Consider the following 56,643-nt stretch of genomic DNA (forward strand, 5'->3'; position numbering starts at 1 on the left):
GCGACCGCAACCATCCTATCAGCGGTATTCGGATATCGGCGTCCCGGGTGAGCGGAGCAATTTTGGCAGACCTGTCCATGATTGATGAGAATCTTACCAACTGGTAAAAAAACCGTCAACTGCAGGACAGGGCGGCACATCTCCTGTTTCCATTCAAGCATCGGCCGGCGCCTATGCTTTGATCAATCTTTGCGATCACCTCACCTCGAAGTATGATTGATGCGTGAGATCTCACATGCGCACCAGCTCAGACACCACCGCCGCGCGCGGCCGCGCGATCGGCGGCATCTTCGGCCTTGCCAGTACTTTCGTCGCCAGCGCCCCGCTGCGCCAATCCCTGTGGGCGATCGACGGCGTGGCGCTCGTGGTGGCGACGGCCTTGCTCACCATCAAATACCAGCGTCTCGGCAATGATTGCGTCGTGGCAGGGTTCCTGACCTTCCTCGCCGGCGAAAGCCTGCTTCTGTTCGGCAATGCGGCGGGACTACAGGCCAGCGTGCCCTGCCGGCGGCAGGCTATCCGTTCCTGGTGGCGACCTTCGCCGGCTGGATCTGGACTTTGCTAAGGGGTTCTCGGCACGCCTAGCGGCTCGGTTCCAGGCGCCGGCGCCGCCCCTCACCTGCCTGCCGGCATCCTCTCCCCGTGTAGGGACGGGGAGAGGGGCGCTGTCATTGACACTTTCGCCAATCGCCATCGTTGCAAAAAAGCGCCGGCGTTGCGGCCAGCTACTCTCGCCCGTTTACGGGAGTTGAGAAGTGGTCCGCGCAGCGGCCAGAAAAGCCAATTGCTTGGCTTTTCGAACGACGAACGTCCGGCAGGACAGTGAGGGGCGACGCCGACCTCGGCAATAGTAACGGTCCCCCCGAACCACGGCCGCCGTATTGACATCAGCTCCACACATGCGTCATTGGAGGCGGGCAATTGGGGGACTATCCGTGAAAAAGATCTATGCGAAGCCGACGCTGAGCAAGCGCGAGAGGCTTTCGGCCGTGACGGCTGTCGCGTGTCCAGTGTCGGTCTGCCCGCGCTAGGACGTTCCCGGGAAAGGGCAGGCCTGCTGCCGCCCATCGCTCTCCGCGACAAATCCCACGGCAGGGTTGGTACGAATTCATACCAAGCATCCACCTCGGTTGATCGCGCGGCGCGGGGCCGGTACACAAATCAAGCGGCGGACCTTCATCAGGTCGCTAGTGGCCGGCGCGGGGCTCAGGCAATTGTCTCACCGGCATCGCGCCGGCCATCTTCCCTAAATGATTGAGTGTGGGCCAAAGGCGCTCCGCACCGCCCGGTGCTGACCTTCGCAGGTTGGTACCTCCCTCCGCCCGCGACAGGAAGGTCAGCGTCGGCGCTGCCCCTCACCTGCCTGCCGGCAGGACAGTGGGGGCGGTGCTGACCTGCGATAGGCGCACGCTGGACTAGCCGCTATCCCCAACCCCGACCCGATTTTGACTTTGCGGACGCCGTCCCCCACTCCGTCGCTGCTTCGCAGCGCCACCTCTCCCCCCTCCGGAGGGAGAGGAACCAAGACCGGCCAAACCTCAACTTTCGATCCAGACCTTCTCAAAGTGCTGCTCCAGCGCCTGGTGCTGTTCGCAGCCTTCGATGCCCTTGCGGTAGGTCCGGTAGACCGAACGCCAGTAGGGCTGGATGATGATGCCTGAATCGCGCAAATTCTGCTCGATGTTGGCCATGATCTCCTTGCGGGCCTTGGGGTCGGGCATGGCGAGCGCCTTGTCGAGCAGCGCGTCGAACTCCTTCGAGGCATAGGCGCTCTCGTTCCAGGCGGCGCCCGATTTATACGCCAGCGCCAGCACCTGGACGCCGAGCGGGCGGCCGAGCCATTCGGTGCAGGAATAGGGGAACTTGCTCCAGTCGTTCCAGAAGGTGGCGGCCGGCAGCACGGTGCGCTTGATCTTGAGGCCGGCCTCGCGCATCTGCGCGGCGATGGCGTCGCCGGTGCTCTTCTGCCATTCGATGTCGACCGAGATCAGGTCGTATTCGTGGTCTGATTTGCCGGACTCGGCGAGCAGCTTCTTCGCCGCCTCGACATCGCGCTTGGCCGGACCGATATCGGCATATTCGGGGTGCATCGGGCCGACATGGTGGTTGTCGGCGGGTTTGCCGCGGCCATCGAGGCCGAGCTTCAGCACGGCGGAATTGTCCACCGCGAGCTGGGCGGCGCGTCGTACCTTGACGTCGTCATAGGGCGCGTTGGCGACGTTGAAGCGGGCGACGATGGTCGAGCCGGTGGCGATCTCGGAGTTCTTCAGCCCCATCTTGTCGGTCTGCGAGACGGCATCGGAAGCGGTTTCGTGATCGGTGTCGATCTCGCCGGATTCGAACGCCGACAGCATGGCGTTGGGGTCGGAGCCGTAGTCGATCCACTGGATGCCATCGAGGTAGAACTCGCCCTTCCACCAGGGCTTGTCCCGGCGCTTGACCTCCGCGGCCGTCTCGGCGTCCCATTTCACCAGCTCGCACGGCCCGGTGGTGATGGCGAGCGCCTTCATCGGGTCGCCGTCGCCCTCATAGGAGCGGTGCATGATCAACGCGGGATAATCGGCCATGCCGGCGATCAGCGAAATGTCCGGCTTCGGCAGGTTGAGCTTGATGGTGTAGTCGTCGACCTTCTCGATGCCGCCATCGACCACCTTCTTGGTGTCGGCATTGACCAGCGCGCCCATGCGCGCGGCGACCGAATTGCCGGCAACGCCGGCCTCGCACCAGCGGGTGAGGTTGTGGACGACGTCGTCGGCGTTGAAGGCGTCGCCGTTCGACCAGGTGATGCCCTTGCGCACATGCAGCGTCAGCGTCTTGGCGTCGTCGCTCATCTCCCATTTTTCGAGCAGCCAAGGCTCGAAGGTGAAGTCGGTGTTCCAGCGCACCAGATATTCGTTGCAGTGACGCGCGACATTGGACATTTCGACACCGTCGAAGGTGCGGGGATCCTTGAAGCCCTTGACGTTCATGGCGACACGCAGCACGCCGCCCTTCTTCGGCTCGGCGGCGCGGGCGGGCGTCGGAGCGATGCCGCCCAGCGCAAAAGCGCCGGCGGCGCTGACGCCGAGCCCGGCCATCAGCGCCAGATATTCGCGACGGCTGATGCCGCCGGTCCTGAAATCGTCGGCGACAGGTTTGGCGCGCGGGTGAAGTTTGCGGTCGGTCAGCATGAATTTCATCGTCGTTCCCTCTTTTGTTGGTGCATGCCCAAAGTGCCCAGCGGTTTTGGGACGACGGCATGCACGGAAACAGGCTCGCCCCGGCGGACAAGCCGACGCGGCGCGGCTGCGACCGCCGGGGCGCCATTGCCTGAGAGGGAATGATAGGGCTGGGTGACGTGGCGGAATGTTCTGGAATCCGCAGGACTTGTGCGATGCTCCGCAGGGGTGGACGGACCTGGGCGCACCACCTCTTGTCTGCTAGCCATCTCCCCCGCAGGGGATCGGTCGGATTGCGAGCAAGAGCGATGCGTTTGCCTGCGGCTTCGCGTTTCACCAGCGGCTTCCCCCACTCCGTCTCGGCTTCGCCGAGCCACCTCTCCCCCCTCCGGAGGGAGAGGAAGGAACGCGCTCGGCGAGGTCGCGCCTTTCCTCTACCCCGTCGATCGGGGGAGAGGTGTCGAGCGAAGCTCGACGGAGTGGGGGTCGACCCATGGCGCGATTGGTCAATCCACCAGAACAAAAAACCCGGCGCGAGGCCGGGTTTTTCAAGCGATGCCTGTCAGCCGAGGATCAGCTCACCTGGGTCTTGGAGGACGCGGCCTGGTCTTCGGCGAGCTTCTGCTGGAACATCTGCGCGAAGTCGATCGGGTCCAGCATCAGCGGCGGGAAGCCGCCATTGCGCGTCGCCTCGGCGATGATCTGGCGGGCGAAGGGGAACAGGAGGCGCGGGCATTCGATGAACAGGATCGGCAGCATGTGCTCTTGCGGGAAGCCCGAAATGGCGAAGACACCGCCATAGACCAGCTCGACGTTGAACAGCACTTCCTGGTCGAAGGAGGCCTTGGCGTTCAGCGTCAGATTGACGTCGAACTGCTTGTCGGAGAGCGGGTTGGCGTTGACGTTGACGTTGATGGCAATGCCGGGCGCCTTATCGCGGCCGCGCAGCGAGTTCGGCGCGCCGGGGCTTTCGAAGGACAGGTCCTTCACATACTGGGCCAGCACGTTGAGCGACGGCTGTGCCGCGTTGCCGTTGCCGTTGGCGCCGACCGGCGCGTCATCATTGCTGGCCATGAGCCAATATCCTTTTCCCCTGGGCAGTCTCGCTCACCGAATTGAATCGGGGCTGACCGAATTGAAATCGGGCGTTCGCTACCATGGCCGGCATGACAAGACAAGGTTTGCCGCCGTGTGACCGGAGCGGACCCAGACTGCATCGAGATTCAGGTCAGGCCGAGGCGAAAAGGGTGGTTTCCGAGAACCGGAGCGGAGCGTACTTGAAGTACGTGAGCACCGGAAGCGCAGGAAGCCGCCCTTTGCAGACCGGCATCACCTGAATATCGATGCAGCCTCAATCGTCCTTCAGCCGCCGCCACGGCGAATTGTGGTCCGGGCCGCGCTTGAGGTCGTCCTCGCGCGAATAGTCGCCGTCGTCGAGGTCGATGACCTTGTCGCGCTGCCGGCGGAAGCCGCCGGTGGAGAAATTGCTGGCCACCACGATGCGGCCCTTCAGCCTGCTCCAGGCAAGGTCGCGCACCGGCGGCAGGAACAGGAGCAGGCCGACAATGTCCGTGATGAAACCGGGAATGATCAGCAGCACCGCCGCGACCACGATCATGGCGCCATGGGCGAGCTGGCCGCTGGGGTCGCGGCCGGCGGCCATCTCGGTGCGGATGCGGGTCATGACGCCGAAACCCTGGTGGCGCAGCAAAAGCACGCCGGCGAAGCTCGAGGCCAGCACCAGGCCGACCGTCGCCAGCGCGCCGACCTCACGGCCGACGACGACGAAACCGGCGATTTCCAGCAGCGGAAGCGCGAGGAGGAAGAGGGGAAGCAGCGAAATGCGCAAGTCTTTACCGATCATTCGATTGTTTTGTCCCGCTGGCGGCCAATCGCCGCTGGCACGGAGGCTGTTAGATAGGTATGCCTGCCTTTGATTTGAATGATTGCGCCTTGCGTTCTATATGCTTTGAATGGTGAACGCTATGCGACCGCGGCCTGCTGGGCTGGACGGTCCGGCCTAGAGGCAGGGATTGATTGGCGGAAAATATGGGCTTCTTCGACTTCGGCACGATTTTCTTCCTGATCGCGGCGGTGGTGATCTTCTTCCAGCTGCGCAACGTGCTGGGCCGCCGGACCGGTAGCGAGCGGCCGCCCTTTGACCCCTACACGGCGGCGCGCACCGACAAGGACGCCACGCAGAAGCCCGAGAATGTCGTTTCGCTGCCGCGCAAGCGGGCGCCCGGCGAGCCGGCGCCGGCCGACGCCTACACGGCCATCGACGCCTTCGCCAAGCCCGACACCGATCTCAACAAGGGCCTGCGCGCGATCAAGGACAACGACCCCTCCTTCGATCCCAAGGGGTTCGTCGACGGCGCCAAGATGGCTTACGAAATGATCGTCATGGCCTATGCCGACGGCGACCGCAAAACGCTGAAGAACCTTCTGTCGCGCGAGGTCTATGACGGCTTCGTCGCCGCGATCGGCGAGCGCGAGGCCAAGTCGGAAAAGATCCAGTCCTCCTTCGTCGGCATCGACAAGGCCGACATCGTCTCGGCCGAGATGAAGGGCGGCGAGGCGCATGTGACGCTGCGCATCATCAGCGAGCTGATCTCGGCGACGCGCGACCAGGCCGGTACGGTGATCGACGGCGATCCCGAGACGGTGGCCGAGGTCAAGGATGTCTGGACCTTCGCCCGCGACACACGCTCGCGCGATCCGAACTGGAAGCTCGTCGCCACCGAAGAAGAAGACTGAGTCCGGCAAAGGCAGGCTCCGGTGTCGCTGTCGCCTCTCCTTGTTGAAAGGTCTTTCGGCGACCTGCCCGGCTGGGGCGACGACGACCATCTGCCGGCCTTCGCCGCCTTTGCCCGGTCCGCCTTCCATGTGCCGGTAAAACCCTATCGCAGCGGCGCGCTGGGCGTCGACTTCGGCGCCTTCGCCGAGGCTTATGCGCAAGCGCGTGAAGCCCCCGCCGCCAGTTCGTCCGAAGCGCGCGCCTTCTTCGAGCGCCATTTTGTCCCCATGCTGGTGCGGCCCGAAACTGGCGCCGGCCTCGTCACCGGTTTCTACGAACCGCAAGTCGAGGCCTCGCCGGTGCGGACGGAGCATTTTGCCGTGCCGCTGCTGTCGCGTCCGGCCGATCTCGTCGATGTCGACGACACCAACCGGCCCGCCGGGATGGATCCTTACCTCGCCTTCGCGCGCCGGACCGTCGATGGGCTGGCCGAATATCCCGACCGTGGCGCGATCGAGCGCGGCGCGCTCGCGGGCCAGGGGCTGGAGATCGCCTGGCTGGCAGACAAGGTCGATGCCTTCTTCATCCATGTCCAAGGCGCGGCCCGGCTTGTCATGACCGACGGGCGGCTTTGCCGCGTCACCTACGCCGCCAAGTCAGGCCAGCGCTTTACGGGTCCCGGCAAAATCCTGAGCGGGCTCGGCGAAATCCCGCTGGCCGACGTGACCATGCAGTCGATCCGCGCCTGGTTCAAGGCGCATCCTGGGCGGGTCGACGAAATCCTGTGGCAAAACCGCTCCTACATCTTCTTCCGCGAGGCTGCAGTGGATGATGCCGCGCTCGGTCCGATCGCGGCCGCCAAGGTGCCGCTGACGCCGGGCCGCTCGATGGCCGTCGACCGGCTGCTGCACACATTCGGCACGCCTTTTTACATCGACGCGCCGACGCTCACCGCCTTCGACAAAAACCCGTTTCGGCGGCTGATGATCGCGCAGGACACCGGCTCGGCCATAACAGGGCCGGCGCGTGGCGACCTGTTCGCCGGCTCGGGCGATGCCGCCGGCGAGATCGCCGGCGTGGTGCGCAACGCCGCCGATTTTTATGCGCTGGTGCCGCGCGCGCTGGCCGGGGGCGCGAGATGAGCAAGCGAGGCGATAAACTCAGCGATGACGACCGGGTGCTGTGGAACCTGGTGGCGCGCACCGCCAAGCCGCTCAAGGGCCGCGCTGCGGTCGACATTCCGGACATGGCCGTCGATGCCAGGCCGGCGCCGGCGCAGCCGGTCCAGCCCGCCGCCAACGCGACGGCTGTTGCAAAACCGAAAATCCAGCATGTCACGCACCGGCTCGACGAGCCGACGCTGGATAAGCTGCAGAAAGGCCGGCTGCCGATCGAGGGCCGCGTCGACCTGCACGGCATGACGCAGGACGAGGCCTATTCGCTGCTGTTCTCGTTCCTGCACCGGGCGCATGCCGGCGGCGTCCGCTATGTGCTGGTCATCACCGGCAAGGGGTCTTCCTCGGGCGGCGATGGCATCTTGCGGCGCGCCGTCCCGGCCTGGCTGTCGACACCCGCGTTCCGGCCGCTGGTCTCCAGCCACGACCATGCCGCCCGGAACCATGGCGGCTCGGGCGCGCTTTATATCAGGCTGCGGCGGGCGCGCTCGTGACGCCGTTCGGCGAGCGGCTGCGGGCGCTGCGGGCCGAGCGCGGCGTCAGCCAGAAGGACATGGCGGCGGCGATCGGCGTCAGCGCCGCCTATCTCTCGGCGCTCGAGCATGGCCGGCGCGGCGCGCCGACCTGGACGCTGATCCAGAAGATCATCGGTTATTTCAACATCATCTGGGACGATGCCGAGGAGCTGGCGCGGCTGGCCGAAACCTCGCATCCGCGGGTGAAACTCGATACGTCGGGCCTGTCCCCCGCCGCCACCGAACTTGCCAATCTTCTGGCCGAGACCATCGAGAAACTCGATGAAGCCGAGCTTCTGCGCATCACCGCGTCGATCCGCGCGGCGCTGGGCCGGCGATCGTAGAAGACAGCGCCCGCCGGCGAGCAGCCGGCGGGCAGCCGTGGTGCGATCAATTCTTGCCGGCCGTGCTGCCGCCATTGCCGCCACGACCATGGTCGCCATGGCCCTGGCCGCCATTTCCACCGCCCAGGCAGTCCGACGCGCCGGCCTCGCCGCAACAGCGGCCGGCCCACAAATCGTTGAGGTTGGTGTTGGCGCAGCTTGGAATGGTCTGCCCGGCCAGAGCTGATCCGGTGAGCGCCGAAACGGCGGCGGCGGCGAGAAGCGTGTTGCGCAGAAAAGCAGTCATTTGAAGTCTCCATGATTTGGGTTGGTTCGGTTCACGGCTGTGTGTCGCCGGGCGAACGGAAATGGTTCACGGAGGGATGCGGAAATTTTCTGGAGGGTCCCCAAAGGGAGCCGTGGGTCAAGGCAGTGCGGCAACGGCAGAGGCCCCAGGGATTGCGGAACCTCCACGGTTCATCATCCACGGGCGGAGCGGGAGCGAAGCGGACGCGCAGCCCCGAGGATCCATGCCGCGATCTGCGAGCTTCGCAACGTGCAGAATGTAACGGTATGGCAGCGCCGGGGTGGCGCCGCCTCAGGCAGGTGCCCCGCTATGGCCCTACTGCACCGAGCCGACCAGAACCTGCTGGCCGCCGCGGATCGAGACCCAGCGGCCGGTGTTGTCGATCGCCTGGCGCTTGAGGAAGCGGTAGCCGGTCTGGTCCCAGGATTTGACCTTGTCGGTCAAATTGTCGAGCACATAGTCGCCGCCGTCGGTGCGCACCGTCAGCACGGCGTGGCCTTCACCATCGGGCTTGCGGACCACGGTTATCAGGAGATCGGCGAGCGACATGCCCATGCGGGACAGCTGGCGCCGCTTCTCCAGCACATAGTCCTCGCAGTCGCCGACGCCCTTGTCCGGATAGGCCCAGACCTCGTCCTCGCCGTAGATGTCCATGTCGCTCATCGGCTTGACAGAGGCGTTGACCCTGGCGGTGACGTTGACCAGCTTGCGCATCAACCCGTCGGTCAGCACCGCCGGCGCGAGATTGGCCGGGCGGATCGAACATTCGCCCGGACGCTGCTTGCAGAAATCGTAGTGGCCGATCGGCTGCGAGGTGAGGCCCCCGGTGGCCATGGCGCCCGAAGCCCAGGCCGGTGCCATCCAGCCCCCCGTTAACGCCAGCCCTGCTGCCGCGCATACGCGCAGCCTTCGCATGGTTGAGGAATTCATTGTCCCCGCTCGCCCTGTTGTTAACGAAACGTTAAGGGCGATTTACACTCCGTGTCAATTACGACATCGGCCTGATTTGCAGCATGGTTACCCGCGGGGAGGCAGAGCGGCACTTGTGCAACGGATCGGACCCGGGGCTGGTTCCGTTTTCAAACCGTCTACCGCTTGGCGGTGCGGACCAGCTTCGGCTTCACCGCGACGCGGTTCTGGCGGCCATAGCTGGTGATGAAGTCGACGATGCGCGGCACGATCTCGGAGCGGAAGCGCGAGCCGTTGAAGACGCCGTAATGGCCGACTGCCGGCTGCATGTAGTGCGCCTTCTTGTCGGCGGGAATGTTGACGCACAAATCCTGCGCCGCCCTGGTCTGGCCAAGACCCGAAATGTCGTCGTTCTCGCCCTCGACCGTGAACAGGGCAACGTTGCGTATGACGGACGGATCGATCCTTGTGCCGCGATGTGTCATCTCGCCCTTGGGCAGCGCATGGCGCACGAAGACCGTGTCGACCGTCTGCAGATAGAACTCCGCCGTTAGATCCATCACCGCCAGATATTCGTCATAGAAGTCGCGGTGTTTTTCGGCATTGTCGCCATCGTGCTTCACAAGGTTCATGAAGAATTCCTTGTGGGCGATGATGTGGCGGTCGAGGTTCATGCTCATGAAGCCCGAAAGCTGCAGGAAACCGGGATAGACCTCGCGGCCGAAGCCCGGCACTGGCCAGGGCGCGCGCATGACGACGTTGTCGCGGAACCAGTCGATGCCCTTTTCCTCGGCCAGCAGATTGACGGCGGTCGGGTTGCGGCGGGTGTCGATCGGCCCGCCCATCAGGGTCATCGTCGAAGGCACGAAGGGATCGCCCTTCGCCTCCATCAGCACCACCGCCGCAAGCACCGGCACGGAAGGCTGGCACACGGCCATCACATGCGTGTCCGGACCCAGCGTGTGCAGCATGTCGATGACGTAGTCGATATAGTCGTCGAGATCGAAGCTGCCATCGGCCAGCGGCACCATGCGGGCGTCGACCCAGTCGGTGATATGGACATCGGCATAGGGCAGCATCGCCTCGACCGTGCCGCGCAGCAGCGTGGCATAATGGCCCGACATCGGCGCCACGATCAAAAGCTTCGGGTCGGCCTTGCGCCCGGGGGGAACGGCGCGCTCGAACCGGACGAGATTGCAGAACGGCTTCGACCAGACGGTCTTCTCGGTGACCGCGACGCTCTTCCAGTCGACCACCGTCTTCGCCAGGCCGAATCGCGGCTTGCCGTAGCGGCGCGTGGTGCGCTCGAACAGTTCGGCGCCGGCGGCGATCGAACGGCCCCAGGGCGTATGCGAAACGGGGTTGAGCGGGTTGGAGTAGAACAACCGGACCGCGTCGGCATAGACCCGCGCCGGCTGCAGGGCCGCGTGGTTCATTTCGTAGAGCTGGTAGAACATACGTTACCCCGCGACCGAAGGGACGACGATCAGCGCCGAGCCCTAGATGTCTCGCGGGGAAGTTAACAACTAATTGCTGCGATGCAATACGTCACGTGGCGTGACCAAATGCTTCTTTCGCCGAAAGCCTTGAAAACCCGGCACGGCCGGCCCAGCCGGCTCAATGTGCAGTGCCGAAATGTGTAGGATATGTGTCAGGCTTTCGCGGCGACCTGACCATGATGGTCCTGCGGTCGGAAGGGATCATGGTCAGGAGACGATCAGATCAGACGCGCGCCATGCAGACGGAGGTCTGCCCGGAGCCGATGAAGCCGAGCTGGCCGGCGGCGCCTTTCGACAGGTCGAGCACCCGGCCCTTGATGAAGGGACCGCGATCGTTGATGCGCACGACGACGCTGCGGCCGTTGTTCTTGTTGGTGACCCGCAATTTGGTGCCGAAAGGCAGCGTGCGGTGGGCGGCGGTCATCGCCGAGGGGTTCATGCGCTCGCCCGATGCGGTCCTCGAGTGCAGCGCGTACCAGGAAGCGCGGCCACACTGGCCGGCGGCGGCGGTTGCCGAAGTGGCGGAGGCGCCGACCATCAGGCCAGCAGCGATCGTTACCGCGACAAGCGCGGTCTGTTTCGTGGTCTTCATATTTGGGGGATGGCTCCGTTTTTGACAGACCCAAGCCGTTAGGTGGGAAATAAGGCAGGAAATGCGGCAGTGATCTGGCGGTTCCATGGCAAGATCACACGTTTGGAGTCAGGGGGTAACAGTTTGTCAGGGATTTTCGGACCAGATTTCATCAGTTATCGATGATGTTCGTGCCGATATCCGAGATCCGTTTGACAAGATCCGGGATTAATCTCCAAGTAGAAACCGCTGGGATCGAGCCACTTCCTTTGGCTCTTTCATCGCGGCTGTGGCGCCGCTCTCGATCGACTGGGAAAGCGAGATCCGACAATGAGACTGACCAAAAATCTGCTGGCGTTGATTGTGCTGGTGATCGGTGCGTTGTGGTCGCTGCAAGGGATCGGCGTGGTCGGCGGCAGCTTCATGACCGGCCAATCGCAATGGCTCTATATCGGACTCGCCGCCATGCTGGTCGGCCTGGCCGGCCTGGTATGGGCGAACCGTGGGCATGGTTGATTTTCGAGCAAGCGCGCCCGCTGCTGAGCGCGCCGCCCGTGGCGACTGCGTTCACTGCGACCAGTACTGCCAGGCCCAGTAAAAACTCTCGTCGCGAGGTGGCAGGCGATCGCGCCTGGCGCGGAGATGGACCGGCGCCGGCGAGCGCGGGCTGTCGTCACTTGCCGCTTTCTCGTCGGAAGCAAGGCCGAGCAGCCAGGCGCTGACATGGGCAAACAACACAGCGGTGGAATGGGTCATCGTCATTCTCCTTTTCCGATCATTCCCGCCCCGCCCATGGGACCAGCACGCGCTCGATGCGGCGGATGGTGAATTCGAGCACGAAGGCGATGGCGGCGATCACCAATATGCCCATGATCACCACGTCGGTGACGAGGAACTGGGCCGCCGACTGGATCATGAAGCCAAGCCCGCGCGTCGCCGCCACCAGCTCGGCCGCGACCAGTGTCGACCAGCCGGCGCCAAGCGCGATGCGCAGGCCGGTCAGGATCGAGGGCAGGGCGCTGGGCAGGATCACGTGGCGGACCACTTGGCGCCGAGTCGCACCAAGCGAACGCGCGGCGTTGACGCGCTCCCGCGAGACGCCGCGGACGCCCGAGGCGATCGACAGCGCGACCGGCGCCAGCATGGCGATGGCGATCACCAGGATCTTCGACGGCTCGCCGATGCCGAACCAGATGATGACCAGCGGCAGGTAGGCCAGCGGCGGGATCGGCCGCAGGAATTCGAGCAGCGGATCGAAGATGCCGCGCCCCACCGTGCTGATACCTATGGCGAGCCCCACCGGTACGCCGACCAGGATGGCGGCGACCAGCGCGGCAAAGACCCGGCCCAGACTGGCGACGACATGCTGCGGCAGCGTCGCGTCGACGAAGCCGTCGCTGATAACCACGATGAACTTGTTCCACACGGCAAGCGGCGAGGGCAGGAACACCGGCGACACCAGTTGCAGGCGGGCCGACAGTGTCCAGAGCGCCAGCACCGCCAGGATGGTGGCGGCGCTGACCATGCGCGCCGAAACGCCCGTCCGTTTCGCCCGTGGCCTCGACCGGGGCACCGACAGGCCGTCGGTTTCGTCTGTCCTTGAACCGGGCCGTTCGGTGTAGGAGGAAATCGTCATGCCGCCTCTCCCTCGAAGATCGCGTCGGTCAGTTCGCCGCGCGCCGCCGCGAAGGCCGGATCGGCCTTGATGGCGCGAATGGGCTCGCCCGCCGCGTAACGCCTGGAGAAGCCCGGCTCGAAGGTTCGCACCACGCGGCCCGGGCCGGGCGCCAGCACGACGATGCGGGTGGCGAGCACCAGCGCCTCCTCGATGCCGTGCGTCACCATCAGCACGCCGGCATGGCTTGCCGTCCAAAGGTCGAGCAGCGTCGTCTGCATGCGCTCGCGCGTCAGCGCGTCGAGCGCGCCGAGCGGCTCGTCGAGCAGCAGGAATTCGGGTTCGGCGGCGAGCGCCCGGGCAAGTCCGACACGCTGACGCATGCCGCCGGACAGCTCCCAGATGCGTTTGTCGCCGGCTTCAGCGAGCTTGACCAGCGCCAGCAGTTCATCGGCGCGGCGCGCCCGTTCGGCTGGCCTTACACCGCGCAGCCTGAGCGCGAAGGCGACGTTCTCGCGCGCCGTGAGCCACGGAAACAGCGCATCGTTCTGGAACACCACGGCCCGGTCCGAACCGGGCCCGGTGATCGGCTTGCCATTGACCGTGGCACTGCCGCGCGCCGGTATGACCAGGCCGGCGGCGACGTTGAGCAGCGAGGTCTTGCCGCAGCCGGAGCGGCCGACAAGGACGACGAAATCATTCTTGGCAACGCCGATCGACACGTGCTCGACGGCGGGTGCCGGCTGGCCGTCATAGTGGATGGAGATCTTGTCGAGCACGAGATGCGGCATGGGCCCTCGCCGATTGGAAGAATATCCGCCGGCCCCGAAACCGCGCCTCGTCTGCGGCTTCGGGACAGGCTACACGCGGCGTCAGGGAAGGAGAGCCGCGTGTGCGAGGCGTCAGTTCGAGGCCAGCGCCTCGGTGACGTATTTCGAAGTGACGTATTTCGAATAGTCCGGCAGCACCGCGTCGACCTTGCCTTGCTCCTTGAGGAAGGCGGATGCCGCCGCGATCGCACTGACCGTACCGCCGCCGAGGAACTTCCCGGATGCCTGCTGTTCCAGGGTGGGGAAGACATACCCCTTGAGCAGCTCCGGCACCTCTTCCAGCTTGGCGCCGGTGAGCTTGGCGATCGCGGCGGCCTGCGGCGACGACACCGACCAGGCGTCGGGCTTGGCGAGATAGTCCGCATAGGCGGTGCCCGTCACCTTGACGAAGTCGCGCACGGCTTCCGGGTTCTTCTCGGCGAAGTCGGTGCGCACGATCCAGGCGTCGAAGGTTGGCGCGCCCCAGGCGGCGACCTGCGAGGAATCCAGCACCACCTTGCCGGATGTCTTGATCTGGCCCAGCGCTGGGTCCCAGACATAGGCGGCGTCGATATCGCCGCGCGCGAAGGCGGCGGCGATTTCCGGCGGCCGCAGGTTGAGGACCGATTTCGGATCGACATTCTCGTGCTTGAGCGCGGCAAGCAGGCTGTAATGCGTCGTCGACACGAACGGCACGGCGACCTTCTTGCCGGCGAGGTCTGCGACTTTCTCGATGCCGGCGCCGTTGCGGGCGACCAGCGCCTCGGATTGCCCGATCAGGCCGACGACGAAAATGGTCTGGATCGGCAGTTCGCGGCTGGCGGCGGCCGCCAGCGGGCTCGAGCCGACATAGCCGATATCGACCGAGCCGGAGGCGACCGCGGCGATGACATCGGCGCCGGAATCGAATTTGCGCCAGTCGATGCTGGCCTTGGTCGCCTTTTCATAGGCGCCATCGGCCTGCGGCACTTTCGAGGGTTCGACCACCGTCTGGTAGCCGATGGTGATCTTCAGGTCTTCGGCGAGCGCCGGGCTGAGGAAGGCGGCGCCGGCGAGGGCGGCCGACGACAGAAGGAGAATGCGTCGCGAAATGGTGGGCATCAAAGGGCTCCATGAAAAGGGAAAACCGGATTGCATGTCCATAGTTCGCTAATTCCATGGTTCTTGTAGAGTTAAATCCTTCCAAGGAAGGAGAGCTTGTTGAAAAAAAGCCACTGGCGGCGGGCCGCCACGGCGGAAGTGACGGTTGCCGTCGTCCAAGAGCGGCGAGCCCATCAACTTTGCCCGAGGGCTCGACCTCGACCGTTGCAGATACAGACAGGTTCAAACGAGAATTCCGGGTTTTCCCTACCTCCAGCAAACTGATGCTTCGAATGGCACGGAATTTAGAATGAGGTTCCACGTGTCGGAACCTAAGTATAGTAATCTTATGGACATAGGTGCGGGGTGCCGATGACAGGGCATCCCAAGCGTATCGTGGAGATCGCTGGCGTCGTCGGTTCCCAGCCGCGGGCCGTCATGCGAGCAAGCCTGGCGTCTGTGTCCTCGAAATCACAAGGCGGGCCTAAAATCGCCGCAACGAGTTGAAAATCAAGCAAGATTAACCGCAATTGGCTTGTATATCATGTCACTGGAATTTATGTGTCATGGAGGCTTCGGCGCGGCGGGGAGGCACGCGAGGCGTTTCGCAACGGATGGCCTAAGGCCATCGCACGACAGAGAAACGTTCGGTTCATGCTCACCAAAAAAGGCAAGTACGGCCTTAAGGCGCTCGTCCATCTCGCGCACATGCCGGCCGGACGGCTCGCCTTCGTCGGCGATATCGCGACCGGCAACAACATTCCGAAGAAATTCCTCGACGCTATACTGGGCGAGCTGCGCAATGCCGGCTTCGTCCAGAGCCGGAAGGGCAAGGAGGGCGGCTATCGCCTGGCCCGGCCCGCCGACGAGATCAAGGTCGGCCACGTCGTGCGCGTCCTCGACGGTCCGCTGGCTCCGATCCCCTGCGCCAGCCGCACACAGTATCAGCGCTGTGAAGACTGCAACGAGGCGACATGCCAAGTCCGACATCTGATGCTGGAAGTCCGGCAGGCGATCGCCGAGGTGCTCGACCAGCGCAGCCTCGCCGAGATGCGCGACATTGCCGACGACCTCCCGGTCGCGAGGGACGACCTGCCGGTAGTGCGGAACGACCTGTCGGTCGCGGTGAAGGTCCAGGCCTGAAGCCGGCACTTCGCATGGGGCTCGCTTGCGCATGACCGGGCGAACGAACCCGACCCGTTCCATCATCATCGTCGGCGGCGGCGCCAGCGGCGTCGTGCTGGCCGCGCATCTGCTCAAATCGCCCAATCCGGACCTGCGCGTCACGTTGATCGAAAAACGCCCGCATTTTGGCCAGGGCATTGCCTATTCGACGCTGCTGTCGGCGCATGTGCTGAATGTCAGCGCCGCAGGCATGAGCGCCTATGCCGACGATCCCGGCAATTTCTGGCGCTGGCTGCTGGAGCGGGGGCTTGCGACACCGGAACAGGCTCCGGTCTATGCGCCGCGCAGCCTCTATGCGCGTTATCTCAAGGAATTGCTCGACGACCTGGAAACGCGCGAGCGCGAGACCGGCCGGCTGCGCCTGATCCGCGAGGAGAGCCTGTCGATCACGCCGACGGCGTCCGGGGTCGAGGTGGCGCTCGCCAACGGCACCAGCGTGGTCGCCCATCTTGCCGTGCTCGCTACCGGCCATGACGAACAGCCCGCGCAGGGCCACGCGATCCGGATGGGCTCGGAAGCCGACACCGCGCTCGATCCAGATAGCCGCATCCTGGTGCTGGGCACGGGCTTGAGCATGGTCGATGCATTCCTTTCCCTGGAGCAGCGCGGCCATCGCGGCGACATCATCGCGGTGTCGCGGCGCGGCCTGCTGCCCTCGCCGCACCGCAAGGGCAATCCGATCAAGCTCGACGTTGCCGACATCCCGCTCGGCACCCAGCTCTCCTATTTCGTCGGCTGGTTCCGCGACCTCATCCGTCAGAACCAGAAGGCCGGCGTCGACTGGCGCGACGTGGTGGACGGCCTGCGCCCCTTCAACCAGAAGATCTGGCAGAACTGGCCGGCCTCGGCCAAGCGCCGCTTCGTCGAGCACACCAAGGCCTGGTGGGACATCCATCGTCACCGCATGGCACCGGAGGTCTACGCCAGGGTGACGGAGGCCGTGCAATCGGGCCGCATCCGGCCGCTCGCCGGGCGCGTCGTCGCCGTCACGCCGGGCGACGGTTTCGCGGTGGAGGTCCAGTCGCGCCACACCCAGCGCCTCGAAACATTCGGCGTCGCCCGCATCTATGATTGCTCCGGTATCGTGCGCGACATCTCGACCTCGTCGAACAGCGTGGTGCGCTCGCTGGTCGACCGCGGCCTGGCGCGACCGGACCCGCTGCGCATCGGCCTCGACGTCTCGGCCAATTGCGAGATCATCGCCGCCGATGGCACCGTTTCGCGAAAAATTCTTGCCGTCGGCCCGCTGACGCGCGGCACCTTCTTCGAGATCGACGCCATTCCCGATATCCGAGTCCAGTGCGCCAGGCTGAGCAAGCGGTTGCTGGGGTAGACAATCCCAGGCGGCGATTGTCTTTGGCAAGTGGTGCCCGCCTTAAGCCGCGAGCGTCTTCCGTGATCGCACCATATTCGGCTGGGCGTAGTCTGGTATTCGTCCTGAGCGGCCCTATGTCGGTCTGAACAACTTCCGTTCTTAACTATAAAACGGCAGGACTAAAGTCTTGCGCGCTAGCAGGCCTTGGTCCGAGGGGTCTTCGAACGTTCCGTGCTTGTCCATTGGACGTTCCATTACTTTAGTCAATCGAGATATACGTGGCTTGATATGGACCGCGGTAATGGGGATGCGAATCGGCCTGCCAAAAGGCGCGATCTTCCTTCCGTCGAGTGACCCAATGCCTCCCCAGCCCGGTTTCGAGCCAGTGCTTTCCTATGCCCTCGGACCAAAAGAATGGCCGGTGCGGGGATGCTTGGGTTGGAAGCAGATCGCACCGGCCATCGCGGGTTAGGCTTCGATTGGGATCGTCCCCCGCACGACCAAGCTACATATATATTAGCTATTGCTCAACTAAGACTGAAGTCCCTCCAGCTACCAGCCGGAGGGATGGCGTTCAGCCCAAATGCCTCACACACGGCGCGCGCGGTCTCGGCGCCGGAAAAATTCTGCTGCCCGGTGATCAGGTTGCGACGCCTTCGCTGGACCGGATCATGCCGCCGTCCAGTCCCACGGCTTGGCGCTGTCTCGCTGGCGTTTCGGTCGGCACCGCCTCGCCTCGCCTGGATGACTGCCCCATGGAATTTCATTCCCCGTCTGGCCACCGGATTGGCACGATCTATCTTCTTTCCAACTGCGATCGGCTGGAAAAGACGCTAGGGTTGACCCATGGAGGCTCCGACATGAGTGAGCATAGAAAAACCACGGCCGACAGTGGCTCCTCGGATAGGGCGCTCTCGCGCCTGCGGCCGCCCTATGCGTCGTTGCTCGATCTGATCGGGCAGACGCCCATCGTCGAGCTGACCAAGTTCGACACCGGAAAATGCCGGCTGTTCATCAAGCTCGAGAGCCAGAACCCTGGCGGCTCGATCAAGGACCGTATCGCGCTATCGATGATCGCGGCGGCCGAAAAACAGGGCAAGCTGAAGCCCGGCGGCACCATCGTCGAGGCGACAGCCGGCAATACCGGCCTTGGCCTCGCCCAGGTCGGCATTCCCAAGGGTTACCGCATCATCCTGGTCGTGCCCGACAAGATGTCGCGCGAGAAAATCCAGCATCTGCGCGCGCTCGGCGCGGAAGTGCGCATGACGCGTTCCGATGTCGGCAAGGGCCATGCCGAATATTACCAGGACATGGCGGAAAAAATCGCCGCCGAACTGCCCGGCGCCTTCTACGCCAACCAGTTCGCCAATCCGGCCAACCCGCTGGCGCATCAGACGACCACCGGCCCGGAGATTTTCTCGCAGCTTGACGGGGATGTCGACGCGGTGGTGGTCGGCGTCGGTTCGGGCGGCACGCTGACCGGGCTTGGCCGCTACTTCGCCGAGGTGTCGCCGAAGACGGAGATGGTGTTGGCCGATCCGGTTGGCTCGGTGCTGGCGCCGCTGATCAAGACCGGCAAGATGGAAGAGGCGGGAAGCTGGACCGTGGAAGGTATCGGCGAGGATTTCGTGCCGCCCAATGCCGATCTGTCTTTGGTCAAGAAGGCCTATTCCATCACGGACAAGCAGAGCATGCTGGCGGTGCGGGATCTGTTGTCCCGGGAAGGCATACTGGCCGGCTCGTCTTCGGGCACGTTGTTGTCGGCGGCGCTGCGCTATTGCCGCGAGCAGACGGTGCCCAAGCGCGTCGTCACCTTCGTCTGCGACAGCGGCAACAAGTACCTGTCAAAAGTGTTCGACGATTTTTGGCTGGCGGAACAGGGACTGGCCGAACACGAACAGCATGGCGACCTGCGTGACCTCGTGATGCGCACTCACCGCACTGGCGACACTGTCTATGTCGGGCCGGACGAGAGCCTGCTCAACGCCTATGGACGCATGCGCCGCTCCGATGTCTCGCAACTGCCGGTGCTCGACAATGGTAAGCTCGTCGGCATCGTCGACGAGAGCGACATCCTTGCCCATGTCGACGGCCCCTATGACGGGCGCTGGGAGCGCTTCAACGGCCCGGTGCGCACAGCCATGACCTCGAACCTGCACACGCTGCAGGCCAGCCAGACGCTGGACGCGCTGCTGCCGGTGTTCGACCGCAACGAGGTTGCCATCATCTTTGACGGCGACGAGTTCGTCGGCCTGATTACCCGCATCGACCTGATCAACCATCTGAGGCGCGCACGATGACAACATCCGGAAAGAACCGCCTGGCGTTTTCGACGCGCACCATCCATGGCGGCCAGAGCCACGACCCGCTCACCGGTGCTGTTATGGTGCCGATCTACGCCACCTCGACCTATGGCCAGCAGTCGCCCGGCGTGCACAAGGGTTTCGAATATGCCCGCAGCCAGAACCCGACGCGCTTCGCCTTCGAGCGCGCCGTGGCCGATCTCGAAAGCGGCTCGGCGGCTTTCGCCTTCGCTTCCGGCCTGGCGTCGATCGCCACGGTCCTCGAATTGCTCGATTCCGGCGCGCATATCGTCGCCACCGACGACATTTATGGCGGCTCGTTCCGGCTGATGGAGCGGGTGCGTAAGCGCTCGGCCAATCTGCAAATTTCCTTCGTCGATTTCACCAATCTGGCCGCGGTTGAAGCCGCGATCCGGCCGGAAACAAAAATGCTTTGGGTCGAGACGCCGACCAATCCATTGCTGCGCATCGTCGATCTCGAAGGCGTCGCGGCGTTGGCGAAGCGCAAGGGAATCTTGTCCGTCGCCGACAACACCTTCTGCAGCCCCTACATCCAGCGGCCGCTGGAGCTCGGCATCGACATCGTGGTCCATTCGACGACGAAATATCTGAACGGCCATTCCGATATGGTCGGCGGCGTCGCCGTGGTCGGCGACAACAAGGATTTGGCCGACCGGCTGAAATTCCTGCAGAACGCCGTCGGCGCCATATCAGGCCCGTTCGACAGTTTCCTGGCGCTGCGCGGTTTGAAGACCCTGGCGCTCAGGATGGAGCGCCATTCCGCCAACGGCCTGAAGATCGCGCAGTGGCTGGAAGCGCGAAAAGATGTGCGCCGCGTCATCTATCCCGGCCTCGCCAGCCATCCCCAGCACGCCATCGCAGTCCAGCAGATGCATGCCTTCGGCGGCATGATCACGGCTGTGCTCGATCGCGATCTTGCCGGCACCAAACGCTTTCTCGAACGCACGCAGCTGTTCACGCTGGCCGAAAGTCTTGGCGGGGTGGAGAGCCTGATCGAGCACCCGGCGCTGATGACGCATGGCTCCATTCCCGCCGAGAAGCGGGCGGAGATCGGCATATCGGATTCGCTGGTGCGGCTGTCGGCGGGGATCGAGGATGGCGACGATCTGATCGCCGATCTGGATCGGGCGCTGGGGGGCTGAGTGCCTTTCGGCTGACCGAGGCCCGTGTTGCTCGCGGGCATGCCCTGCGTCGCGCCTTGCTCCGCCCACGACGATGAACTCGCCGATCTGAACCAGATCAGGCGTCGTGTTTGTGGCGATGCTTTCCGCGGTCTTTCTCGGCGTGGGATTCTCCGGAGCGTACCGGCTTGGCGTTGTCCTTGTCGCGGCGCCCTCGGTGCTGGTCGCCTATCGGAGATAGCGGCACGCCGTGGCGCGCGGTTTTCGTTTCGAGACGGGTGATGAAAATATCGAAGCGATTGGGCATCGTCCGGTCAGTGCTCCGTCGTGCTGTCGGGTTTGTTGTCGGAAAGCCTGACATCCGTCGGCAAGGCAATCGAGGCCTGCTTGGTCAGGCTGGTGTCGTCCCGGGCCGGCAGCCGCTTGTCCTGGCGTGCGGCAATCCGGCCGCGGCCGGCATAGTAGGGCTCGAAAGCGTCCTGTATCGTCAGGCTGTCCATCCTGTCCTCCCTTGGGAATCAGGGGCTAAATCTGCCAAAACCGGTTTCGTTCCCTAGTGTGGCGAAGGAATGGCGATTGCCTTACATCGGTGTGAGTTTTGCAAGCCGGCGCCAGCCATGCCAAATGGGTTTGGCAGGCCAAACAGGGCTGAACGGAGACGGCATCGGTGACTGGCGAGACGGGCAAGCGCAGCTATGTGGTCGGGCAGACCGAGATCGCGGCCCGTCCGCTCGATCCGGCGCTCTATCTGGTGGCGACGCCGATCGGCAACCTCGCCGACATCACGCTGCGCGCCCTGGAGACGCTGGCCGCCGCCGACATCGTCGCCTGCGAGGACACGCGCGTGTCGCGCGTGCTGCTCGACCGCTACGGCATTCGCCGCCGCACCACGGCCTATCATGAACACAATGCGGGCGAGGCCGGGCCGAAGCTGATCGCCGCACTCGAAGCCGGCCAGAGCGTGGCGCTGATCTCGGATGCCGGCACGCCGCTGGTCTCCGATCCCGGCTACCGGCTGGTCGGCGAGGCGCTCGACCACGGCATCCGCGTCGTGCCGATCCCCGGCCCCTCGGCGCCGCTTGCCGCGCTGACGGCGTCGGGCCTGCCGTCGGACGCTTTCCTGTTCGCCGGCTTCCTGCCGGTTAAATCGGGACAACGGCTGGCCCGGCTGGAGGCCCTGAGAGCCGTGCCGGCGACGCTGATCTTCTTCGAATCGCCGCGCCGGCTGGCCGAGTCGCTCGGCGCCATGGTCGAGGCGCTCGGCGGCGAGCGCAAGGCCGCCATTGGCCGCGAATTGACCAAGACGTTCGAGGAGATGCGCACCGGCACGCTGCGGGCGCTCGCCGACCACTACGCGGGGGCCGATACGCCCAGGGGCGAGATCGTCGTCTGCGTCGGCGCCGCCGAGGCCAAGGCCGACGAACCTGAAGACATCGATCGCCTGCTCTTGTCGCTCGCCGCTGAAATGCCCGCCTCCAAGGCGGCGGCGGAAGCGGCGAAAATGACCGGCGGCCAGAAGCAGGCGCTATATCGGCGGCTGCTCGAGCTCAAGGACAGACCATGATCGCGAAAAGCGGAAACCGGTTTTCTCGGACAAACGGTTCCGTTTGTCCAAAAGTCATGGCCGAGCAACGAGAAACCAGCGGTGGCTGAGCGCCCGAGCGCCAGCCGCCAAAAGGCCTACCGGCGCGGTCATCGCGGCGAATGGCTGGCGGCGGCCGCGCTGATGTTGAAGGGCTACCGGATTCTCGCGCGCCGCCACCGCACCCGCTTCGGCGAGATCGACCTGATTGCGCGGCGCGGCGACCTCGTCCTGTTCGTCGAGGTCAAGGCGCGCCGCACGCTGATAGAGGCCATGGAGGCGATCGGTCACGAATCGGAGCGCCGCATCGAGGGTGCTGCCGATATCTGGCTGTCCCGCCAGCCCGACTATGGCAGGCTGTCGATGCGCTTCGACATGGTCGCCGTGCTGCCGTGGCGCTGGCCGGTGCATGTCCCGAATGCGTTTTACGGAAGGAGTTGACAGAAATCCGTGCGAGGCAGCCCCCTCATCCGGCCGCTAGGGGAGAGGTCGGGTTGCCCCGAATTGCCCCTCTCAATTCGGTTGGCAATCCCGGTGAGGGGCCTGCAACAACGCACGTTCAGCCCCAGATCATCAACGCCACCAGCCCGACGATCCCCACCACCAGGCGCCACCAGCCGAACAGCGAGTAGCCGTTGCGCGAGACGTAGTCGAGCAGGTAGCGCACCACGACCAAGGCCGTGACGAAAGCGGCGACGAAGCCGATGGCGATGATCGGCAGATCGGCCGAGGTCAGCACGTTGCGGTTCTTGAACAGGTCGAAGGCGAAGGCGCCGACCATGGTCGGGATGGCGAGGAAGAAGGAAAATTCCGCCGCCGCCCGCTTGTCGACGCCCAGAAGCAGCGCGCCGACGATGGTCGAGCCCGAACGCGACGTGCCGGGGATCAGCGACAGGCACTGGAACAGCCCGATCTGCAGGTAGAGTCTGGTCGGGAACCGCTCGACGTCGCGATAGACCGGCTTGAGGTTCATGCGGTCGACGACCAGCAGCACGACGCCGCCGATGATCAGCATGATGCAGATCAACCGGGGTGATTCGAACAGCACCGTCTTGATGAAGTCATGCGCCAGCGCGCCGATGATCGCCGCCGGCAGGAAGGCGATGAGGATGCCGATGACGAAATGCCGCGTCAGCCGGTCATGCGGCAGGTCGAGCAGCATCTGCCACAGGCGCCGGAAATAGACGCTGAGGATGGCCAGGATGGCGCCGAGCTGGATCAGGATCTCGAAGGCCTTGCCGGTCGACTGGAAGCCGAGGAAGTGGCCGGCGAGCAGGATGTGGCCGGTCGAGGACACCGGGATGAATTCGGTCAATCCCTCCAGCAGGCCAAGCAGCAGGGCTTCGACGATGGTCTGGCTTTCCATTTCTACCTCGGCGTTGGCGTGACGGCTAACAGAATGGCTTGCTTGTCATGGCGCCGAAGTCCCCCTATAGGTCGCAACACCCCTGACGGCCCGCTAGCCGGGCGGCCAAGACTTACCGGTGCGCCCTGCGATTCGCCAGTGTGGCAATCCGGAATTCGCCATACCTGGAACGAGCGCGACGCGCGAATTCCGGATTCTGAACGACACCAGTGCGCTTTATCATCGCGGAACCATGCTGACGCTTTTCCACCATCCCATGTTCGCTACCTGCCGCTTCGTCCGCCTCGCCTTTGGCGAGTATGGCGAGGAGCTGGCGCTGATCGAGGAAAAGCCGTGGACGCGGCGCAAGGAGTTCTTGGCGCTGAACCCGGCCGGCACACTGCCGATCCTGCTGGCCGAAGGTGACGTGCCGATCATCGGCGCGACGGTGATTTCCGAATATCTCGACGAGACGCGCGGCGTGCTCAAGCGCGACAAGCGGCTGTTCGCCGAGGATCCGATGCAGCGCGCCGAAATCCGCCGGCTGATCGACTGGTATCTCAACAAGGCCGAAAGCGAAGTGACGCGCCATCTGGTGCGCGAACGCGTGCTGAAGCCGGTGATGCCGGAAACGGCGGGCGGCGGCTCGCCCGATTCAGGCGCCATCCGCGCCGCGCGCGCCAACATCCGCCAGCACATGAAATACACCAACTGGCTGGCGGGCACCCGTCATTGGCTGGCCGGCGGCAGGGTCACCTATGCCGATCTGGCGGCCGCCGCGACGCTGTCGGTGCTCGACTATCTCGGCGAGATCGACTGGCGCGAACACCCCGCCGCGCGCGAATGGTACACGCGGGTGAAGTCGCGGCCCTCCTTCCGGCCGCTCCTGACCGACCGCGTGCGCGGCCTGTCGCCGGTATCGCACTATGCGGATCTCGACTTCTGACGCGTCGAAACTGCGCGCGCTGATCGACGCGGAGGCGCGGCGCGCCGGCTTCGACGCGGTCGCCGTCACCACCCCGGACGCCATCCCGCTGGCGCCGGCGCGCCTGGCCGAATTCGTCGCCGACGGCTTTCACGGCTCGATGGACTGGATCGCCGAGACGATTGCGCGCCGCGGCGAGCCATCCACGCTGTGGCCCGACGTGCGCTCGATCATCGTGCTGGCGATGAATTACGGGCCGGACCATGATCCGCGCGACGTGCTGGCCAGGCGCGATCGCGGCGCGATCTCCGTCTACGCGAAAAACCGCGACTATCACGAGGTCATGAAGGGCCGGCTGAAGGAGATCGCCGGCAAGATCGTCGCGCGCGCCGGCGGCGACGTGAAGGTCTTCGTCGACACGGCGCCCGTGATGGAAAAGCCGTTGGCGGAAGCAGCGGGGCTGGGTTGGCAAGGCAAGCACACCAACCTAGTCAGCCGCGAGCACGGCTCCTGGCTGTTCCTTGGCACCATCTTCACCACGGCCGAACTGGAACCGGACAAGCCCGAGATCGACCATTGCGGCTCCTGCCGCGCCTGCCTCGACGCCTGCCCGACCGACGCGTTCCCCGCGCCCTACAGGCTCGATGCGCGGCGCTGCATCTCCTATCTCACGATCGAGAACAAGGGGCCGATCCCGCATGAATTTCGGGAAAAGATCGGCAACCGCATCTATGGCTGCGACGACTGCCTCGCCGCTTGTCCTTGGAACAAATTCGCCCGCGCCGCATCCGAGGCCAAGCTCGCCGCGCGCGACGATCTGCGCGAGCCGCCGCTCGCCGATCTCTTGGCCCTCGACAATGCCGGCTTTCGCGCCTTCTTCTCCGGTTCGCCGATCAAACGCATCGGCCGTGACCGTTTCATCCGCAACGTGCTGATCGCCGCCGGCAATTCCGGCGACGGCGCGCTTGCCGGCGTCGTCCGGGACCTGCTCGGCGATGCTTCTCCCCTGGTGCGGGGCGCGGCAATATGGGCGCTGGCGCGGCTGGTGCCGGAAACCGAGTATGCCGAACAGGCCGCGAACGGCTTGAACAGCGAGGACGATGCCGCGGTGCGCGAGGAATGGCGCCTGGCGCGGCCAAACAGGGCGCGTGCATGAGTGGAAAACAGGTCTTCATTTTCGGCGCCGGTTATTCGGGCAAGGCCTTTGCCCGCGCCAATAGGGGAACCGCCAGCATCTTCGGCACGACACGCTCCGAGGAAAAATTCGAAGCGCTGCGCCAGGCCGGCATCGTCCCACTGCTGTTCGACGGCAAGTTGACGAACGAAATCGGCGCTGCGCTGGAGAAAACCACGCATCTGGTGGTTTCGGTCGGTCCGGAAGAAGCCGGCGATCCGGTGTTGAATGCCGCTCGCCAGGCAATCGCAGGGATGCCGGCGCTGGAATGGATAGGCTATCTCTCGACCGTTGGCGTCTATGGGGATCATGGCGGCGCCTGGGTCGACGAGACGGCCGCCTGCCGGCCGGTGTCGAAGCGCTCGGTCATGCGGGTCGAGGCCGAGCGGGCCTGGCAGAGGCTTGGCGAGGACATCGGGCGCCCAGTGGCGATCCTGCGGCTGTCCGGCATTTACGGTCCCGGCCGCAACGCGCTGGTCAATCTGGAGAACGGCACTGCCAGGCGGCTGGTCAAGCCGGACCAGGTGTTCAACCGCATCCATTGCGACGACATATCAGGCGCGCTGTGGCATCTGATCAGCGGCAATAGAGGCGGCATCTTCAACGTCACCGACGATGAGCCGGCGCCGCCGCAGGATGTCGTCGCCTACGCCGCACATCTGATGAGCGTTGAGCCGCCGCCCGAAATTCCCTTCGACAGCGCCCAACTTTCGCCCATGGCGCGGTCCTTCTATGGCGAGAACAAGCGGGTCGCCAATGCGGCGATCAAGGCGGCGGGCTATCGGTTTCGCTTTCCCGACTATCGCGCCGCTTTCGACCATATGTGGGCAAGCGGCGACTGGCGTGACGGTGCGCCGCGCAGCCCGATGAGGGGCGTGAAGGGATAGGATGATCGAAGCGTGGCGCTTGGCGTGGTATGATTCGGCGATTGCAGGCACGGGGGTGCGGTTCATGAAATCATCGATGCGGTCGCTTTGCCCCAGAAATGCGGTATTGGCTGCAGCACTGGCTCTGGCAGGCCTGGCCGCGCAGCCGGCAGCGGCCGAGGAGCGGGCGAAAGACCTGTTCGGCGCCGAGAAGCTGCCGACGGCCACCGCCCCGCAATCCTTTGGCTTCTATTCCAAGGGCTGTTTTGCCGGCGGCGTCGCCATTCCCATGGATGGTCCGACCTGGCAGGTGATGCGGCCTTCGCGCAACCGCCGCTGGGGCCATCCGGCGATGATCGCGCTGATCGAGAGATTGTCGCGCGACGCCGTCGCCGACGGTTGGCCGGGCCTGTTGATCGGCGACATCGCGCAGCCACGCGGCGGCCCGATGCTATCAGGTCATGCCTCGCACCAGATCGGGCTCGACGCCGACATCTGGCTGACGCCGATGCCCGACCGCACCATGACCAGGGCGCAGCGCGAGACCATGAGCGCCACCTTGATGGTCGACGACAAGACGCATCTTGTGAAGGACGCGCTGTGGACGCCGGCGCACACGCGGCTTTTGAAGCGCGCGGCGAGCTATCCGGAGGTCGAGCGCATCCTGGTCAATCCCGGCATCAAGAAAAAGCTCTGCGACACGGTCAGGGGTGACCGCTCGTGGCTACGCAAGATCAGGCCGTTCTGGGGCCACGACTACCATTTCCACATGCGCATCGGCTGCCAGCCGGGCTCGCCCAATTGCAAGGCGCAGGAAGCAACGCCGGAGGATGATGGCTGCGGCAAGCCGCTGGCCTGGTGGTTCACGCAGAAGCCGTGGCGGCCGAACAAGAACCCGGATGCGCCCAAGGCACGTGACCTGATGACGATGGCCAACCTGCCCAAGGAATGCCACGCGGTGCTCGACGCGCCGGGGCCTGCCTCGGCCGAGGCCGCGACCTATCACGGCGACGCCGTGCCGGTCGCGGTGGCGGTGCCTGAGCCGGAAGCGCCGTCGCTGCCCGCCGTCACGGCAAGCGGCACCGCCGGCCTGCCAAGCGCGGTGAACGCCTTCACCGCGACGCCCGAGGTCGGCGTACCGGTGCCGCGGCCACGGCCGCCAGCGAAGTGATTGGCGCGCCACCCGCAGGCTCAATCGGTTTAGCCCCCGTTTTCATGGAACAGTGGCCGTTTGGCCGCAGAACCTCTCCCTGCGCGCCACCAGGCCCGAAAACCGTTTCCCTTTTCAAACTCATGCGCTAGTCAACGCAGGAACGGCGAAACGCCGTCGCGGGCGCCGGGGACGGACGAGAGCATGCCAAGCACGGGCGATGACGAGACTTTGCTGCGGTTTCCGATCCTGATCGGCGATATCGGCGGCACCAATGCGCGGTTTTCGATCGTGCTCGACGCCAATTCCGGGGCCGGCGAGCCGATCATCGTCCAGACCGCCAATTACAACACCATCGACGAGGCGATCCAGGCGGCGGTGCTCGATCGGTCCTCGGTTCGCCCCAATTCGGCGGTGCTGGCCGTGGCCGGCCCGGTCGACGGCGACGAGATCGAGCTCACCAACTGTCCCTGGGTCGTCAAGCCGAGGCAGATGTTCGCCAATCTTGGGCTGAGCGACATTGTCGTGCTCAACGATTTCGAGGCGCAGGCGCTGGCCGTCGTGGCGCTTGGCGAAGAGCACATGGAAAAGATCGGCGGCGGCGCGCCGGAGCCCAATGCCGGCCGCGTCGTCCTTGGCCCCGGGACCGGGCTCGGCGTCGCCGGGCTGGTCCACGCGCTGCATCACTGGATCCCGGTGCCCGGCGAAGGCGGTCATATGGACATCGGGCCGCGCACACCGCGCGATTTCGAGGTTTTCCCGCATATCGAGAAGCTCGAGGGCCGCATTTCGGGCGAACAGATCCTGTGCGGACGCGGTCTCGTCAACGTCTACCGGGCGGTGGCCAAGGCGGATGGAAAGCCGTCGCCCTTCACCACGCCGGCCGAAGTCACCGGTGCGGCGTTGGCCAAGACCGATCCGGTGGCGCAGGAAGCCCTCGAGACCTTCGTCACCTGCCTCGGCCGCACCGCCGGCGACCTGGCGCTGGTGTTCATGAGCAGGGGCGGCGTGTTCCTAACCGGCGGCATCGCGCAAAAGATCGTGCCGGCGCTGAAGCAAGGCAATTTCCGCGCCGCCTTCGAGGACAAGGCGCCGCACAGCGCGCTGATGCGCACCATGCCGGTCTATGTCATCACCCATCCGCTGGCTGCCCTTCTCGGCCTTGCCGCCTATGCCAGGAACCCCACGCTGTTCGGCGTCCAAACATCGGGCCGGCGCTGGCGCGACGAAGTTAGTCACCCCAAGGCATAGGCAAGCCGGCTGCTTGGCGGTAATAGGGGTGCCGAATTGCCCGGCCACGGGAAGCGAAACCGACAAAGCCCTCTGATTTGACACTTCAAACTCCAAACAAGCTGAAAGCCCGGCCCGGCGAGGTCACAGCGGTGCTGCGCCGCATTCTCGCTGAGAACAGCCACGACTATCGCTGGACTTATGTGATGGTCATCACCTGCTCGCTGATCGTTTCGGGCACGACCGCCTTCACGGCCTGGATCATGGCCCCGATGGTCAACCAGATCTTCTACGAACGGCGTGGCGACGCGATCGTGTGGATCTGCGCAGGCTTCATGGCGGCCTTCCTGCTGCGCGGCTTTGCCGGCTATGGCCAGGCGGTGGCGCTGGCCAAGATCGGCAACAATCTGGTGGCGCGCTACCAGAAGCGCATTTTCGATCACCTGATGAAGCTCGGCGTCGGCTTCTTCAATGATACACGCTCCGGCCGGCTGGCGGCGCAGGTCAACGAAAACGTCGGCGGCATCCGCGACCTCCTGTCGTTGACGCTGACCTCGATCACCCGCGACGCGGTGACGCTGATCGGCCTGCTCGGCGTCATGGTCTACCAGGATCCGGTCCTGTCGCTCAGTTCGCTGCTGATCGGACCGCCGCTGATCTGGGCCGTCGTCTACCTCACCCGTCGCGTGCGGCGCATTACCCGCGAATCCGTGCTGATCAATTCGCGCCTGATCGGCGCCGTGCAGGAAGCCACGCAAGGCATCGCCATCGTCAAGGCCTTCACCATGGAGGACGAACTGTCCGGCCGCATCGGCAAGCTCGCCAGCGACGCCGAACAGCGCTCGAACAAGATTGCCCGCGTCTCCGAACGGCTGTCGCCGATTTCCGACATGCTGGCCGGCTTCGCCGTCACCTCCGTCATCGCCTATTCCGGTTATCGGGCTCTGGTTCTCGGGCAGCCGCCGGGCGCGGTCTTCTCGTTCATCACGGCGCTGATCCTGGCCTATGATCCGGCGCGCCGCCTGGCACGCATGCAGGTCGGCATGGAACGGGCTCTGGTCAATGCACGCATGATCTACGAACTGCTCGACCTCGAGCCGAAGCAGGGCGACGCGCCTGGCGCTACCAAGGCAAACTTCAGCACGGGCGAAGTGCGCTTCAACAACGTGTCCTTCCGCTATGTCGAGGAGGCGCCTGTCCTTCAAGACCTGAGCTTCGTCGCCGCCGCCGGCAAGATGACCGCCGTCATCGGCGCCTCCGGTGCCGGCAAGACCACACTGGTGGCGCTGCTGCAGCGCTTCTACGACGTCGAGAGCGGTACGATCGAGATCGATGGCCAGGACATTTCCAAGGTCACCAAACAGTCGCTGCGCGGCTCGATAGCCTATGTCTCGCAGGCGCCCTATCTGTTCGAGGGCACCATCCGCGACAACATCCGCTATGGCCGCCCCTCGGCCACGGATGCCGAGATCGAACAGGCCGCGCGGCTGGCCGCGGCCGACGAGTTCATCCGCCAGCAGCCGCAAGGGTATGACACGCCGGTCGGCGAGAATGGCGCCACGCTCTCCGGCGGCCAGCGCCAGCGCGTGTCGATTGCCCGCGCCATTGTGCGCCAGGCGCCGATCCTGCTGCTCGACGAGGCGACGTCGGCGCTCGACAACGAGGCCGAAGCGCGCGTCCAGCAGGCGCTCACCAAGGTCATGGAAGGGCGCACCACCATCGTCATCGCGCACCGCCTGTCCACCGTGGTCAATGCCGACCACATCATCGTGCTGGAACAGGGCCATCTGGTCGAAGAGGGCACGCATGCCTCGCTGATGGCCGACCCGCACAGCGTCTATGCCCGTTTCCACCGGATACAGGGCGTCAAGGGCCTGGGGCTTGTCGACGATAGCGCCCCGGCCGAGAGTTCGGTTCAGGAACTAGAGACCCAGGACATCGCCGGGAGCACGCCATGAGCGAGACCACATCAGGCGAGCCGGCCAGCGATATGGGCCTTGTGGTGGTCGGCGCCGCCGGCCGCATGGGCCAGACGCTGATCCGCGCCATCCACGCCATTCCGGGCGCCCGCGTCATCGGCGCGGTCGAGCGCCCGGATTCGCCTCACCTGGGCAAGGATGCGGGCGAACTCGCCGGCGTCGGCCGCATCGACGTGGCGATCGGCAGCGATCCGTTGCCGGTCTTCGCCAGGGCTGACGGCGTGCTCGATTTCACCACCCCGGCCTCGACGGTCGAGTTCGCCGGTTACGCGGCGCAGGCGCGCATCGTCCATGTCATAGGCACGACAGGCTGTTCGGCCGACGACAACGCGAAAATCGCTGCCGCCGCCCGCCACGCGACCATCGTCAAGTCGGGCAATATGAGCCTCGGCGTCAATCTGCTGGCGGTGCTGGTCGAACAGGCGGCACGCGCGCTCGACGCCGACGATTTCGACATCGAGATCCTCGAAATGCACCACAGGCACAAGGTCGACGCGCCTTCGGGCACGGCGCTTCTGCTCGGCGAGGCGGCCGCCGCCGGGCGCGGCATCGCACTGGCCGGCAATGATGTGCGTTCACGCGACGGCCATACGGGTGTGCGACAAACCGGCTCGATCGGTTTTGCCACGCTGCGCGGCGGCTCGGTGGTCGGTGATCACAGCGTGATCCTGGCCGGCACCGGCGAGCGCATCACGCTGTCGCACCATGCCGAGGACCGCGCCATCTTCGCCCGCGGTGCCGTCAAGGCCGCACTTTGGGCGCATGGCCAGAAGCCGGGACTGTATTCAATGCGGGACGTGCTTGGGCTTGCCTGAAACGGCCCTGAACCATTTTCGTTCTTACGCGGGACGGAAAACCACTACACACTTTTCCTGGAATGCCCGGACCCCAGAGGAGCAAAAATGTCGAGAACCCTCGTGCTCGTGCGCCACGGCCAGAGCGAATGGAACCTGAAGAACCTGTTCACCGGCTGGCGCGACGTCGACCTGACGGAGCAGGGCCATGCCGAGGCCAAGGCCGCCGGCCAAAAACTCAAGGCGCGCGGCCTGAAGTTCGATATCGCCTTCACCTCGGCGCTGATCCGGGCGCAAAAAACCTGCCAGCACATTCTGGACGCGGTCGGCCAGAGCGACTTGCACACCATTCGCGACCAGGCGCTGAACGAGCGCGACTATGGCGACCTCTCCGGTCTCAACAAGGACGACGCGCGCCAGAAATGGGGCGAGGAGCAGGTGCATGTCTGGCGCCGCTCCTATGACGTGCCGCCGCCCGCCGGCGAAAGCCTGAAGGACACCGGCGCCCGCGTCTGGCCCTATTACCTGCACGATCTGCAACCGCATGTGCTGCGCGGCGGCACGGTGCTGGTGGCTGCCCACGGCAATTCGCTGCGCGCGCTGATCATGGCGCTGGACGGCAAGTCGGGCGAGGAGATCGTCAAGCTGGAACTCGGCACCGGCGTGCCGGTGATCTACCAGCTCAACGCCGATTCGACCGTGGCTTCGAAGGAAGTGCTGGAAGGCTAAGCCGGCAAGCGAGCAGCGGGTTTAAAAAAGCGCGTTGACAGCAATCGCTTGCCCGCTTATTGAGCCCGCACCAGCCCAGATGGCGGAATTGGTAGACGCGCACGGTTCAGGTCCGTGTTCCGCAAGGAGTGGAGGTTCGAGTCCTCTTCTGGGCACCAAATTCCCGTTTCGAACCATTCGATCGGTTCAGGAACCCTGAGAAAAAGCCCGGTTCGTCCGGGCTTTTTTCTTGCCCGATGACCTGCCCTCCTGGCCAGTCCCCGAACAAACCGCTTCAAACCGCGCGCCCCCTTCGCTACGCTCGCGACCATGTCTCAATCCAGCACCGCGATCTTCGGCGCCCGCCGCGACCAGGCTTTTCCCGTCCTAGCCGAGGCGGACATCGAGCGCATGCGCCGGTTCGGCGAGGCCAGTGCCTATGCCGCCGGCGAGCACATTTTCGAGGCCGGCGATGTGTCCCCGGGACTGATCGTGGTGCTGGCGGGCAAGGTCGATATCACCCAGGACGGCAAATTTGGCCGGCGCGAGACGATCGTCACGCATGGCCCGGGCAGCTTCGCCGGCGAGCTGGCGCAGCTTTCGGCCCGTCCCTCGCTGGTCAATGCGCAGGCGGCCGAGCCGGTCGAGGCGTTCGTCATCCCGTCGCAGCGACTGCGCGACCTGATGGTGCAGGAGGCCAATCTCGGCGAGCGCATCATGCGGGCGCTGATCCTGCGCCGCGTCGGGCTGCTCGAGAGCGGCACGATCGGTCCCATCATCGTCGGACCTGCCGACAATGGCGACGTCCTTCGCCTGCAAGGCTTTCTCGCCCGCAGCGGCCAGCCCCACCGCGTGCTCGATTCCAAAACCGATCCTTGCGCGAAGACGCTGTTCGAGCACTTCCAGGTCGATCCCCACCACCTGCCGGTCGTGCTGTGCCCGAATGGCAGGCTGCTGCTCAATCCGGCGGAGAAGGACCTCGCCCGCTGCATCGGCCTGCTGCGGCCGGTCGACGCCAGCAAGGTCTATGACGTCGCCATCGTCGGCGCCGGACCGGCCGGTCTGGCGGCGTCGGTCTACGCGGCCTCGGAAGGGCTGTCGACGATTGTGCTCGATTGCCGTGCCTTCGGCGGCCAGGCCGGCGCCTCCGCTCGCATCGAGAACTATCTCGGCTTCCCCACCGGCATTACCGGCATGGCGCTGATGGCGCGCGCCTACAACCAGGCGCAGAAATTCGGCGTCGAGATGGTCATCCCCGACGAGGTGAAGCTGCTCGGTGCCGCCACCGACGGTGCGCGCTACCAGCTCGCGGTCGGCGACGGCGAGACGGTGCGCACGCGCTCGGTGGTCATCGCCAGCGGCGCGCGCTATCGCCGCCTCGATGTCGCCAATCTCGCCGAGTTCGAGGGCACATCAGTGCATTATTGGGCCTCGCCCATCGAAGCACGGCTTTGCGGCGGCCAGGAAGTGGCGCTGGTCGGCGCCGGCAATTCGGCCGGCCAGGCGGCCGTCTACCTGGCCAGCCAGGTCAGGAAAGTAGCGCTGCTGGCGCGTGGCGGCAGCCTCGAGGCCTCGATGTCGCGTTACCTCGTCGAGCGCATCAGGGCGCAGCCGAACATCGAGGTGCTGACCGGCGCCGAAATCGAGGCGCTGGACGGCGAGGCAGGCAATCTCGCCACGGTACGCTGGCGCGACCGCTCGAGCGGCGCCTCGACGACGCGGCCGATCCGCCATCTCTTCCTGTTCATCGGCGCCGACCCGAACACCGATTGGCTCGCCCAATCCGACGTGGCGCTGGATGCCAGGGGTTTCATCCGCACCGGATCGGACATAGCATCGGCCCATGGCGTGATGGAGACCAGCCGCAGCGGCGTGTTCGCCATCGGCGACGTGCGCTCCGGCTCGGTCAAACGCGTCGCGGCGGCTGTCGGCGAGGGCGCCCAGGTGGTGGCGGCGTTGCATGCATTTCTTGCGCGGGACGCCAGCCAGGCCGACGCGCCTCAAGTATGATCCCGAAAGTGGGAACCGGTTTTCGGAAAAGATCATGCTTCAAATTGAGAAATAGGTCGGGAGAGTGTGATGGCGGATGAATGCAGACACGCCGCTGGGATCAAGGACGTAACGCCGAGCGCGCTCGGCTGCGAGGAGTGCCTGAAGAGCGGTTCGTGGTGGGTGCATCTGCGGCTCTGCCGCACCTGCGGCCATGTCGGCTGCTGCGACGACTCCCCAAACCGCCACGCCACCAAGCATTTTCACGCCACCAGCCATCCCGTCATAGAGGGCTACGACCCGCCGGAAGGCTGGGGCTGGTGTTATGTCGACGAGGTCTTTCTCGACCTCGGCGACCGCACGACCCCGCAGAACGGCCCGATCCCGCGCTTCTATTGAGTGCCTCGAAGAGCCGGGGAAAAGCGGGTTCGGCCTGCTTTATCGCACCGATCCGGTGACCGTGCGGTCAAGGTCGGGAACGGATTTGCGATCGTTGCCGGCAAGGGCGGCGATGAGCAGCAGGCTGGCAACCACCGGCACGAACAGGATGGCGACGCGGGCTTGTACATAAAAAATGGCGCGCCATTCGCTGCGCTTCTCAGGGCTGTCGCTCATCATACTCACTTTGCAATCGACCCCCCGTAGGTCACATAGCCGTGAACGGTTAAACAACTCCTTCCGACTTCGTTAACGCAGGTGTTCAAGCACGAACTCAGCCGAGTCCGATCCGCCTGGCGCCTTGCCGGAACAACGCCTCGGCGTCGGGCTCGAAGCGGAACGTGGCGATGAAATCGTCGGCGCGGTAGTCCGGCAACGTCTTGCGGATGGCGGCGGCAAAGCCGCGCGCCTCTTCGAGCCGCCCCGCCAGTGCCAGGCAATGTGCCGCGATCGCCAGGATGATGGCGTGCGCGTTCGGCCGGGCGGCTGCCTTCAGCGCCCATCCGGCCGCCTCCTCGAACTGGCCGAGCCGGACGTGCGCCATGGCCCGCGCCCCCAGCATGCCGAACAGCAGCGGATCGAAAGGGCTGAGATGGCGCGAATGGTCGGAGGAGCCGATCGCCGCCCGCGGGTCGCCCGACTGCGAATGGACGAAGGACAGCGCATAATGGCCGAGCGCGAAATTGGGGCTGAGTTTGACCGCCTGTTCCAGTTCGCCGAGCGAGCCGTCCTGTTCGCCGCGCAGCCACAGCGCCCGCCCCATCGCCCAGTGTGCGGCCGGATTGTGGTCATCAACCAGCAAGCTCTGCCCGGCACTCTCGAACGCCAGCGCGCTTTCGCGATCGCGGTCGCCCCAGCGCTGGAAGGCGTTCTGCCAATGGGTGAAGGACAGGCCGGCATAGGCGCGGGCGAAGGTCGGATCAAGCCGCAGGGCGCTGGCAAAGAAGTGCCGTGCCGTTTCGTTCTCGGCCTGCGTGAAACGGTACATGTGCCAGAGGCCACGGTGGTAGGCCTCCCAGGCATTGAGCGAGTTGGGAGCCTTGAGCAGGGCGCGGTTGCGTTCGACCGTCTCGATTTCGGACGAGATCGACGACACGATGCTGTCGCCGATCTCGTCGAGCACGGTGAAGATATCGTCCGACCGCCGCTCGAAGGTTTCGGCCCAGACGATCCTGGCCGTGCGCACCTCGATCAGTTCGACGTTGACGACCAGCCTGCCGGCCGGGTTGCGCACCGCGCCGGTGGCCACATAGTCGACATTCAGCCGGCGGCCCGCCTCCTCGGGCGCGATGGCTTCCTCGGCCAATGCAAACACCGACCCGCGCGCGATGACGAAGAAATCGCGAAGCTTGGCCAGCCGGGTGATGATGTCGTGTGTGAAACCGTCGGCCGGTCCGCCGCGCGCCTCTCCGGCAAACGGCATCACCGCCAGCGAAGCGTGGCTCGGCTCGGTGGTCTCGGCCACGGTCGGCCCGGCCACCGGCTGCGATACCATGGACAAGCCGGCCGGCCGCCGCTCGCGGATCGCTTGCCAGGCCGCGCGCAGCGGCGCGAAATCCAGCTCTTCCGACCCGAACAGCTGCTCGGCCGCCGCCAGATGTTGCTCGGCCGCGCCGACGGCGCCACGCCGCGCCAGACCGGCCAGCAGCGCCCGGTGCGCGCGCTCCTCGAACGGCGACAGTTCCAGCCATCTGTCGAGATGAGCGACCGCTTCGTCGCAATCCGCCGGCAGGGTTTCGACGAGTCTTTCCAGCACGGCCACGTGCCAGGCACCGAAGCGACGGCGTTGTGCCGTCAGCCAGCTGTTGAAAAGCGGGCTTCGCTCGAGCTCCAGGCCGTCAAGGAACTCGCCGGCGAACAATTTCGCCAGCGCCCGCAGGCGCTCGACACCAAGCGTTGCGATGCCTTCGAAGCCGGCGCGGCTGACCTCCAGCGCATCGACAGGGCAATCCTCGAGATCGAGCGCCACCGCATCGCCTTGTGTGACGACCCGACCCCGTTCCGGCCCGTCCAGAGCGGTGCGCAGCTTGCTCAGGCACCAGCGCAGCTCGCCACGCGGATCGTTGGGCACATCCCACAAAAGTTCGCACAGGCGGGAGCGGCTGACGGGGTGCGGCGCCAGCGCCAGATACCCCAACAGCGCCCGCAGCTTGCGCGAGCCCGGCAGGGTGGCTGGCACTTGGTCGCGCGTGACCGCCAGCGTTCCGAGCAGGCGCACGGACGGGGCCGTTGCCCTGCCGTCCCGCCTCGCCTGTGGGGTTTCCACGTCCGTTTCCACGCCTGTTCCCACGTTGGCCTGTCAGCCCTTACTCTATCACAGACCCCACACGGCGCATCCGGTGGCGATGCTTTCGCCCCGATGTCGCCTTTGCCGTATGAGCGGCACGTCATATCGCGGCAAGGTCTCGAAACCTCGCCGCCCAGGCCGCCGGTTTGTAACCGGCCCGTGAAGATGAACAGGATCGAGGAGATCAACGATGTTGAACAAACAAAAAATCAGGAGCACCGCAGGGCGCGGCCGCCTGTTCGATAGCATCCTGGACACCGTCGGCGACACGCCGGTGGTGCGCATCAACAATCTCGCGCCGGCCCATGCGACGATCTACGTCAAGGCCGAGTTCTTCAACCCGGGCGCCTCGGTGAAGGATCGGCTGGCGCTCAACATCATCGAAGAGGGCGAACGCAGCGGCGCGCTGAAGCCTGGCCAGACCGTGGTCGAGGCGACCAGCGGCAACACCGGCATCGGGCTTGCCATGGTCTGCGCGCAGAAAGGCTATCCGCTGGTCGTCACCATGGCCGACAGCTTTTCCGTCGAGCGCCGCAAGCTCATGCGCATGCTGGGCGCCAAGGTGGTGCTGACGCCACGCGCCGAAAAAGGTTTTGGCATGTACAAGAAGGCGGTCGAACTGGCCGAGGCCAATGGCTGGTTCCTTGCCCGCCAGTTCGAGACGGCCGCCAATGCCGCCATCCACGAGTCGACGACCGCGCGCGAAATCATAAACGATTTCGCCGGCTCGCGGCTCGACTGCTTCGTCACCGGCTATGGCACCGGCGGCACGGTCGTCGGCGTGGCGCGGGTCTTGCGCCGCGAACGGCCCGATGTCCGCATCGTGCTCTCCGAGCCGGCCAATGCGCAACTGGTCGGCAGCGGCAAGGCGCAGCAGCGGGGGGCCGGCGGCGCCCCTGCCGCCAGCCACCCGGCCTTCGAGCCGCATCCCGTCCAGGGCTGGACGCCGGACTTCATCCCCAACGTGCTGCAGGAGGCGATCGACGCCAGCCTCTATGACGAGGTGATGCCGATCGCCGGGCCAGAAGGCATCAAATGGGCTCGGGCGCTGGCCCAGAAGGAAGGCATCTTCACCGGCATTTCCGGCGGCGCCACCTTCGCCGTGGCGCGTCAGGTCGCGGAGAAGGCGCCGCCCGGATCGGTGATCCTATGCATGCTTCCCGACACGGGCGAGCGCTACATGTCGACACCGCTTTTCGACGGCATCGAGGCCGAGATGGACGCCGACGAAATGGCCCTGTCGCGCTCGACGCCCGGCTGCCAGTTTCCGGCGGCTTGACGGGAGGCTGTCATGGACATCGCGCAGGAAAGCCTCGGCATGTCGGCCGAGGAAACGCTTGACCCCGCCGACTGGGCCGATGTGCAGGCCTTCTCGCATCGAATTATCGACGATGCGGTAGACTACCTGCGTGAGGTGCGCGAGCGCCCCGTTTGGCGGGAGATGCCCGGCGAGGTGCGGGATCTTTTCACCGCACCCCTGCCGCGCTCGCCGGCACCGCTTGCCGTCGTCTATGGCGAGGTCTCCCGCACCGTGATGTCCTATCCGATGGGCAACATCCATCCACGGTTCTGGTCGTGGTATATGGGGTCCAGCAACTTCACCGGCGCGCTCGGCGATTTCCTCGCGGCGATCCAGGGCTCCAACCTCGGTGGCGGCAACCATGCCGCCGGACTGATGGACGGCCAGGTGGTGAACTGGTGCAAGCAGATGCTGGGCTTTCCAGACTCGGCCTCCGGCACGCTGGTCAGCGGCGGCTCGATGGCCAACATCATCGGGCTGACGGTGGCGCGCAACGTCAAGGCCGGCGTCGACGTGCGCGAGCACGGCGTTTCAGCCATCGAGAAGCCGCTGCGCTTCTATGGCTCGGACCAGATCCATTCCTGCCACCGCAAGGCGATGGAAGCGCTGGGCCTCGGCAATCGGGCGCTGCGCCGCATCCCGACAGATGCCGGGCTGCGGATCAATATCGACGCGTTGCGCGCGGCGATCGTCGAGGACCGGGCAGCCGGCTTCAAACCGGCCTGCGTCGTCGGCAATGCCGGCACGGTCAACACTGGGGCGATCGACGACCTGCGGGCGCTTGCCAAACTCGCTCACGAGGAAGGCCTCTGGTTCCATGTCGATGGCTGCATCGGCGCGCTGATCGCCATCGCCCCGCAAAACGCCCACCGCGTCGCCGGCATCGAATGGGCCGATTCGGTCGCGCTCGATCCCCACAAATGGCTGCATTCGCCGTTCGAGGTCGGCTGTGCCCTGGTCAGGGACGCCGCCGCGCACCGCCGGACCTTCGCGGTGACGCCGGAATATCTGGAATCGACGCCGCGCGGCCTCGCTTCCGGCGAATGGTTGCACGATTATGGTCTGCAGACGTCGCGCGGCTTTCGTGCCTTGAAAGTGTGGATGGCACTGAAGGAACATGGCGTCGAAAAATTCGGCCGCCTGATCGACCAGAACATCGCGCAGGTCTCCTATCTGGCCGGGCTGATCGAGGCCGAGCCTTCGCTGGAGCTTGCGGCGGCGCCGACCATCAACATCGTCTGCTTCCGCTATCAGCCCGGTTTGGCGGGCGAAGCGCTGAAGGCGCTCAACACCGAGATCATGTTGCGGCTGCAGGAGCAAGGCATCGCTGCACTCTCCGACACCACGGTGCATGGCGAGCACTGGTTGCGTGTGGCGATCACCAATCATCGCACCCGACGCGACGATCTCGATCTGCTGATCCATGAAGTGGTGAGGCTGGGACGTGAGATCACCGCGCAGGGCCACGTGTCTTCCTAGTTCCCGGCCGCCGTGCGAACCTGCCCGCGGTGATTCGGGGAGGTCGGCGGTGACGCTGTTTCGCATGCTTGCGCTGGCGGCACTGGTCCTGGCCAATTCGGCCGAGGCCGCCGACATGGCCTTTTTCGTCAAGAACCTGCGCAAGGAGGGGGTCGCGGTCGAGCTGTTCAGCCGCGATCGCGAGACCGTCTGGCCGGGCAACGACAAGGTGTTCCTTGTCGATCCGGGCTCGCAGAAATCAGTGCCGATCTCCTGCAATCAGGGCGAACGCATCTGCTATGGCGCCTGGGTCGATGGCAATGACAAGATTTCCGCCGGCGTCGGGCCAGACAACGACCAGCCTTGCGATACCTGCTGCTTCATCTGCGTGGAGCACACGACCGAAACCATCGACCTGGTGCCGTAGCGGCGCTTCGGTGCAGGAGCCACCCCGGCGCGTCAGTCGGGAAGGCCGGCCTTGCCAAAGCCATCGAGGAAGTGCTCGCGCGTCGCGTCGTCGCGGAAGGGCTCCGTCCAGACCCAATGGCGGGTCGTGAAATGCGGGTTGCCGACGAGGAACAGTTCCACCTCCGTGCGCGCCTCCTCGAGCCGGCCAAGTTGCGCAAGGCTTGCCGCCAGGAAGCGGCGTGAGCTGGTGCGGTAGGTCTCGTCCCGGCGCAGCGTCTCGACGGCGCCTGCGTAGTCGCGCGCCGCATATTGCGCCTGGCCGAGTGTCAGATAGTACCAGCTCGGTGGAAACGGGTTCAGCCGGAACGCCTTGCGGATTTGCTCCAGGGCCTCCTCGGCCCGCCCGGCCAGGGTCGTTATGTCGGACAATGTCGCCCACGCATCGGCCTCGTTCGGGTCGAGTTCGAACGCCCTGGCGAATTCGGCCTCCGACTCGGCGAACTCATGCTCATAGGCAAGCAAATTGCCGAGCACCCAGTGGCACCCGGCATCGTTAGGATCGATCGCGACCGCCTTGCGCGCCAGCTCCAGGGCAACGCGGCGGTTAGGGTCGATAGGCTCGCCCCAATGCACCCATCCCATCCAGTGGTTCATGGCAAGCCAGCGATAGGCCTCGGCGTAGTGGGGATCGAGCGCAACCGCGCGCGTCAGCATCAGATGCGCTTCCCGTGCGGTCTGCGGCGAATCATCGATCAGCTTGCGCGCCCGCACGCACAGGTCGTAGGCGTCGAGATTGGCGGGCCGGTTGCGTGGCGGCGGTGCGCGCAGCCGGCCGAGCAGCGCCTCCACGATCTTGGCGGTCACCTCGTCCTGGACGGCAAAGATATCGTCCAGGCCGCGGTCGAAGCGTTCCGCCCATAGATGGTCGCCGCTGGCCGCGTCGACCAGCTGCGCGTTGATGCGCACCCGCCCCGCATCGCGCCGCGCGCTGCCCTCCAGCAGATAACGAACGCCGAGTTCCCTGGCGATCTCGCGCACGTCCATTGCCTTTCCCTTGTAGGCAAAAGTCGAATTGCGCGCGATGACGAACAGGCCGGAGATCCTGGACAGGTCGGTGATCAGGTCTTCGGTCAAGCCGTCGCAGAAAGAGTCCTGCCCGGCATCGTTGCTGAAATTGACGAAGGGCAGCACCGCTATCGAAGGCTTGTCCGGCAGCGGCAAGGGTTTCGGCTTGGCGCCGGCGAGCTGTTCGACGGCCCCCGTGAAACGATAGCCGACGCGCGGAACGGTCGTGATCCATTCCCCGCCCCCTTCACCCACAATGCCGGGCGGGCCGAGCAGCTTGCGCAGCTGCGCGATCTGGACGGTGAGGTTGCCTTCCTCGACGGCCGTGCCCGGCCACGCCGCGTCCATCAGTTCGGCTTTTCCCAAGATTTCGCCGGGTTTTGCGACGAGCGCCGCAAGCAGCTTTAGCCCCCGATAGCCGACGGCAACGGGATCGTCGTTCCGAAGCAGCGTTCCCGCACCCGGATCAAGCACGAACGGACCAAAGGCGAAGCGCTCTCCCTGCATTGGCGCATCTATAGACAATTCCGGGAAAAGTGCGAAGCGGTTTCGCCAGGAAACGCGGGGCTAGCCCTCCCGAGAGTGGCGTCAAAACAAACAGTTAGCGCAAGTTTGGAACTTTTGAGAACTATTTGGGAGGGCTTAATTACGGCGCCGCTCGTATCCTGCACAATTCAATCTCTTTCCGGTGAGGTGGTTCCCAACGGTGTGGGACCCTCAAACCCAATGGAGGTTGCCATGAACAATACAATCGCATCGGTCCAGCATCGGGCAGTGCGGCCGGGTGTGCCCGTCCAACGATCGTCGCATCCGCACTCCCTGCTAAGCATGGTGGCAAGCTGGCGCGAGCGGACACGCTTTCGCTGGGACCTCAAACGAATGTCCGAGGTCAGTCCGCATCTGATCGACGATATTGGCCTGACGCAATTGCAGGCCAAGGCTGAGATCGCCAAGCTGCCATTCTGGCAGCGCTAAGGCGAAATGCCGCGACGATCTGGAAACAATCGCCGGCATCATCCCTTTAGCGGCGGGCCGTGTCGTGCCATGATCCCCTATCGGCCGTGGGGGCCGATTCTACATCGGGGGTTTTCCATGTCGTTCACATTCGCGCGCCGGCTCGCCGCCGCGTTTTCGCTTGCTGTCCTGTTTGTACCAGCCGCGCAGGCCGGCGACGTCACCTTCGCTGTCAAGAACAGCCATCCCAATGCCATGCGTCTGGAACTCTATAGCCAGGACCGCGACTATGTCTGGCCCGGCAGTGGAAAGGATTTCTATCTCGACGACGGCGAGACCAAGCAGCTGCCGATTTCCTGCAACGAAGGCGAATCGATCTGCTACGGCGCCTGGGTCGATGGCGATGAGGGCACCTATTGGGGCGTCGGCCCCGGCAACAAGGAAAAATGCGAGGATTGCTGCTACACCTGCAGCGGCGGCGAAACCGAGGAGATCGATCTGGTCCCCTGACCGGTTTGCCAGCTTGACGGTTTTCCTGTTCGAGCCATAGCCTGGCCATGCATGCCGCCCAAAACCGGCTTCCGGTTTTGGCGCGACGACATGTATCGAAACAAGACCATACCCAAGGGTACGCCGCGCCTGTGCATTCAGGAGCGGCGTACTCCAGGCAACAGGAGCACCGCGATGGCCGGCACGGTCGAGGGCGAAAAAATCGACATCGGGTTTTCCGGCAAGCGCTGCATCCATTCGCGCAATTGCGTGCTCGGCGACCCGCATGTCTTCGAGCCCAACGCGCCAGGCCAATGGATCCATCCCGAGGCGGCCAGCGTCGAGAAGATCGTCGCGCTGGCCGAGAACTGCCCCTCGGGCGCCATCACCTATGCGCGCAAGGATGGCGGCCCGCGGGAAAAGCCGCCCGTGGTCAACACCGTGCGGCTGCGCGAAAACGGCCCGCTGGCGGTGCATGCCGAGATCGTGCTTGGCGCCGAGACGTTTTTCCGCGCCACGCTCTGCCGCTGCGGCGCCTCCCAGAACAAGCCGTTCTGCGACAACAGCCATATCAAGGCGGGCTTTGCCGCCACCGGAGAACCGGCGCTGAAGGACACGCCGGCGCTGGAGGTCCGCGACGGACCGCTGCAGGCGACGCCGACCACGAACGGCCCGCTCAAGCTCGAAGGCAATGTCGAGATCGTCACCGGCACCGGCCACACGATCGACCGCACCACAAAGGTCTTCCTGTGCCGCTGCGGCCACTCGGCCAACAAGCCGTTCTGCGATGGCAGCCACAAGAAGGTTGGGTTTGTGGGATAGATGGGTAGCCGATCTCCCCCACGAGGGGGGAGATCGCTTGTGGCCTATCTCTCCCGGCTTTATCCGCAAGCCGGTATCGGCTAAGGGCAGGCAACCAAACAATCTGCCCGGACTTTCGCCCAAAATGACCGCCAAGACCAAGTCTGCCCCTCTCTTCCTCGGCATCGACACCGGCGGCACCTACACCGATGCCGTGTTGTGGTCCGAGACCGAGGGTCCGCGGGAGGGGCCGAACAAGGGCAAGGTGCTGGCCAAGGCCAAGGCGCTGACCACGCGGCATGATCTGGCCGTCGGCATTTCGGGCGCCGTCGATGCTGTGCTGGAAAAGGCGGGCACCAATCCGGCCGATATCAAACTGGTCTCGATGTCGACGACGCTCGCCACCAATGCGCTGGTCGAGGGCCAGGGCGGCCGCGTGGCGCTGGTCATGATCGGCTTTTCCGAGGCCGATCTTGCTCGCGATGGTTTGAAGACGGCACTCGGCACCGACCCGGTGGTGTTTTGCGCGGGCGGCCATGATGTGCATGGCAATGCCGCCAAGCTCGACCTGTCCGGGCTGGAGGCGATGCTGCCGGAACTCGGCGTGTCGGTGTCCGGCTTTGCCGTCTGTGCCTATTTTGCCACCCGCAATCCGGCGCACGAGATCGCCGCCCGCGAGCTGATCCGCGACAGGACCGGCCTCCCGGTTACGGCGAGCCATGAGCTGTCGGCCAAGCTCGGCGGTCCGCGCCGGGCGCTCACCACGCTGCTCAATGCAAGGCTGATCTCGATGATCGACCGGCTGGTGGCGGCGACCGAGGGGTTCCTTCAGGCCCGCAACATCGCCGCTCCGTTGATGGTGGTGCGCGGCGATGGCGCGCTGGTTTCGGCGGCGTTTGCCCGCCAGCGGCCGATCGAGACGATCCTCTCCGGCCCCGCCGCCAGCCTGGTCGGCGCCCGCCACATGACCGGGCTCGACAACGCGGTGGTCTCCGACATTGGCGGCACCACCACCGACGTTGCCGTGCTCGATGGCGGCCGGCCGCGGCTCGATCCGGAAGGCGCCACCGTCGGCGGTTTCCGCACCATGGTCGAGGCGGTCGCGATGCGCACTTTCGGCCTCGGCGGCGATTCCGAAGTGATGCTCGAGGACGGCGCGCTCAATCCGAAAATCCTGCTCGGGCCGCGCCGCCTGGTGCCGCTGGCGCTGTCCGGCATGGCGCATGGCGAGGCGGTGACCGCAGAACTCGAACGCCAGTTGCGCGCGCCCAACACAGGCCGCATGGATGGCCGCTTCGCGGTCCGCACCGGCGTGCCCGACAGGCTTGCCGCAGGGCTGACCGCCCCCGAGGCAAAGCTCTACGAAGCGATCGGCGCGACGCCGCTTGCCCTCGACAGGCTGCTGACCTCGAATGCCCAGAATGCCACGCTGAACCGGCTGGTCTCGCGCGGGCTGGTGCATATCTCGGGCTTCACCCCGTCGGACGCCGCGCACGTGCTTGGCAAACAGGCGAACTGGGATGCCGCCGCCGCCCGCCTTGGCGCCGAACTGTTCGCCCGCAGGCGCGACGGCCGTGGCCAGGCCATCGCGGCCTCCCCGCAAGCGATCTCTGAACGGGTGCTCTTGACCCTGACGCGCTGGTCGGCCGAATACATCCTGGAGACAGCCTTTGCCGAGGACGGGCTCGACGGCGCGGCGACGGTGGCGCATGCGCTGGTGCAGCGCGCCGTCGATGCCCACCCCGGCATCGCCCGCCTCAGCGTCGCGCTCGACCGGCCGGTCATCGGGCTCGGCGCTTCGGCGCCGCTGCACTATGCCGGCCTGGCGCCCTTGGTGGGCAATGACTGCGTCGTGCCCCGGGATACCGACGTCGCCAATGCGCTCGGCGCCGTCGTCGGCCAGGTCAGGGTTTCGGCGGAGGCCCGCGTCAGCCAACCCAAGGAAGGCCTGTTCCGGCTTGCCTCGGGTGAGATGGTGCGCGATTTCCTCGACGAGGCGGCGGCGATCGCGGCCGCCGAGGCCGATGTCCGGGCAATTGTCGCCCAGCGGGCTCTCGATGCCGGTACCGACAGCGCCGAGATCGATGTGGCGACGGAGTTCCGGGTCTCGACTGTCGAAGCGCAGCGCATGTTCATCGAAGCGCATATCGTGGCGGTGGCCTCGGGCAGGCCGAGGATCGCGGTTTGAGGAAGAAGAGCCATCTCCGCCCTCCTCGGGGAGATTGGCCAACCGCCCAAAATGCCCCACCTACACCCTAAGCTGAATTGACCCTGCACCCCTGACATGCCAAACGCCCGCAAAGCCTTTCATCTGGAGTAGCCTGATGACCGATCGCATCGAGATCGCCGGATTGCGCATTGCCCGCGAGCTGCATGACTTCGTCGTCGACCAAGCTTTGCCCGGCCTCGGCATCGAAGCGGCGCGTTTCTGGGACGGGTTCTCGGTCATCGTCCATGATCTGGCGCCCAAGAACCGGGCGCTGCTGGCAAAACGCGATGCCATGCAGGAAAAGCTCGATGGCTGGTATCGCGACAATGGCGCGCCCATCGACATGAACGCTTACAAGGCGTTCCTGAAGGAGATCGGTTATCTCGTGCCGGAAGGGCCGGCCTTCAGCGTCTCGACCGACAATGTCGACCCGGAAATCGCGGTCGTGGCCGGACCGCAGCTGGTGGTGCCGGTGATGAACGCGCGCTATGCGCTCAACGCCGCCAATGCACGCTGGGGCTCGCTCTATGACGCGCTCTATGGCACGGACGCCATCCCCGAAACGGATGGCGCTGAGAAGGGCAAGGGCTTCAACCCGGCGCGCGGCGCCAAGGTCATCGCCTGGGCCAAGGACTTTCTCGACCAGTCGGTGCCGCTCACCTCGGGCAAATGGGCAGGGGTCAACGGCCTGTCGATTGCCAACGCCGCCCTGAAGCTCAGCGCCGGCGCCGGCTCGACGACGCTGGCCGATCCCAGGCAATTCGTCGGCTATCGCGGCGACGCCGCCAATCCGCAAGCCGTGCTCCTGGTGAAAAACGGGCTGCATGTCGAGATCGTCATCGACCGCGACAACCAGATCGGCCGCACCGATCCGGCTGGCATTGCCGACGTCATCCTGGAATCGGCGCTGACCACCATCCAGGACTGCGAGGATTCGGTCGCGGCCGTGGATGCCGAGGACAAGGTCGTCGTCTACCGCAATTGGCTCGGCCTGATGAAGGGCGACCTCACCGAAGAAATCAGCAAGGGCGGCAAGAGTTTCGTCCGCAAGCTCAACCCCGACCGCGCCTACATCGCCCCTGCCGGCGGCACGGTGACCGTGCCTGGCCGCTCGTTGATGCTGGTGCGCAATGTCGGCCACCTGATGACCAATCCGGCTATCCTGGACCGCGACGGCAACGAGGTGCCGGAAGGCATCATGGACGCGGCGATGACGGCCCTGATCGCGCTGCACGATGTCGGGCCGAAGGGACGGCGGATGAACTCTCGCGCCGGCTCGATGTATGTCGTGAAACCCAAGATGCATGGCCCGGAGGAAGTCGCCTTCGCCGTCGAGATGTTCGATCGTGTCGAAGCCCTGCTCGGCATGGCCCGGAACACCATCAAGATGGGCATCATGGACGAGGAGCGGCGCACCACAATCAACCTCAAGGAAGCGATCCGCGCCGCGAGGGAGCGCGTGGTGTTCATCAACACCGGCTTCCTCGACCGCACCGGCGACGAGATCCACACCTCGATGGAAGCCGGCCCGATGATCCGCAAGGGTGACATGAAGCAGGCCGCCTGGATTTCCGCCTATGAGGCCTGGAACGTCGACACGGGCTTGGAATGCGGGCTCGCCGGCCATGCCCAGATCGGCAAGGGCATGTGGGCGATGCCCGACTTGATGGCCGCGATGCTGGCCGAGAAGATCGCTCACCCCAAGGCCGGCGCCAACACCGCCTGGGTGCCATCGCCAACGGCGGCGACGTTGCACGCCACGCACTATCACAAGGTCGATGTCCATGCGGTCCAGGCGGCGCTGAAGAGCCGGCCCAAGGCCAAGCTCGACGACATATTGTCGGTGCCGGTGGCCGTGCGGCCGAATTGGACGCCCGACGAGATCCAGCGCGAACTCGACAACAATGCCCAAGGCATTCTGGGCTATGTCGTGCGCTGGATCGACCAGGGCGTCGGCTGCTCCAAGGTTCCCGACATCAACGATGTCGGCCTGATGGAAGACCGCGCCACGCTGCGCATCTCCTCGCAGCACATCGCCAACTGGCTGCGCCACAAGGTCTGCTCGGAAATCCAGGTGATGGATTCCTTGCGGCGCATGGCGGCAATTGTCGATCTGCAGAATGTCGGCGACCCGCTCTACCGGCCGATGGCCGCCGACTTCGAAAAGTCGATCGCCTTCCACGCCGCCTGCGACCTGGTGTTCAAGGGAACAAGCCAGCCCAACGGCTACACCGAGCCTGTGCTGCACAAGCGCAGGCTGGAGTTGAAGGCCCGTCAAGGGTAGGGCGATGCCACGTTGAAAGGGTTTGGAGCGCCGACTGGATGTCGCCGGTCCGCGTAGTCGGCCATCGAGCGGCGAAGACGGCGGCGTCAGCCCCAGCGGCAATGTCGTGCCGAAGGCGGCAGGCTCTTATGGCTGGATACGGTTCCTTTGCTTTTTTCAGTTAGTGCTGGCTGGAAGGCTCGGGAGCATTGGCATGGCCAACACGATGGCGATCGAAAAGAAACTGTTGAATTCCGTCCATGACCGGGCGGTTTTCCAGCGCCGCGTGCGCATCCTGTCCGACCGGCTGGCCGACGAACTGGGCCCGGCCGGCACCGTTCTCGATCTCGGCTGCGGCGACGGCTCCATCGCCAAGGCGATCATGGAAAAAAAGCCGGGGCTGACGTTTCGCGGCATTGACGTGCTGATCAGGCCGCAAACCCATATCCCGGTAGAACTGTTCGATGGCAGCACCATTCCCGCCGCGAATGGCTCCTATGACTGGGTGACGATTGTCGATGTGCTGCATCATGCCGACCACCCGGGCCATCTCGTGCGCGAGGCGGCCCGGGTGGCGCGCAAGGGCGTTGTCATCAAGGATCACCTGCGCGAAGGCTTCGCGGCTTACCAGACGCTTCGTTTCATGGATTGGGTGGGCAACAAGGGGCACAATGTGCGCCTGCCTTACAACTATCTCTCGAAGGCCGAGTGGGACACCATTTTTGCCGCCGCGGGCATGACACCCCGCACCTGGCGTGAGAAGCTGTCGCTCTATCCGTTCCCGGCCAGCGTGTTTTTCGACCGTCGCCTGCATTTCATCGGGACCTTGCGATAGGTAACCGGAGCTGGGCGGAACGCGGCTACGCCGCCTGCGCCATACGCTCCGAACTCATGCGATAGGAAATCGCTTCGGCCAGATGGATGCGGCCGACACATTCGCTGGCGTCGAGGTCGGCGAGCGTGCGCGCCACTTTGAGCACCCGGTGGTAGGCCCGCGCCGAAAAGGCGAGTTTTTCGCTGGCATCCTTGAGCAGCGACAGGCCTGCGGCGTCCGGCATGGCGATCGTCTCGATGACGGCAGGAGAACAATGCGCGTTGGTGGTGGCGCTGTTGACGCCGAGCCGCTCGAAACGCTCGCGCTGGATGGTGCGGGCACGCGCCACGCGCGACGCCACGTCGGCGCTCTTTTCCGCTCGATCCGGCCGGATCAGGTCGCTGGCCGAGACCGCCGGCACTTCGATCCTGAGATCGATGCGGTCGAGCAGCGGACCTGAAATGCGCGCCTGGTAATCGGTGCGGCAACGATCGCCGCGCAGGCAGCGATAACCCGGTTCGCCGGCCATGCCGCAGCGGCACGGGTTCATCGCCGCCACCAGCTGGATGCGGGCCGGATAGGTGACGCGATGGTTGGCCCGTGCGATCATGCAGTCGCCGGTTTCAAGCGGCTGGCGCAGCGCATCGAGCGTCTGCGGCGTGAATTCGGGGAACTCGTCGAGGAACAGCACGCCGTGATGAGCGAGCGACACCTCGCCCGGCCGCGCGCGCAGGCCGCCGCCCACCATCGCCGCCATCGAGGCCGAATGGTGCGGGGCGCGGAACGGCCGCCGGTCGGTCAGCTTGCCTTCGCCGAGCTCGCCGGCCACCGAGGCGATCATCGAGACTTCGAGCAGTTCCTTCGGCGCCAGTGGCGGCAGGATCGACGGCAGGCGCTGCGCCAGCATCGATTTGCCTGAGCCTGGCGGACCGATCATGAGCAGATTGTGTCCGCCGGCGGCCGCCACTTCCAGCGCCCGCTTCGCCGTCTCCTGGCCCTTGATGTCGGCAAGGTCGGGCAGGTCGCGCGCCGCCGCGCGGATGCCGGCCTCCGGGCGCGACAGCACCTGCGTGCCGCGAAAATGATTGGCGATCGCAATCAGGCTGCGGGGCGCGAGAATGTCGAATTCCCGCCCCGCCCAGGCCGCTTCCGGCCCGCAGGCGAAGGGACAGATCAGCCCTTTGCCTTCGGCATTGGCGCCGATCGCCGCCGGCAAGGCACCGGCAACGGCGGTGATCGTACCGTCGAGCGACAGCTCGCCCAGCACGACATAGCCAGCCAGCATGTCGCCCGGAATGGCGCCAAGGGCTGCCATCAAGCCAAGCGCGATCGGCAGATCGTAGTGGCTGCCTTCCTTCGGCAGATCGGCGGGCGCCAGGTTGACGGTCACCTTCTTCGACGGCATCGACAGGCCCGACGCATGCAAAGCCGCCTGCACCCGCTCGCGGCTTTCCGCCACCGCCTTGTCTGGCAGGCCGACGATATGCATGTTGACCTTGCCGGGCGCGATCATCACCTGCACGTCGACCGACACCGCCTCGATGCCCTGGAAAGCGACCGTACGAACCCGCGCCACCATTGTCTGCCCCCGATGCCGGCTCGCCCTTGCCCCTTAACGGGCCGCGAGCGACGTCAACGCAAGACAACCACAGATTTCAGCCCAGGGCAAGAACATTACAGGAACAAGTGAGGTGAGCGCATGGAGCGACTACTGGCTGGTGCATTCCGAAAGCCGCCGCAACACGCCTAAGATCAAGCTGTTCCGAGATTGGGTCCCAGACGGCTGACGTCAGGGAGAGCGCGAACAGCGCCGGCTCTGAGGCGCCACTCTTGATCAAATCGGGAACATTGGCGCAACCGGTAGCCGCACAGGTTGCGCGCCGGTTGTGCCCGGCTGCAAAAGCGGAACATGGTTAACACAAACTGAAAACAAATTATGTCCGCTTCCCCTCCACCGCGTCCCAGAACAGGCTGGCGATGTCGGCGCCGCCGAAGCGCTTGACCTCGCGCACGCCGGTCGGCGAGGTGACGTTGATCTCGGTCATGTAGTCGCCGATGACGTCGATGCCGACCAGGATGAAGCCGCGCTCTTTCAGCGACGGCCCGATGCGGGCACAGATTTCGCGCTCGCGTGTCGTCAACTCGGTCTTCTCGGCGCGGCCGCCGACATGCATGTTGGAGCGGGAGTCGTGCTCGGCCGGCACCCGGTTGATGGCGCCGACCGGCTCGCCGTCGATCAGAATGATGCGTTTGTCGCCCTTGCGCACATCCTTCAGGTAACGCTGCACGATATAGGGCTCGCGAAACATCTGGCCGAACATTTCGAGCAGCGAGGCGAGATTGCGGTCGGCTTCAAGCATGTGGAAGATGCCGGCGCCGCCATTGCCGTAGAGCGGCTTGACGATGATGTCGCCGAATTCCTTGCGGAAGGCGGCGACTTCGAGCGGATCCTTGGTGATCAGCGTGTCCGGCATCAGGTCCGGGAACTCGGTGACGAAAATCTTTTCCGGGCTGTTGCGCACCCAGGCCGGGTCGTTGACGACCAGCGTCTTTGGATGGATGCGCTCGAGGATGTGGGTCGTGGTGATGTAGTTCATGTCGAAGGGCGGGTCCTGGCGCAGCAGGACGACGTCCATTTCGGACAAGTCGGTGCGCACCTTTTCGCCCAGCGAATAGTGGCTGCCCTTTTCGTCGCGCACCGTCATCTCCTCGACGCGGGCAAACACCTTGCCGTCGCGCATCGACAGCCGGTCGGGCGTGTAGTGGAACAGCTGGTGACCGCGCCGCTGCGCCTCCAGCGACAGGGCGAACGAGGTGTCGCCGGCGATCGACACGGTGGAGACATGGTCCATCTGGACGGCGATTTTCAACTTCATGGCAGGTCCCCAGCATAGTCGACGCAAGCGATATAAGCGTCGCGGCGCGTTCTGCCAATCGCGACGTTTTGAACATTGGGATCAGCAAGGCGCGTCTGCCGGTTGCAGACAAGACGAGGACTGACATCATCGCTTTCTTAAGCCTTGCCGTGCGACGGTAAGCTTCGAATGCAGCCGGCCGACCTGACGCAGCGCCGGGCACCCGATGGAACGACGACCATGAACGCGCTCACTGCCGTCCGCGCAGCCTCGACCCAGCAGCTCGAACTCACCATTCTGATGCCGTGCCTCAACGAGGCCGAGACGCTCGCCGTCTGCATCGGCAAGGCCAAGGCCTTTCTCGACCAAACAGGCATAGCGGGCGAGGTGCTGATATCAGACAATGGCAGCACCGACGGCTCGCGGGAGATCGCCGCGCAGGGCGGTGCTCGTGTCGTCCCGGTCGCGCAGAAGGGCTATGGCGCGGCGCTTCTGGGCGGCATCGCCGCCGCCAGGGGCCGCTTCATCATCATGGGCGATGCCGATGACAGCTATGATTTCGGCGCACTGGAGGCATTCGTGGCGCGGCTGCGCGGCGGCGCCGACCTGGTCATGGGCAACCGCTTCCACGGCGGCATAGAGGCTGGTGCCATGCCGGCTCTGCATCGCTATCTCGGCAATCCGGTGCTGAGCTTCGTCGGCCGCCTGTTCTTCCGCATCAAGACCGGCGACTTCCACTGCGGCCTGCGCGGCTTCAACGCCGGCAGCATCAGGAAGCTCGATCTGCAGACCACCGGGATGGAATTCGCCAGCGAAATGGTGGTGCGCAGCGCGCTTGCCGGGCTGCGCATCGAGGAAGTGCCGACCACGCTCAAGCCCGACGGCCGCAGCAGGCCGCCGCATCTCAGGACCTGGCGCGACGGCTGGCGGCATCTCAAATTCCTGCTGGTCTACAATCCGCGCTGGATGTTCTTCATTCCAGGGGCGGTGCTTTCCGGCCTCGGCACGCTGTTCGCGGCGCTGCTGGTGTTCGGCCCCTTGCGGGTGGTCGACAATCTTTCGCTCGATCTCAACACCTTCGTCGCCGCCTGTTTCATGATCGTCACCGGCATCCAGCTCATCACCTTCGGTGCCATTTCGCGATACTATGCCGAAATTACCGGCATCCTGCCGCCAAGCCGCGGGTCGGACTGGCTGACCAGGACCATCAGCACCGACCGTCTCGCCGCCAATGCCGGCATCTGCTTTGCCGCCGGCTTCCTGTTCTGCCTCTATGCCGTGGCGCGCTGGGCCCATCTCGGCTTCGGTCCGCTGAACGATTCCGAAATTCCGCGCATCGTCGTGCTGGGCTTGAGCCTGATCGTCATTTCGTTCCAGGTCTTCTTTTCGGCATTCCTGCTCGGTGTGCTGGAGATACCTGTCAAGCGGCTGAAGGCCGGGCTGTCGCGGGAAGCGACGGCACGCGATCAGCAATGACCGACGTGCTGCCGGCGCTTGTCCAGGCGCGCCCGTTCCGCTTCATGGTGGTGGGCATCGGCGCGGCGGGATCGTTTTTCGCGCTCTCGTGGCTGCTGGTTTCGCTGGGCGTTCCGCCGTTCGCCGGCAGTGCCGTCGCTTATGCGACGGCGTTCGTCGTTGCCTATCGAGCGCAGCGGGGCTGGACGTTCGGTGCGGAACACGATCACAAGGTCGCGTTCCCGCGCTATCTTGCCCTGCAAGCCGGATGCGCCGCTTTTGCCTGCCTCGTCTCGCAGGTGGCGGTGACGCGTTTCGGCCTGTCGCCCGTCGCGATGTCGGCGCTGACGACGGTCGTGACAAGCACCATCAGTTATCTGGTTTCGAGGCTTTGGGTGTTTCCGGCGCGCGGCCACGGCTATCCCGGCAAAATGACCGCTGGCCATGCCGCGATGCCTTCCAAGGACACCGCCCGTCCCTCCTGGCGGGCGGACATGCTGGCGGCGCTGCTCGCGGCCCTGGTGCCGCTCACGGTCTATGCCGTGACCGGATTTCCGCAACTGGCCAACCCGGCGGGCGACAATGACAGCCTGCTGCAACTGGTAGAGGTCCGCGATCTTCTGGCCGGCCAGGGCTGGTTCGACCTGCACCAGTACAGGATGGGACTGGAAGGCGGCTTCGTCATGCATTGGTCGCGGCTGCTCGACGCGCCACTGGCCCTTGGCGTCCTTGCCGTATCGGCCCTGACGGGCAACGTCGCCCTGGCTGAACAGGTCGTGCAGGTGGCCTGGCCTGCCCTGCTGTTCTGGCTGGCGGTCTTCTTCATTATCCGCGCCGCGCGCGCTTTCGCCGGCGGCCACGCTGTCCTGCCCGCCGCCGTCGTCGGTGGCGCCGCGCTCTATTACCTCGGCATTTTCTCCCCAGGTTCGCTGGATCATCACAATGTGCAGCTGATGCTGATCCTGGCGAGCCTTGCCTTGCTGCTCGAGGCTCCCTTGCTGCGGCCGGCCGCCTTGCTTTCGGGCATCTGCGCCACGCTGAGCGTGGCCATCGGCATGGAAAGCGCTCCCTACGCCGGAACCCTTGGCGCCGCTGTCGCGCTGCTGTTCCTTGGCAATGGTGCTCGGGAAAGGCTGACCGCGAGGGACTTTGGCCTGGGCGTCGCCGCTGTTTCGGCTCTCGTCTTCGTCGCCACCGTCCCGGCATCCGCATGGACCCAGGCACAGTGCGACACATTTTCGATTGTGCAGTTCGCCGTCGCCGGACTTGCCGGCGCGGGGCTGGCGATCATCGCTTCATGGAAGGCCACCAGTGCCACCGTCGCCGGCCGCCTGGCCTCGCTCGGCCTGCTTGGGCTAGCCCTTGCGGCTGTGGTTGTATTCCTGTTCCCGCAATGCCTGGCCTCGCCCTATGCCAACCTCGATCCGCGCCTGAAGGAGATGTGGCTCAGCCATATCGACGAGGCGCAGCCGCTGTTCCAGATCGTCACCAATGATCCGGCCAGAGCGGTGGCACGGTTTGCCACGCCGTTGGTGGCCATCATCCTGATGGCGCTCCGCGTCGGCCATGGCTGGCGTCGGCAGGACAGCCTTGTCGGCTCGCTGCTGGTTATGGCGTTCCTGGTCAGCGCCTGGGAAGTTCGCGGCTCCACCTTCTCCATCGCCTTCGCGGTGATCCCGCTTGCGGCATGGATCGCCTGCTGGCGGCAGCGTGCGCAAACCAGTCCGTCCAACAGCGCCGCACTCAGGATGGCCGCGGCCTGGCTGATATCGGTAAATGCAATCTGGGCAGGCGCTGCCGGGGCGGCGTCGAGTGCTTTCCAAACCGACGCGGCTGCCACCGGTGCCAAGGCCGCAGACACGGCTTGCCTCGGCAAGGCATCGTTCGCGGCGCTCGGCCGGATGCCGGCCACAACCGTGCTTTCGCTCTCGAATCTTGGCTCGCCGATACTGGCCTTTACTGGTCACCGCGTGCTGGCCGGACTCTACCACCGCAACGTCGCCGGAAATCTGGTCGCGCTTGATGCCTTGCTGGGCTCGGATGCCGATGCCAGAACCGTTGTCGAAAGGCATCATGTCGGCCTTGTCGCACTCTGCCGTGGCAACGCGGAAAGCCGCCTGCTCATGGCCAGGGCACCGGACGGTTTCCTGGCCAGGTTGATGAGCGGGGACGTGCCGGTCTGGCTGGAGCCGGTGGCGGAGACCAAGGGAAGACCCTTGGAACTGTATCGCGTCAAGCCAAACGGCTGAAAATCCAAGCGCTTGACGGATTTTGTAGCCGGCTTCACGAAGCTATCCGGCTTACGGTTTGGGCACGGCTCACGGCGAAAGCCGGACCCCGTTTTCGGGATCATGCTCCGGCCACAAAAATCGGTCCGTGGGATACGTTTCCTAAAGGGTTTGCTGCCAGTCTGGAAAATAAATTCCGACGACAAAAGCAGGGACGAACAGGGACACCGATGCAAACTCCGTTTGGCACCGGTCAGGCAAACAGGGAAAGCACGGATCTGGCGTTCACCGATCCGTTGACCGGGCTTGGCAATCATCGCCGCTTCTTCGACAAGGTCGATCGCCTGATCAGCGACCGTTCCGACGATCCCGCGCCCTTCACCGTCGGCATTCTCGACCTCGATGGTTTCAAGCCGATCAACGACCTGTTCGGCCACAAGGCCGGCGACGACATCCTGATACAGGTGGCGATGCGGCTGCGCGCCTCGATGGACGGCCATTCGACGGTCTGCCGCATCGGCGCCGACGAATTCGCCTTCCTCTACCCGCTGGTGTTCTCGGAGGAGGCGGCGGCGGAAAAATCCCGCATGCTGATCGAGATCCTGTCGGCGCCCTACGATGTCGGCGAACGCACCGCCAGGCTCTCGGCCTCGGTCGGCTGCTCATTGTTCTATTCCGGCGACGAGACCACCGAGATCCTCATCAACAAGGCCGAAACGGCGCTCTACCATGCCAAGCGTTCCGGCCGCGGCCGCGTCGTCGTCTATACCCGCGAGATGGAGGAGGCCGCCAAGCGCGTCACCCGCATCGAACAGGCGCTGCGCCGCGCGGTCTCGGCCGGCGAGGTGGAGCCGCATTTCCAGCCGATCGTCGATCTCACCACGCGCCGCACCATCGGCTTCGAGACGCTGGCGCGCTGGACAGACCGCGACCTCGGCTCGGTGCCGCCGACCGTCTTCATCCCCATCGCCGAGGAGCGCGGCATCATCGGCCCGTTGTCGCAGCTCGTGCTGCGCAAGGCCACCGAGGCCGCCAGGAGCTGGCCGAAAGACCTGTTCCTGTCCTTCAACCTGTCGCCCTCGCAGCTCGTCGACCAGAACACCGGCCTGCACATACTGGCGATCCTTGACCGCACCGGCTTCGATCCGCGCCGGCTGGAGATCGAGATCACCGAAACCGGCCTGATGAACGACCCGGCTTCGGCGGCGCAGATCGTCGAGGATCTGCGCCGCGT

At 65.1% G+C, this 56,643-nt stretch carries 54 protein-coding genes and 1 tRNA gene (2 of these 55 cut by a window edge); 35 read left to right on the forward strand and 20 right to left on the reverse strand.

Features of this window, described 5'->3' with window-relative positions:
* On the reverse strand, positions 1–79 hold the 5' portion of the coding sequence (locus LB524_RS07210) for a sce7726 family protein (protein WP_224524773.1). It extends 521 nt beyond the left edge of the window; the window shows 79 of its 600 coding nt (coding positions 1–79); its start codon is at positions 77–79; its stop codon lies beyond the left edge, outside the window.
* Between the two features lie 156 nt (positions 80–235).
* On the opposite strand from LB524_RS07210, the gene LB524_RS07215 reads away from it, so the two are divergent.
* Positions 236–565 (forward strand): hypothetical protein, encoded by a 330-nt coding sequence (locus tag LB524_RS07215; protein WP_224524775.1) that lies wholly within the window; start codon positions 236–238, stop codon positions 563–565.
* A gap of 973 nt (positions 566–1,538) precedes the next feature.
* Here the strand turns inward: LB524_RS07215 and LB524_RS07220 are convergent.
* The 3 genes from LB524_RS07220 to LB524_RS07230 form a co-directional block, all read right to left on the reverse strand.
* Entirely contained in the window at positions 1,539–3,179 is a 1,641-nt protein-coding gene (locus LB524_RS07220) for an ABC transporter substrate-binding protein (protein WP_224524777.1), read from the reverse strand.
* 552 nt (positions 3,180–3,731) lie between these two features.
* Complete coding sequence (gene secB, locus LB524_RS07225; protein WP_015314738.1) at positions 3,732–4,232, reverse strand: protein-export chaperone SecB; 501 nt, start codon at positions 4,230–4,232, stop codon at positions 3,732–3,734.
* 277 nt (positions 4,233–4,509) lie between these two features.
* Positions 4,510–5,007, reverse strand: coding sequence for an FxsA family protein (locus tag LB524_RS07230; RefSeq protein WP_318012220.1), 498 nt, complete (start codon positions 5,005–5,007; stop codon positions 4,510–4,512).
* 200 nt (positions 5,008–5,207) lie between these two features.
* On the opposite strand from LB524_RS07230, the gene LB524_RS07235 reads away from it, so the two are divergent.
* From LB524_RS07235 to LB524_RS07250, 4 genes are read left to right on the forward strand one after another with little or no spacing between them, the layout of a single operon-like run.
* Positions 5,208–5,915 carry a Tim44/TimA family putative adaptor protein gene (locus LB524_RS07235; RefSeq protein ID WP_015314736.1) on the forward strand — a complete coding sequence of 236 codons (708 nt, stop codon included), beginning with the start codon at positions 5,208–5,210 and terminating at the stop codon, positions 5,913–5,915.
* Positions 5,916–5,936: 21 nt separating this feature from the next.
* On the forward strand, positions 5,937–7,037 hold the full coding sequence (locus LB524_RS07240) for a murein transglycosylase A (RefSeq protein ID WP_224524780.1): 1,101 nt from the start codon (positions 5,937–5,939) through the stop codon (positions 7,035–7,037).
* The gene (locus LB524_RS07245) at positions 7,034–7,564 is read left to right on the forward strand and encodes a Smr/MutS family protein (RefSeq protein ID WP_140660315.1); all 531 of its coding nucleotides are present in this window, start codon (positions 7,034–7,036) and stop codon (positions 7,562–7,564) included. The genes LB524_RS07240 and LB524_RS07245 overlap by 4 nt, the downstream gene beginning before the upstream one ends.
* Positions 7,561–7,929 carry a helix-turn-helix domain-containing protein gene (locus LB524_RS07250; RefSeq protein ID WP_015314733.1) on the forward strand — a complete coding sequence of 123 codons (369 nt, stop codon included), beginning with the start codon at positions 7,561–7,563 and terminating at the stop codon, positions 7,927–7,929. The genes LB524_RS07245 and LB524_RS07250 overlap by 4 nt, the downstream gene beginning before the upstream one ends.
* A gap of 46 nt (positions 7,930–7,975) precedes the next feature.
* Here the strand turns inward: LB524_RS07250 and LB524_RS07255 are convergent, their stop codons facing one another.
* The 4 genes from LB524_RS07255 to LB524_RS07270 all read right to left on the reverse strand — a co-directional run bounded on the left by LB524_RS07255 (position 7,976) and on the right by LB524_RS07270 (position 11,215).
* On the reverse strand, positions 7,976–8,215 hold the full coding sequence (locus LB524_RS07255) for a hypothetical protein (RefSeq protein WP_140619862.1): 240 nt from the start codon (positions 8,213–8,215) through the stop codon (positions 7,976–7,978).
* 315 nt (positions 8,216–8,530) lie between these two features.
* Complete coding sequence (locus LB524_RS07260; RefSeq protein WP_224524781.1) at positions 8,531–9,145, reverse strand: transglutaminase-like cysteine peptidase; 615 nt, start codon at positions 9,143–9,145, stop codon at positions 8,531–8,533.
* Positions 9,146–9,303: 158 nt separating this feature from the next.
* Positions 9,304–10,581 carry a polyhydroxyalkanoate depolymerase gene (locus LB524_RS07265; RefSeq protein ID WP_224524784.1) on the reverse strand — a complete coding sequence of 426 codons (1,278 nt, stop codon included), beginning with the start codon at positions 10,579–10,581 and terminating at the stop codon, positions 9,304–9,306.
* Positions 10,582–10,846: 265 nt separating this feature from the next.
* Positions 10,847–11,215: a septal ring lytic transglycosylase RlpA family protein gene (locus LB524_RS07270; protein ID WP_015314729.1), complete on the reverse strand. Its 369-nt coding sequence runs from the start codon at positions 11,213–11,215 to the stop codon at positions 10,847–10,849.
* 309 nt (positions 11,216–11,524) lie between these two features.
* On the opposite strand from LB524_RS07270, the gene LB524_RS07275 reads away from it, so the two are divergent.
* On the forward strand, positions 11,525–11,710 hold the full coding sequence (locus tag LB524_RS07275) for a hypothetical protein (RefSeq protein WP_224524787.1): 186 nt from the start codon (positions 11,525–11,527) through the stop codon (positions 11,708–11,710).
* Between the two features lie 51 nt (positions 11,711–11,761).
* On the opposite strand, the gene LB524_RS07280 is transcribed toward LB524_RS07275, so the two are convergent.
* The 4 genes from LB524_RS07280 to tauA form a co-directional block, all read right to left on the reverse strand.
* Complete coding sequence (locus LB524_RS07280; RefSeq protein WP_224524791.1) at positions 11,762–11,950, reverse strand: hypothetical protein; 189 nt, start codon at positions 11,948–11,950, stop codon at positions 11,762–11,764.
* A 19-nt stretch (positions 11,951–11,969) separates the two neighbouring features.
* Entirely contained in the window at positions 11,970–12,830 is an 861-nt protein-coding gene (locus tag LB524_RS07285; RefSeq protein ID WP_224524794.1) for an ABC transporter permease subunit, read from the reverse strand.
* Positions 12,827–13,600: a taurine ABC transporter ATP-binding protein gene (locus LB524_RS07290; RefSeq protein ID WP_140619854.1), complete on the reverse strand. Its 774-nt coding sequence runs from the start codon at positions 13,598–13,600 to the stop codon at positions 12,827–12,829. The genes LB524_RS07285 and LB524_RS07290 overlap by 4 nt, the downstream gene beginning before the upstream one ends.
* 111 nt (positions 13,601–13,711) lie before the next feature.
* Positions 13,712–14,719, reverse strand: coding sequence for a taurine ABC transporter substrate-binding protein (gene tauA / locus LB524_RS07295; RefSeq protein ID WP_224524796.1), 1,008 nt, complete (start codon positions 14,717–14,719; stop codon positions 13,712–13,714).
* Positions 14,720–15,352: 633 nt separating this feature from the next.
* On the opposite strand from tauA, the gene LB524_RS07300 reads away from it, so the two are divergent.
* The 4 genes from LB524_RS07300 to LB524_RS07315 all read left to right on the forward strand — a co-directional run bounded on the left by LB524_RS07300 (position 15,353) and on the right by LB524_RS07315 (position 20,664).
* Positions 15,353–15,841 carry an RrF2 family transcriptional regulator gene (locus LB524_RS07300; RefSeq protein WP_140619852.1) on the forward strand — a complete coding sequence of 163 codons (489 nt, stop codon included), beginning with the start codon at positions 15,353–15,355 and terminating at the stop codon, positions 15,839–15,841.
* Positions 15,842–15,872: 31 nt separating this feature from the next.
* Entirely contained in the window at positions 15,873–17,216 is a 1,344-nt protein-coding gene (locus LB524_RS07305; RefSeq protein ID WP_140660307.1) for an FAD/NAD(P)-binding protein, read from the forward strand.
* An 842-nt stretch (positions 17,217–18,058) separates the two neighbouring features.
* The gene (locus tag LB524_RS07310) at positions 18,059–19,498 is read left to right on the forward strand and encodes a pyridoxal-phosphate dependent enzyme (protein WP_140619846.1); all 1,440 of its coding nucleotides are present in this window, start codon (positions 18,059–18,061) and stop codon (positions 19,496–19,498) included.
* Entirely contained in the window at positions 19,495–20,664 is a 1,170-nt protein-coding gene (locus tag LB524_RS07315; RefSeq protein WP_224524798.1) for a trans-sulfuration enzyme family protein, read from the forward strand. The genes LB524_RS07310 and LB524_RS07315 overlap by 4 nt, the downstream gene beginning before the upstream one ends.
* Positions 20,665–20,761: 97 nt before the next feature.
* On the opposite strand, the gene LB524_RS07320 is transcribed toward LB524_RS07315, so the two are convergent.
* A complete protein-coding gene (locus LB524_RS07320; protein WP_015314719.1) occupies positions 20,762–20,950 on the reverse strand; it encodes a hypothetical protein in 189 nt (62 codons plus the stop codon).
* A 7-nt stretch (positions 20,951–20,957) separates the two neighbouring features.
* Complete coding sequence (locus LB524_RS07325; RefSeq protein WP_224524800.1) at positions 20,958–21,143, reverse strand: hypothetical protein; 186 nt, start codon at positions 21,141–21,143, stop codon at positions 20,958–20,960.
* A gap of 167 nt (positions 21,144–21,310) precedes the next feature.
* Here LB524_RS07325 and rsmI point away from each other — a divergent pair, with 167 nt between their 5' ends.
* Together rsmI and LB524_RS07335 are read left to right on the forward strand one after the other, a co-directional pair.
* Positions 21,311–22,207: a 16S rRNA (cytidine(1402)-2'-O)-methyltransferase gene (gene rsmI / locus LB524_RS07330; RefSeq protein WP_015314717.1), complete on the forward strand. Its 897-nt coding sequence runs from the start codon at positions 21,311–21,313 to the stop codon at positions 22,205–22,207.
* A gap of 81 nt (positions 22,208–22,288) precedes the next feature.
* Positions 22,289–22,666, forward strand: coding sequence for a YraN family protein (locus LB524_RS07335; protein WP_015314716.1), 378 nt, complete (start codon positions 22,289–22,291; stop codon positions 22,664–22,666).
* 118 nt (positions 22,667–22,784) lie between these two features.
* Here the strand turns inward: LB524_RS07335 and LB524_RS07340 are convergent, their stop codons facing one another.
* Complete coding sequence (locus LB524_RS07340; RefSeq protein WP_015314715.1) at positions 22,785–23,591, reverse strand: undecaprenyl-diphosphate phosphatase; 807 nt, start codon at positions 23,589–23,591, stop codon at positions 22,785–22,787.
* Positions 23,592–23,823: 232 nt separating this feature from the next.
* Here LB524_RS07340 and LB524_RS07345 point away from each other — a divergent pair, with 232 nt between their 5' ends.
* From LB524_RS07345 to LB524_RS07395, 11 genes are all read left to right on the forward strand, one after another.
* Positions 23,824–24,516 (forward strand): glutathione S-transferase family protein, encoded by a 693-nt coding sequence (locus tag LB524_RS07345; RefSeq protein WP_015314714.1) that lies wholly within the window; start codon positions 23,824–23,826, stop codon positions 24,514–24,516.
* A complete protein-coding gene (gene queG, locus LB524_RS07350) occupies positions 24,497–25,651 on the forward strand; it encodes a tRNA epoxyqueuosine(34) reductase QueG (RefSeq protein WP_224524802.1) in 1,155 nt (384 codons plus the stop codon). The genes LB524_RS07345 and queG overlap by 20 nt, the downstream gene beginning before the upstream one ends.
* Complete coding sequence (locus tag LB524_RS07355; RefSeq protein WP_140788852.1) at positions 25,648–26,556, forward strand: SDR family oxidoreductase; 909 nt, start codon at positions 25,648–25,650, stop codon at positions 26,554–26,556. The genes queG and LB524_RS07355 overlap by 4 nt, the downstream gene beginning before the upstream one ends.
* 64 nt (positions 26,557–26,620) lie before the next feature.
* On the forward strand, positions 26,621–27,706 hold the full coding sequence (gene mepA / locus LB524_RS07360; protein WP_224524803.1) for a penicillin-insensitive murein endopeptidase: 1,086 nt from the start codon (positions 26,621–26,623) through the stop codon (positions 27,704–27,706).
* A gap of 183 nt (positions 27,707–27,889) precedes the next feature.
* Positions 27,890–28,936: a glucokinase gene (locus LB524_RS07365; RefSeq protein ID WP_140823056.1), complete on the forward strand. Its 1,047-nt coding sequence runs from the start codon at positions 27,890–27,892 to the stop codon at positions 28,934–28,936.
* Between the two features lie 77 nt (positions 28,937–29,013).
* Positions 29,014–30,873 (forward strand): ABC transporter ATP-binding protein, encoded by a 1,860-nt coding sequence (locus LB524_RS07370; RefSeq protein WP_224524805.1) that lies wholly within the window; start codon positions 29,014–29,016, stop codon positions 30,871–30,873.
* Positions 30,870–31,709, forward strand: coding sequence for a 4-hydroxy-tetrahydrodipicolinate reductase (dapB, locus tag LB524_RS07375; RefSeq protein ID WP_224524813.1), 840 nt, complete (start codon positions 30,870–30,872; stop codon positions 31,707–31,709). The genes LB524_RS07370 and dapB overlap by 4 nt, the downstream gene beginning before the upstream one ends.
* A gap of 87 nt (positions 31,710–31,796) precedes the next feature.
* Positions 31,797–32,417 (forward strand): 2,3-bisphosphoglycerate-dependent phosphoglycerate mutase, encoded by a 621-nt coding sequence (locus LB524_RS07380; RefSeq protein ID WP_140788862.1) that lies wholly within the window; start codon positions 31,797–31,799, stop codon positions 32,415–32,417.
* 73 nt (positions 32,418–32,490) lie between these two features.
* Positions 32,491–32,575, forward strand: a tRNA-Leu gene (locus tag LB524_RS07385).
* Between the two features lie 151 nt (positions 32,576–32,726).
* The gene (locus LB524_RS07390; RefSeq protein WP_224524814.1) at positions 32,727–34,406 is read left to right on the forward strand and encodes an FAD-dependent oxidoreductase; all 1,680 of its coding nucleotides are present in this window, start codon (positions 32,727–32,729) and stop codon (positions 34,404–34,406) included.
* A 69-nt stretch (positions 34,407–34,475) separates the two neighbouring features.
* Complete coding sequence (locus tag LB524_RS07395; protein ID WP_095773379.1) at positions 34,476–34,784, forward strand: UBP-type zinc finger domain-containing protein; 309 nt, start codon at positions 34,476–34,478, stop codon at positions 34,782–34,784.
* Between the two features lie 39 nt (positions 34,785–34,823).
* On the opposite strand, the gene LB524_RS07400 is transcribed toward LB524_RS07395, so the two are convergent.
* Together LB524_RS07400 and LB524_RS07405 are read right to left on the reverse strand one after the other, a co-directional pair.
* Complete coding sequence (locus tag LB524_RS07400) at positions 34,824–35,000, reverse strand: hypothetical protein (protein WP_224524817.1); 177 nt, start codon at positions 34,998–35,000, stop codon at positions 34,824–34,826.
* Positions 35,001–35,097: 97 nt separating this feature from the next.
* On the reverse strand, positions 35,098–37,101 hold the full coding sequence (locus tag LB524_RS07405; protein WP_224524819.1) for a BTAD domain-containing putative transcriptional regulator: 2,004 nt from the start codon (positions 37,099–37,101) through the stop codon (positions 35,098–35,100).
* A 199-nt stretch (positions 37,102–37,300) separates the two neighbouring features.
* Here LB524_RS07405 and cysK point away from each other — a divergent pair, with 199 nt between their 5' ends.
* From cysK to LB524_RS07420, 3 genes are read left to right on the forward strand one after another with little or no spacing between them, the layout of a single operon-like run.
* A complete protein-coding gene (gene cysK / locus LB524_RS07410) occupies positions 37,301–38,389 on the forward strand; it encodes a cysteine synthase A (protein WP_140792395.1) in 1,089 nt (362 codons plus the stop codon).
* A 12-nt stretch (positions 38,390–38,401) separates the two neighbouring features.
* Positions 38,402–39,889, forward strand: coding sequence for a pyridoxal phosphate-dependent decarboxylase family protein (locus LB524_RS07415; protein WP_224524821.1), 1,488 nt, complete (start codon positions 38,402–38,404; stop codon positions 39,887–39,889).
* 49 nt (positions 39,890–39,938) lie between these two features.
* Positions 39,939–40,295 carry a hypothetical protein gene (locus LB524_RS07420; protein ID WP_015314700.1) on the forward strand — a complete coding sequence of 119 codons (357 nt, stop codon included), beginning with the start codon at positions 39,939–39,941 and terminating at the stop codon, positions 40,293–40,295.
* Positions 40,296–40,327: 32 nt separating this feature from the next.
* Here the strand turns inward: LB524_RS07420 and LB524_RS07425 are convergent, their stop codons facing one another.
* On the reverse strand, positions 40,328–41,848 hold the full coding sequence (locus LB524_RS07425) for a winged helix-turn-helix domain-containing tetratricopeptide repeat protein (protein ID WP_224524822.1): 1,521 nt from the start codon (positions 41,846–41,848) through the stop codon (positions 40,328–40,330).
* 231 nt (positions 41,849–42,079) lie between these two features.
* On the opposite strand from LB524_RS07425, the gene LB524_RS07430 reads away from it, so the two are divergent.
* The 6 genes from LB524_RS07430 to LB524_RS07455 all read left to right on the forward strand — a co-directional run bounded on the left by LB524_RS07430 (position 42,080) and on the right by LB524_RS07455 (position 48,892).
* Complete coding sequence (locus LB524_RS07430; RefSeq protein WP_140711969.1) at positions 42,080–42,316, forward strand: DUF1127 domain-containing protein; 237 nt, start codon at positions 42,080–42,082, stop codon at positions 42,314–42,316.
* Between the two features lie 117 nt (positions 42,317–42,433).
* Positions 42,434–42,805 (forward strand): hypothetical protein, encoded by a 372-nt coding sequence (locus LB524_RS07435; RefSeq protein WP_224524825.1) that lies wholly within the window; start codon positions 42,434–42,436, stop codon positions 42,803–42,805.
* 174 nt (positions 42,806–42,979) lie between these two features.
* On the forward strand, positions 42,980–43,606 hold the full coding sequence (locus LB524_RS07440; RefSeq protein WP_318012221.1) for a CDGSH iron-sulfur domain-containing protein: 627 nt from the start codon (positions 42,980–42,982) through the stop codon (positions 43,604–43,606).
* 124 nt (positions 43,607–43,730) lie between these two features.
* On the forward strand, positions 43,731–45,773 hold the full coding sequence (locus tag LB524_RS07445) for a hydantoinase/oxoprolinase family protein (protein ID WP_224524838.1): 2,043 nt from the start codon (positions 43,731–43,733) through the stop codon (positions 45,771–45,773).
* 136 nt (positions 45,774–45,909) lie between these two features.
* Positions 45,910–48,078 carry a malate synthase G gene (locus LB524_RS07450; protein ID WP_224524841.1) on the forward strand — a complete coding sequence of 723 codons (2,169 nt, stop codon included), beginning with the start codon at positions 45,910–45,912 and terminating at the stop codon, positions 48,076–48,078.
* A gap of 193 nt (positions 48,079–48,271) precedes the next feature.
* Positions 48,272–48,892 carry a class I SAM-dependent methyltransferase gene (locus tag LB524_RS07455; protein ID WP_224524843.1) on the forward strand — a complete coding sequence of 207 codons (621 nt, stop codon included), beginning with the start codon at positions 48,272–48,274 and terminating at the stop codon, positions 48,890–48,892.
* Positions 48,893–48,917: 25 nt separating this feature from the next.
* Here LB524_RS07455 and LB524_RS07460 read toward each other — a convergent pair whose 3' ends face one another.
* Both LB524_RS07460 and gshB read right to left on the reverse strand, forming a co-directional pair.
* Positions 48,918–50,450, reverse strand: a complete 1,533-nt coding sequence (locus LB524_RS07460) for a YifB family Mg chelatase-like AAA ATPase (protein WP_224524845.1) — start codon at positions 50,448–50,450, stop codon at positions 48,918–48,920.
* 355 nt (positions 50,451–50,805) lie between these two features.
* Positions 50,806–51,747 carry a glutathione synthase gene (gshB, locus tag LB524_RS07465; RefSeq protein WP_015314678.1) on the reverse strand — a complete coding sequence of 314 codons (942 nt, stop codon included), beginning with the start codon at positions 51,745–51,747 and terminating at the stop codon, positions 50,806–50,808.
* Positions 51,748–51,966: 219 nt separating this feature from the next.
* On the opposite strand from gshB, the gene LB524_RS07470 reads away from it, so the two are divergent.
* The 3 genes from LB524_RS07470 to LB524_RS07480 all read left to right on the forward strand — a co-directional run.
* Positions 51,967–53,202, forward strand: a complete 1,236-nt coding sequence (locus tag LB524_RS07470; protein WP_224524847.1) for a glycosyltransferase family 2 protein — start codon at positions 51,967–51,969, stop codon at positions 53,200–53,202.
* Positions 53,199–55,430, forward strand: coding sequence for a GtrA family protein (locus LB524_RS07475; RefSeq protein ID WP_224524850.1), 2,232 nt, complete (start codon positions 53,199–53,201; stop codon positions 55,428–55,430). Before LB524_RS07470 ends, LB524_RS07475 begins: the two co-directional genes overlap by 4 nt.
* A 209-nt stretch (positions 55,431–55,639) precedes the next feature.
* Positions 55,640–56,643, forward strand: partial view of a putative bifunctional diguanylate cyclase/phosphodiesterase gene (locus LB524_RS07480; RefSeq protein ID WP_140619804.1) — the 5' portion only. 346 nt of this gene lie beyond the right edge of the window; only the first 1,004 of its 1,350 coding nucleotides appear in the window; it begins with the start codon at positions 55,640–55,642; its stop codon lies off the right edge, out of view.

Origin of the sequence: Mesorhizobium sp. ESP6-5 (genome assembly GCF_020164695.1) — a bacterium.
Lineage (GTDB): Bacteria > Pseudomonadota > Alphaproteobacteria > Rhizobiales > Rhizobiaceae > Mesorhizobium > Mesorhizobium australicum.

Coding starts and splice junctions, on each gene's coding strand:
- LB524_RS07280 (WP_224524791.1), bottom strand. CDS start 11,950: ATGACCCATTCCACCGCTGTGTTGTTTGCCCATGTCAGCGCCTGGCTG.
- LB524_RS07320 (WP_015314719.1), bottom strand. CDS start 20,950: ATGCCCAATCGCTTCGATATTTTCATCACCCGTCTCGAAACGAAAACC.
- mepA (WP_224524803.1), top strand. CDS start 26,621: ATGAAATCATCGATGCGGTCGCTTTGCCCCAGAAATGCGGTATTGGCT.
- LB524_RS07445 (WP_224524838.1), top strand. CDS start 43,731: ATGACCGCCAAGACCAAGTCTGCCCCTCTCTTCCTCGGCATCGACACC.
- LB524_RS07315 (WP_224524798.1), top strand. CDS start 19,495: ATGACAACATCCGGAAAGAACCGCCTGGCGTTTTCGACGCGCACCATC.
- LB524_RS07260 (WP_224524781.1), bottom strand. CDS start 9,145: ATGAATTCCTCAACCATGCGAAGGCTGCGCGTATGCGCGGCAGCAGGG.
- LB524_RS07305 (WP_140660307.1), top strand. CDS start 15,873: ATGACCGGGCGAACGAACCCGACCCGTTCCATCATCATCGTCGGCGGC.
- LB524_RS07215 (WP_224524775.1), top strand. CDS start 236: ATGCGCACCAGCTCAGACACCACCGCCGCGCGCGGCCGCGCGATCGGC.
- LB524_RS07220 (WP_224524777.1), bottom strand. CDS start 3,179: ATGAAATTCATGCTGACCGACCGCAAACTTCACCCGCGCGCCAAACCT.
- LB524_RS07450 (WP_224524841.1), top strand. CDS start 45,910: ATGACCGATCGCATCGAGATCGCCGGATTGCGCATTGCCCGCGAGCTG.
- LB524_RS07235 (WP_015314736.1), top strand. CDS start 5,208: ATGGGCTTCTTCGACTTCGGCACGATTTTCTTCCTGATCGCGGCGGTG.
- LB524_RS07380 (WP_140788862.1), top strand. CDS start 31,797: ATGTCGAGAACCCTCGTGCTCGTGCGCCACGGCCAGAGCGAATGGAAC.
- LB524_RS07440 (WP_318012221.1), top strand. CDS start 42,980: ATGGCCGGCACGGTCGAGGGCGAAAAAATCGACATCGGGTTTTCCGGC.
- LB524_RS07365 (WP_140823056.1), top strand. CDS start 27,890: ATGCCAAGCACGGGCGATGACGAGACTTTGCTGCGGTTTCCGATCCTG.
- gshB (WP_015314678.1), bottom strand. CDS start 51,747: ATGAAGTTGAAAATCGCCGTCCAGATGGACCATGTCTCCACCGTGTCG.
- LB524_RS07340 (WP_015314715.1), bottom strand. CDS start 23,591: ATGGAAAGCCAGACCATCGTCGAAGCCCTGCTGCTTGGCCTGCTGGAG.
- LB524_RS07470 (WP_224524847.1), top strand. CDS start 51,967: ATGAACGCGCTCACTGCCGTCCGCGCAGCCTCGACCCAGCAGCTCGAA.
- LB524_RS07355 (WP_140788852.1), top strand. CDS start 25,648: ATGAGTGGAAAACAGGTCTTCATTTTCGGCGCCGGTTATTCGGGCAAG.
- cysK (WP_140792395.1), top strand. CDS start 37,301: ATGTTGAACAAACAAAAAATCAGGAGCACCGCAGGGCGCGGCCGCCTG.
- LB524_RS07265 (WP_224524784.1), bottom strand. CDS start 10,581: ATGTTCTACCAGCTCTACGAAATGAACCACGCGGCCCTGCAGCCGGCG.
- LB524_RS07325 (WP_224524800.1), bottom strand. CDS start 21,143: ATGGACAGCCTGACGATACAGGACGCTTTCGAGCCCTACTATGCCGGC.
- LB524_RS07435 (WP_224524825.1), top strand. CDS start 42,434: ATGTCGTTCACATTCGCGCGCCGGCTCGCCGCCGCGTTTTCGCTTGCT.
- LB524_RS07255 (WP_140619862.1), bottom strand. CDS start 8,215: ATGACTGCTTTTCTGCGCAACACGCTTCTCGCCGCCGCCGCCGTTTCG.
- LB524_RS07475 (WP_224524850.1), top strand. CDS start 53,199: ATGACCGACGTGCTGCCGGCGCTTGTCCAGGCGCGCCCGTTCCGCTTC.
- LB524_RS07430 (WP_140711969.1), top strand. CDS start 42,080: ATGAACAATACAATCGCATCGGTCCAGCATCGGGCAGTGCGGCCGGGT.
- LB524_RS07460 (WP_224524845.1), bottom strand. CDS start 50,450: ATGGTGGCGCGGGTTCGTACGGTCGCTTTCCAGGGCATCGAGGCGGTG.
- LB524_RS07270 (WP_015314729.1), bottom strand. CDS start 11,215: ATGAAGACCACGAAACAGACCGCGCTTGTCGCGGTAACGATCGCTGCT.
- tauA (WP_224524796.1), bottom strand. CDS start 14,719: ATGCCCACCATTTCGCGACGCATTCTCCTTCTGTCGTCGGCCGCCCTC.
- LB524_RS07425 (WP_224524822.1), bottom strand. CDS start 41,848: ATGCAGGGAGAGCGCTTCGCCTTTGGTCCGTTCGTGCTTGATCCGGGT.
- LB524_RS07455 (WP_224524843.1), top strand. CDS start 48,272: ATGGCCAACACGATGGCGATCGAAAAGAAACTGTTGAATTCCGTCCAT.
- LB524_RS07415 (WP_224524821.1), top strand. CDS start 38,402: ATGGACATCGCGCAGGAAAGCCTCGGCATGTCGGCCGAGGAAACGCTT.
- queG (WP_224524802.1), top strand. CDS start 24,497: ATGCGGATCTCGACTTCTGACGCGTCGAAACTGCGCGCGCTGATCGAC.
- secB (WP_015314738.1), bottom strand. CDS start 4,232: ATGGCCAGCAATGATGACGCGCCGGTCGGCGCCAACGGCAACGGCAAC.
- LB524_RS07345 (WP_015314714.1), top strand. CDS start 23,824: ATGCTGACGCTTTTCCACCATCCCATGTTCGCTACCTGCCGCTTCGTC.
- LB524_RS07400 (WP_224524817.1), bottom strand. CDS start 35,000: ATGAGCGACAGCCCTGAGAAGCGCAGCGAATGGCGCGCCATTTTTTAT.
- LB524_RS07310 (WP_140619846.1), top strand. CDS start 18,059: ATGAGTGAGCATAGAAAAACCACGGCCGACAGTGGCTCCTCGGATAGG.
- LB524_RS07285 (WP_224524794.1), bottom strand. CDS start 12,830: ATGACGATTTCCTCCTACACCGAACGGCCCGGTTCAAGGACAGACGAA.
- LB524_RS07245 (WP_140660315.1), top strand. CDS start 7,034: ATGAGCAAGCGAGGCGATAAACTCAGCGATGACGACCGGGTGCTGTGG.
- LB524_RS07390 (WP_224524814.1), top strand. CDS start 32,727: ATGTCTCAATCCAGCACCGCGATCTTCGGCGCCCGCCGCGACCAGGCT.
- LB524_RS07300 (WP_140619852.1), top strand. CDS start 15,353: ATGCTCACCAAAAAAGGCAAGTACGGCCTTAAGGCGCTCGTCCATCTC.
- LB524_RS07395 (WP_095773379.1), top strand. CDS start 34,476: ATGGCGGATGAATGCAGACACGCCGCTGGGATCAAGGACGTAACGCCG.
- LB524_RS07275 (WP_224524787.1), top strand. CDS start 11,525: ATGAGACTGACCAAAAATCTGCTGGCGTTGATTGTGCTGGTGATCGGT.
- dapB (WP_224524813.1), top strand. CDS start 30,870: ATGAGCGAGACCACATCAGGCGAGCCGGCCAGCGATATGGGCCTTGTG.
- LB524_RS07290 (WP_140619854.1), bottom strand. CDS start 13,600: ATGCCGCATCTCGTGCTCGACAAGATCTCCATCCACTATGACGGCCAG.